General features: G+C 70.6%; 48 protein-coding genes, 5 tRNA genes and 1 pseudogene (2 of these 54 only partly in view). 23 read left to right on the top strand and 31 right to left on the bottom strand.

The features are described from left to right. Positions 1-335, bottom strand: the 5' portion of a protein-coding gene (gene leuD / locus ACGFYV_RS19630; RefSeq protein ID WP_393879655.1) for a 3-isopropylmalate dehydratase small subunit. 259 nt of this gene lie to the left of the window's left edge; the window shows 335 of its 594 coding nt (coding positions 1-335); its start codon is at positions 333-335; the stop codon falls past the left edge of the window. 5 nt (positions 336-340) lie between these two features. Beyond that, positions 341-1765: a 3-isopropylmalate dehydratase large subunit gene (gene leuC / locus ACGFYV_RS19625; protein ID WP_393879654.1), complete on the bottom strand. Its 1425-nt coding sequence runs from the start codon at positions 1763-1765 to the stop codon at positions 341-343. A 204-nt stretch (positions 1766-1969) separates the two neighbouring features. Between leuC and ndgR the strand changes: the two genes are divergently transcribed. Next, the gene (ndgR, locus tag ACGFYV_RS19620; protein ID WP_393879653.1) at positions 1970-2686 is read left to right on the top strand and encodes an IclR family transcriptional regulator NdgR; all 717 of its coding nucleotides are present in this window, start codon (positions 1970-1972) and stop codon (positions 2684-2686) included. A 560-nt stretch (positions 2687-3246) separates the two neighbouring features. Here the strand turns inward: ndgR and ACGFYV_RS19615 are convergent. Further along, positions 3247-3765 carry a DUF4188 domain-containing protein gene (locus tag ACGFYV_RS19615; RefSeq protein WP_393879652.1) on the bottom strand — a complete coding sequence of 173 codons (519 nt, stop codon included), beginning with the start codon at positions 3763-3765 and terminating at the stop codon, positions 3247-3249. An 83-nt stretch (positions 3766-3848) separates the two neighbouring features. Here ACGFYV_RS19615 and ACGFYV_RS19610 point away from each other — a divergent pair, with 83 nt between their 5' ends. Then, positions 3849-4493: a MerR family transcriptional regulator gene (locus ACGFYV_RS19610; protein ID WP_393879651.1), complete on the top strand. Its 645-nt coding sequence runs from the start codon at positions 3849-3851 to the stop codon at positions 4491-4493. 91 nt (positions 4494-4584) lie between these two features. Here ACGFYV_RS19610 and ACGFYV_RS19605 read toward each other — a convergent pair. The 6 genes and pseudogenes from ACGFYV_RS19605 to ACGFYV_RS19580 form a co-directional block, all read right to left on the bottom strand. Further along, positions 4585-4657: transfer RNA gene (locus tag ACGFYV_RS19605), tRNA-Glu, on the bottom strand. 28 nt (positions 4658-4685) lie between these two features. Next, positions 4686-4757, bottom strand: a tRNA-Gln gene (locus ACGFYV_RS19600). A gap of 21 nt (positions 4758-4778) precedes the next feature. Further along, positions 4779-4851 (bottom strand) — tRNA-Glu (locus ACGFYV_RS19595). Between the two features lie 62 nt (positions 4852-4913). After that, positions 4914-4986: transfer RNA gene (locus ACGFYV_RS19590), tRNA-Glu, on the bottom strand. Between the two features lie 21 nt (positions 4987-5007). Beyond that, positions 5008-5079: transfer RNA gene (locus ACGFYV_RS19585), tRNA-Gln, on the bottom strand. A 90-nt stretch (positions 5080-5169) separates the two neighbouring features. After that, a pseudogene (locus ACGFYV_RS19580) lies at positions 5170-5505 on the bottom strand (HAD family hydrolase); the annotation flags it as partial. A 40-nt stretch (positions 5506-5545) separates the two neighbouring features. Between ACGFYV_RS19580 and ACGFYV_RS19575 the strand changes: the two are divergent. Then, positions 5546-5830 (top strand): type II toxin-antitoxin system RelE/ParE family toxin, encoded by a 285-nt coding sequence (locus ACGFYV_RS19575; RefSeq protein ID WP_393879650.1) that lies wholly within the window; start codon positions 5546-5548, stop codon positions 5828-5830. Between the two features lie 63 nt (positions 5831-5893). On the opposite strand, the gene gltX is transcribed toward ACGFYV_RS19575, so the two are convergent. The 3 genes from gltX to ACGFYV_RS19560 all read right to left on the bottom strand — a co-directional run bounded on the left by gltX (position 5894) and on the right by ACGFYV_RS19560 (position 8841). Beyond that, positions 5894-7378, bottom strand: coding sequence for a glutamate--tRNA ligase (gltX, locus tag ACGFYV_RS19570; protein WP_393879649.1), 1485 nt, complete (start codon positions 7376-7378; stop codon positions 5894-5896). After that, positions 7371-8156, bottom strand: coding sequence for a fumarylacetoacetate hydrolase family protein (locus ACGFYV_RS19565; RefSeq protein WP_393879648.1), 786 nt, complete (start codon positions 8154-8156; stop codon positions 7371-7373). Before ACGFYV_RS19565 ends, gltX begins: the two co-directional genes overlap by 8 nt. 490 nt (positions 8157-8646) lie before the next feature. Then, complete coding sequence (locus ACGFYV_RS19560) at positions 8647-8841, bottom strand: hypothetical protein (protein WP_393879647.1); 195 nt, start codon at positions 8839-8841, stop codon at positions 8647-8649. A gap of 572 nt (positions 8842-9413) precedes the next feature. Here ACGFYV_RS19560 and ACGFYV_RS19555 point away from each other — a divergent pair. The 8 genes from ACGFYV_RS19555 to ACGFYV_RS19520 all read left to right on the top strand — a co-directional run bounded on the left by ACGFYV_RS19555 (position 9414) and on the right by ACGFYV_RS19520 (position 20245). Continuing rightward, positions 9414-13295 carry a nitrate- and nitrite sensing domain-containing protein gene (locus tag ACGFYV_RS19555; RefSeq protein WP_393879646.1) on the top strand — a complete coding sequence of 1294 codons (3882 nt, stop codon included), beginning with the start codon at positions 9414-9416 and terminating at the stop codon, positions 13293-13295. Between the two features lie 9 nt (positions 13296-13304). Beyond that, the gene (locus tag ACGFYV_RS19550; RefSeq protein ID WP_003973453.1) at positions 13305-13718 is read left to right on the top strand and encodes a roadblock/LC7 domain-containing protein; all 414 of its coding nucleotides are present in this window, start codon (positions 13305-13307) and stop codon (positions 13716-13718) included. A gap of 112 nt (positions 13719-13830) precedes the next feature. Then, positions 13831-14229, top strand: coding sequence for a DUF742 domain-containing protein (locus ACGFYV_RS19545; RefSeq protein ID WP_019058642.1), 399 nt, complete (start codon positions 13831-13833; stop codon positions 14227-14229). Then, complete coding sequence (locus ACGFYV_RS19540; RefSeq protein WP_393879645.1) at positions 14210-14785, top strand: ATP/GTP-binding protein; 576 nt, start codon at positions 14210-14212, stop codon at positions 14783-14785. Before ACGFYV_RS19545 ends, ACGFYV_RS19540 begins: the two co-directional genes overlap by 20 nt. A 405-nt stretch (positions 14786-15190) precedes the next feature. After that, on the top strand, positions 15191-18595 hold the full coding sequence (locus tag ACGFYV_RS19535) for a nitrate- and nitrite sensing domain-containing protein (protein WP_393879644.1): 3405 nt from the start codon (positions 15191-15193) through the stop codon (positions 18593-18595). Between the two features lie 10 nt (positions 18596-18605). Next, positions 18606-19019 (top strand): roadblock/LC7 domain-containing protein, encoded by a 414-nt coding sequence (locus tag ACGFYV_RS19530; protein ID WP_003993185.1) that lies wholly within the window; start codon positions 18606-18608, stop codon positions 19017-19019. A 94-nt stretch (positions 19020-19113) separates the two neighbouring features. After that, positions 19114-19683, top strand: coding sequence for a DUF742 domain-containing protein (locus ACGFYV_RS19525; RefSeq protein ID WP_393879643.1), 570 nt, complete (start codon positions 19114-19116; stop codon positions 19681-19683). Further along, positions 19664-20245, top strand: coding sequence for an ATP/GTP-binding protein (locus ACGFYV_RS19520; RefSeq protein WP_046729246.1), 582 nt, complete (start codon positions 19664-19666; stop codon positions 20243-20245). Before ACGFYV_RS19525 ends, ACGFYV_RS19520 begins: the two co-directional genes overlap by 20 nt. A gap of 158 nt (positions 20246-20403) precedes the next feature. On the opposite strand, the gene ACGFYV_RS19515 is transcribed toward ACGFYV_RS19520, so the two are convergent. Beyond that, entirely contained in the window at positions 20404-20592 is a 189-nt protein-coding gene (locus ACGFYV_RS19515; protein WP_393879642.1) for an acyl-CoA carboxylase subunit epsilon, read from the bottom strand. 57 nt (positions 20593-20649) lie between these two features. Beyond that, the gene (locus tag ACGFYV_RS19510; protein ID WP_393879641.1) at positions 20650-22245 is read right to left on the bottom strand and encodes an acyl-CoA carboxylase subunit beta; all 1596 of its coding nucleotides are present in this window, start codon (positions 22243-22245) and stop codon (positions 20650-20652) included. A gap of 467 nt (positions 22246-22712) precedes the next feature. Here ACGFYV_RS19510 and ACGFYV_RS19505 point away from each other — a divergent pair, with 467 nt between their 5' ends. After that, entirely contained in the window at positions 22713-23318 is a 606-nt protein-coding gene (locus ACGFYV_RS19505; RefSeq protein WP_393879640.1) for a YceI family protein, read from the top strand. 111 nt (positions 23319-23429) lie between these two features. Here the strand turns inward: ACGFYV_RS19505 and ACGFYV_RS19500 are convergent, their stop codons facing one another. Both ACGFYV_RS19500 and ACGFYV_RS19495 read right to left on the bottom strand, forming a co-directional pair. Beyond that, positions 23430-24797: a hypothetical protein gene (locus tag ACGFYV_RS19500; RefSeq protein WP_393879639.1), complete on the bottom strand. Its 1368-nt coding sequence runs from the start codon at positions 24795-24797 to the stop codon at positions 23430-23432. Positions 24798-24974: 177 nt separating this feature from the next. Further along, positions 24975-28010 (bottom strand): carbohydrate binding domain-containing protein, encoded by a 3036-nt coding sequence (locus ACGFYV_RS19495; protein ID WP_393879638.1) that lies wholly within the window; start codon positions 28008-28010, stop codon positions 24975-24977. Positions 28011-28262: 252 nt separating this feature from the next. Here ACGFYV_RS19495 and ACGFYV_RS19490 point away from each other — a divergent pair, with 252 nt between their 5' ends. Next, a complete protein-coding gene (locus ACGFYV_RS19490) occupies positions 28263-30131 on the top strand; it encodes a ricin-type beta-trefoil lectin domain protein (protein ID WP_393879637.1) in 1869 nt (622 codons plus the stop codon). Between the two features lie 450 nt (positions 30132-30581). Continuing rightward, positions 30582-31250: a GPP34 family phosphoprotein gene (locus tag ACGFYV_RS19485; protein ID WP_393879636.1), complete on the top strand. Its 669-nt coding sequence runs from the start codon at positions 30582-30584 to the stop codon at positions 31248-31250. 70 nt (positions 31251-31320) lie between these two features. On the opposite strand, the gene cimA is transcribed toward ACGFYV_RS19485, so the two are convergent. From cimA to ureA, 5 genes are all read right to left on the bottom strand, one after another. Continuing rightward, positions 31321-32925, bottom strand: a complete 1605-nt coding sequence (gene cimA / locus ACGFYV_RS19480; protein ID WP_393879635.1) for a citramalate synthase — start codon at positions 32923-32925, stop codon at positions 31321-31323. A 328-nt stretch (positions 32926-33253) separates the two neighbouring features. After that, the gene (locus ACGFYV_RS19475) at positions 33254-33865 is read right to left on the bottom strand and encodes a TetR/AcrR family transcriptional regulator (protein ID WP_393879634.1); all 612 of its coding nucleotides are present in this window, start codon (positions 33863-33865) and stop codon (positions 33254-33256) included. 71 nt (positions 33866-33936) lie between these two features. Then, positions 33937-34977 carry an agmatine/peptidylarginine deiminase gene (locus ACGFYV_RS19470; RefSeq protein ID WP_393879633.1) on the bottom strand — a complete coding sequence of 347 codons (1041 nt, stop codon included), beginning with the start codon at positions 34975-34977 and terminating at the stop codon, positions 33937-33939. 24 nt (positions 34978-35001) lie between these two features. Beyond that, positions 35002-36726 carry an urease subunit alpha gene (locus tag ACGFYV_RS19465; protein ID WP_393879632.1) on the bottom strand — a complete coding sequence of 575 codons (1725 nt, stop codon included), beginning with the start codon at positions 36724-36726 and terminating at the stop codon, positions 35002-35004. Further along, a complete protein-coding gene (gene ureA, locus ACGFYV_RS19460; RefSeq protein ID WP_393879631.1) occupies positions 36723-37442 on the bottom strand; it encodes an urease subunit gamma in 720 nt (239 codons plus the stop codon). Before ureA ends, ACGFYV_RS19465 begins: the two co-directional genes overlap by 4 nt. 193 nt (positions 37443-37635) lie before the next feature. Between ureA and ACGFYV_RS19455 the strand changes: the two genes are divergently transcribed. After that, positions 37636-39120, top strand: coding sequence for a cytosine permease (locus ACGFYV_RS19455; RefSeq protein WP_393879630.1), 1485 nt, complete (start codon positions 37636-37638; stop codon positions 39118-39120). A gap of 116 nt (positions 39121-39236) precedes the next feature. Here the strand turns inward: ACGFYV_RS19455 and ACGFYV_RS19450 are convergent, their stop codons facing one another. Genes ACGFYV_RS19450 through ACGFYV_RS19440 form a run of 3 tightly spaced genes read right to left on the bottom strand, consistent with a single transcriptional unit; the run spans position 39237 to position 40800 of the window. Further along, on the bottom strand, positions 39237-40001 hold the full coding sequence (locus tag ACGFYV_RS19450; protein WP_393879629.1) for an SDR family NAD(P)-dependent oxidoreductase: 765 nt from the start codon (positions 39999-40001) through the stop codon (positions 39237-39239). Further along, positions 40002-40562: a cupin domain-containing protein gene (locus ACGFYV_RS19445; RefSeq protein WP_393879628.1), complete on the bottom strand. Its 561-nt coding sequence runs from the start codon at positions 40560-40562 to the stop codon at positions 40002-40004. Next, positions 40552-40800 (bottom strand): hypothetical protein, encoded by a 249-nt coding sequence (locus ACGFYV_RS19440; protein ID WP_393879627.1) that lies wholly within the window; start codon positions 40798-40800, stop codon positions 40552-40554. Before ACGFYV_RS19440 ends, ACGFYV_RS19445 begins: the two co-directional genes overlap by 11 nt. Before the next feature lie 21 nt (positions 40801-40821). Between ACGFYV_RS19440 and ACGFYV_RS19435 the strand changes: the two genes are divergently transcribed. The 5 genes from ACGFYV_RS19435 to ACGFYV_RS19415 all read left to right on the top strand — a co-directional run bounded on the left by ACGFYV_RS19435 (position 40822) and on the right by ACGFYV_RS19415 (position 45601). Beyond that, on the top strand, positions 40822-41586 hold the full coding sequence (locus ACGFYV_RS19435; protein ID WP_393879626.1) for an MFS transporter: 765 nt from the start codon (positions 40822-40824) through the stop codon (positions 41584-41586). 561 nt (positions 41587-42147) lie between these two features. Beyond that, complete coding sequence (locus ACGFYV_RS19430; RefSeq protein WP_393879625.1) at positions 42148-43248, top strand: beta-methylarginine biosynthesis bifunctional aminotransferase; 1101 nt, start codon at positions 42148-42150, stop codon at positions 43246-43248. A gap of 27 nt (positions 43249-43275) precedes the next feature. Next, positions 43276-43755, top strand: coding sequence for a VOC family protein (locus ACGFYV_RS19425; RefSeq protein WP_393879624.1), 480 nt, complete (start codon positions 43276-43278; stop codon positions 43753-43755). Then, complete coding sequence (locus ACGFYV_RS19420) at positions 43752-44630, top strand: 2-hydroxyacid dehydrogenase (protein WP_393879623.1); 879 nt, start codon at positions 43752-43754, stop codon at positions 44628-44630. The genes ACGFYV_RS19425 and ACGFYV_RS19420 overlap by 4 nt, the downstream gene beginning before the upstream one ends. After that, entirely contained in the window at positions 44627-45601 is a 975-nt protein-coding gene (locus ACGFYV_RS19415) for a hypothetical protein (protein WP_393879622.1), read from the top strand. Before ACGFYV_RS19420 ends, ACGFYV_RS19415 begins: the two co-directional genes overlap by 4 nt. Before the next feature lie 176 nt (positions 45602-45777). Here ACGFYV_RS19415 and ACGFYV_RS19410 read toward each other — a convergent pair whose 3' ends face one another. Both ACGFYV_RS19410 and ACGFYV_RS19405 read right to left on the bottom strand, forming a co-directional pair. Continuing rightward, the gene (locus ACGFYV_RS19410; RefSeq protein ID WP_393879621.1) at positions 45778-46869 is read right to left on the bottom strand and encodes a branched-chain amino acid aminotransferase; all 1092 of its coding nucleotides are present in this window, start codon (positions 46867-46869) and stop codon (positions 45778-45780) included. A 311-nt stretch (positions 46870-47180) separates the two neighbouring features. After that, positions 47181-48224: a 3-isopropylmalate dehydrogenase gene (locus ACGFYV_RS19405; RefSeq protein WP_393879620.1), complete on the bottom strand. Its 1044-nt coding sequence runs from the start codon at positions 48222-48224 to the stop codon at positions 47181-47183. A 140-nt stretch (positions 48225-48364) separates the two neighbouring features. Here ACGFYV_RS19405 and ACGFYV_RS19400 point away from each other — a divergent pair, with 140 nt between their 5' ends. Beyond that, complete coding sequence (locus tag ACGFYV_RS19400) at positions 48365-49933, top strand: purple acid phosphatase family protein (RefSeq protein ID WP_393879619.1); 1569 nt, start codon at positions 48365-48367, stop codon at positions 49931-49933. 101 nt (positions 49934-50034) lie between these two features. Here ACGFYV_RS19400 and ACGFYV_RS19395 read toward each other — a convergent pair whose 3' ends face one another. From ACGFYV_RS19395 to ACGFYV_RS19380, 4 genes are all read right to left on the bottom strand, one after another. Beyond that, the gene (locus tag ACGFYV_RS19395; protein ID WP_393879618.1) at positions 50035-50166 is read right to left on the bottom strand and encodes a hypothetical protein; all 132 of its coding nucleotides are present in this window, start codon (positions 50164-50166) and stop codon (positions 50035-50037) included. Between the two features lie 296 nt (positions 50167-50462). Next, positions 50463-51308: an alpha/beta fold hydrolase gene (locus tag ACGFYV_RS19390; protein WP_393879617.1), complete on the bottom strand. Its 846-nt coding sequence runs from the start codon at positions 51306-51308 to the stop codon at positions 50463-50465. Between the two features lie 87 nt (positions 51309-51395). Further along, positions 51396-53027 carry an L-glutamate gamma-semialdehyde dehydrogenase gene (pruA, locus tag ACGFYV_RS19385; protein ID WP_393879616.1) on the bottom strand — a complete coding sequence of 544 codons (1632 nt, stop codon included), beginning with the start codon at positions 53025-53027 and terminating at the stop codon, positions 51396-51398. Positions 53028-53066: 39 nt separating this feature from the next. Next, a complete protein-coding gene (locus ACGFYV_RS19380) occupies positions 53067-53993 on the bottom strand; it encodes a proline dehydrogenase family protein (protein WP_393879615.1) in 927 nt (308 codons plus the stop codon). A gap of 165 nt (positions 53994-54158) precedes the next feature. Between ACGFYV_RS19380 and ACGFYV_RS19375 the strand changes: the two genes are divergently transcribed. Further along, positions 54159-55427, top strand: coding sequence for a PucR family transcriptional regulator (locus tag ACGFYV_RS19375; RefSeq protein ID WP_393879614.1), 1269 nt, complete (start codon positions 54159-54161; stop codon positions 55425-55427). A 4-nt stretch (positions 55428-55431) separates the two neighbouring features. Here ACGFYV_RS19375 and ACGFYV_RS19370 read toward each other — a convergent pair whose 3' ends face one another. Continuing rightward, complete coding sequence (locus ACGFYV_RS19370; RefSeq protein WP_393879613.1) at positions 55432-56010, bottom strand: TetR/AcrR family transcriptional regulator; 579 nt, start codon at positions 56008-56010, stop codon at positions 55432-55434. Between the two features lie 97 nt (positions 56011-56107). On the opposite strand from ACGFYV_RS19370, the gene ACGFYV_RS19365 reads away from it, so the two are divergent. Continuing rightward, on the top strand, positions 56108-56175 hold the start of the coding sequence (locus ACGFYV_RS19365; RefSeq protein ID WP_393879612.1) for an MFS transporter. Its footprint extends 1480 nt past the window's final position; only the first 68 of its 1548 coding nucleotides appear in the window; the start codon lies at positions 56108-56110; the stop codon falls past the right edge of the window.

Genomic DNA, 56175 nt, shown 5'->3' with positions numbered 1-56175 from the left:
GTGAGCAGCCCGTTCTTCAGCGAGTTGCCCCGGAAGATGTCCGCGAAGCGGGAGGAGATCACGGTCTTGAAGCCGTAGTTCTGCAGCGCCCAGACGGCGTGCTCACGGGAGGAGCCGGTGCCGAAGTCGGGGCCGGCGACCAGGACCGTGGCGCCCTGCCGCTCGGGCCGGTTGAGGATGAAGTTCTCGTCCTTGCGCCAGGCCTCGAACAGCCCGTCCTCGAAGCCGTCCCGGGTCACCTTCTTGAGCCAGTGAGCAGGGATGATCTGGTCGGTGTCGACGTTGCTGCGGCGCAGCGGGACAGCCCGGCCGGTGTGGGTGGTGAAGGCTTCCATGGTTCTCAGACTCCAGCGGGCGCGGGGACGTCGGACAGGTCGGCGGGCGAGGCCAGGTGGCCGAGGACCGCGGTGGCAGCCGCGACCTGCGGCGACACCAGGTGCGTACGGCCGCCCTTGCCCTGCCGGCCCTCGAAGTTGCGGTTCGAGGTGGAGGCGGAACGCTCGCCGGGGGCCAACTGGTCGGGGTTCATGCCGAGACACATCGAGCAGCCCGCGTGCCGCCATTCGGCGCCGGCGTCCTTGAAGACCACGTCCAGGCCCTCGGAGACGGCCTGCAGACCGACCCGCACGGAGCCCGGGACGACCAGCATCCGTACGCCGTCGGCGACTTTGCGGCCCCGCACCAGGTCCGCGGCGGCACGCAGGTCCTCGATACGGCCGTTGGTGCACGAGCCTACGAAGACGGTGTCCACCTTGATGGAGCGCAGCGGCTGGCCGGCCTCCAACCCCATGTATTCCAGGGCCTTTTCGGCGGCGAGGCGCTCCGAAGCGTCTTCGTACGAAGCCGGGTCGGGGACGGAGGCCGAAAGCGGCGCGCCCTGGCCGGGGTTGGTGCCCCAGGTGACGAACGGGGACAGCTCGGCGGCGTCGATGACGACCTCGGCGTCGAAGACCGCGTCCTCGTCCGTCCTCAGGGTCTTCCAGTACTCGACCGCGGCGTCCCAGTCGGCGCCCTCAGGGGCGTGCGGGCGGCCCTGGAGGTAGGCGAAGGTGGTCTCGTCGGGGGCGATCATGCCCGCGCGGGCACCTGCCTCGATCGACATGTTGCAGATGGTCATCCGGGCCTCCATCGAGAGCTTCTCGATGGCGGAGCCGCGGTACTCCAGGACGTAGCCCTGGCCGCCGCCGGTACCGATCCGGGCGATGATCGCCAGGATCAGGTCCTTGGCGGTGACGCCCTCGGGCAGCTCGCCCTCGACGGTGATGGCCATGGTCTTCGGGCGGGCCAGCGGCAGCGTCTGGGTGGCCAGCACGTGCTCGACCTGCGAGGTGCCGATGCCGAACGCCAGCGCGCCGAAGGCGCCGTGCGTGGAGGTGTGCGAGTCGCCGCAGACCACCGTGGTGCCCGGCTGGGTCAGGCCCAGCTGCGGTCCCACCACGTGGACGACACCCTGCTCGACGTCGCCCAGCGGGTGCAGCCGGACGCCGAACTCGGCGCAGTTCTTGCGCAGCGTCTCCAGCTGGGCCCGGGAGACCGGGTCCGCGATGGGCTTGTCGATGTCCAGCGTGGGGGTGTTGTGGTCCTCGGTGGCGATGGTGAGGTCGAGACGGCGGACCCCCCGGCCGTTCTGCCTGAGGCCGTCGAAGGCCTGCGGGCTGGTCACCTCGTGCAGCAGGTGCAGATCGATGTAGAGGAGGTCGGGCTCGCCCTCGGCGCGCCGGACGACGTGGTCGTCCCAGACCTTCTCCGCGAGTGTCCTACCCATCGCTTTCCCTCCGGCCGGCAACGGTTCATGCCGGCACAACTAGAGATCTTGAGGAAGCGGCGCCCGCACCCCTGATTCCGGTGATTCCGGGCAGGCACCTACCACCAGGCTCATCGGTCCGCGAGCCGTTGTGTGATTCAAGGGTGGCGCGTTCCACCGAAAATTGAACTTGCGTTTCACAGAGTGAGACGCGAATATCGTTTCATGGACAACAGTAGCGGCGTCGGCGTTCTGGACAAGGCGGCCCTCGTCCTGAGCGCTCTGGAGTCCGGTCCGGCCACCCTCGCGGGTCTGGTCGGGGCCACCGGACTGGCACGACCCACGGCCCACCGCCTGGCCGTGGCCCTGGAACACCACCGCATGGTGGCACGCGACATGCAGGGCCGGTTCATTCTCGGGCCCCGTCTCGCGGAACTGGCCGCCGCGGCGGGCGAGGACCGCCTGCTCGCGACCGCCGGGCCGGTGCTCACGCACCTGAGGGACCTCACCGGCGAGAGCGCGCAGCTCTACCGTCGCCAGGGTGACATGCGGATCTGCGTGGCCGCGGCGGAACGGCTGTCCGGCCTGCGGGACACCGTCCCGGTGGGCTCCACGCTCACGATGAAGGCCGGCTCCTCGGCGCAGATCCTCATGGCCTGGGAGGAGCCCGAGCGGCTGCACCGGGGCCTGCAGGGCGCCCGCTTCACGGCGACGGCCCTGTCGGGCGTGCGGCGCCGCGGCTGGGCCCAGTCCATCGGTGAGCGCGAGCCGGGCGTCGCGTCCGTCTCCGCGCCCGTACGCGGCCCGTCCAACCGCGTGGTGGCCGCCGTCTCGGTCTCCGGTCCCATCGAGCGCCTGACCCGCCACCCGGGCCGCATGCACGCCCAGGCGGTCATCGACGCCGCCGCCCGCCTGTCGGAAGCCCTGCGCCGCACGGGCTGAGCGACACCCCGGGAACACGAGGAGGGCCCGCCCCGACGCCGCGGGCAGACCCTCCTCGCCCCCATTTCCCCCCGGAACCCCCCGGATCCCCGGATCTCCCAATCCCCCTGTTCCCCCTGTTCCCCCGGACCGTGCGCGTTCGCCGTGCCCTCCCCGGCTCCTGCGCGCTCCCTGGATCCTCCGGGTCCTCCGATCCCCCTGTTCCCCCGCGCTCCCCCGCGCTCCCCCGGATTGCGCGTTCCCCGTGTTCCCCCTGGATCCTGCGCGCTCCCCGGATCCCCCCGGATCTTCCCGATCCCCCTGTCCCCCGGACCGTGCGCGTTCCCCACATTCCCCCGGACCGTGCGCGTTCCCCGCGCCCTCCCCGGCCCCTGCGCGCTCCCTGGATCCTCCGGGTCGCCCCGGATCCCCCTGTTCCTGCACGCTCCCCGGATCCCCCGTTCCCCCCGGACCCCCTGCGTCGCCCGCGCTCCCCCGGACCCTCCCGCGTCGCCCCGGACCCCCCGTTCCCCCCAGCCCCCGCGCTCCCCCTATCCCCCAGGCCCCCGCGCTCCCCCCGCTCAGCCCGTCTTCTCGGTCACCGGGGCCTTCTGGGAGCCGTGCGAGCGGTAGGAGAAGCGGTCCTTGGCGTAGCGTCCCCGCTTCACCAGTGGGATCTGCCCGTGCGCCGCCGCGAGGCCGAACGCCGGCATGTCCCCGTAGATCGCCTCGTACGACCCCTCCGGCACGATGTACGCCTCGTGCCAGATCCCCACCTGCCCGCGCAGCTTCCCCGTCCGCTCCTTGCGGTTGAGCTGCGCCCAGGCCTTGTGGTGGAACGCGTCCGGCGCGGTCGCGAAGGCGTACAGCTTCTCCTTGGACTCCCAGTACTGCACGACGTAGTACGTGCGCGGCGAGGCCGTCAGCAGGACGTGGCTGCGCAGGCCCCGCTCCGGGGCCTTGTCCAGCTCCCGCAGCATGCGCAGCATCGCCAGCATCACCGGCAGCCACACACGCACCGCCCGGAAGCGGTTGATGCGCATCCCGATCAGCAGGACGACGACGTCGCCCTTCGCGTCGGCGGTCGTACGGGTCACCATGACGACTTCCCCCTCGTTGGTGAGCCAGGCTATCCAAGAAGCAATGCTTGGATAGTGCCGTTATCCGAGGAGGAGCGCAAGAGATGCGACTGGCGGAACTGAGCGAGCGCAGCGGTGTGTCCACCGCGACGATCAAGTACTACCTGCGCGAAGGCCTGTTGCCGCCGGGCCGCCAGATCAACGCCACGACCGCCGAGTACGACGAGGAGCATCTGCGCCGGCTGCGGCTGGTGCGGGCGATGATCCAGGTGGGCGGGGTGCCGGTGGCCAAGGTGCGCGAGGTGCTCGGGCACGTGGACGACGACTCCCTGGGCCGGACGATCCGGCTGGGCGCGGCACTGTGGGCGCTGCCGCAGGTACCGGAGCCGGACGAGGAGGACGAGTTCGTCCGGGCCGCGCACCAGGAGGTGGACAAGCTGCTGGACCAGCTCGGCTGGGAGAACGCCAAGCAGCTCTCACCCCTCTCCCCCGCGTACCGCTCGCTGGTGGTGGCGGTGGCCGCGTTCCGCCGCCTCGGCTACACCTTCGGGGTCGAACTGCTCACGCCGTACGCCGAGTTGATGTACCGGACAGCCGTCCTCGACCTGGACAACATGGAGGCGTACCCGTCGGACGCGGAGCGGATCGAGTTCGCGATCCTGGGGGTGATCCTCAACGAGCCGGTGAAGCAGGCACTGCGCCGGCTGGCCCAGGAGGAGGAGACGGCGCGGCGGTACGGCTTCGAGTAGCCGGTTCGGGTGACCGGTGCGAGTAGCCGGTTCGGTAGCCGGCGCCGGGCATGACGAAAGCCCTCCGCCGAAGCGAAGGGCCTTCCTTCTGTACCCCCGACCGGATTCGAACCGGCGCTACCGCCTTGAGAGGGCGGCGTGCTAGGCCGCTACACAACGGGGGCGTGGACACTGCGTTTCCGCAGGTCCGAGCTGGTCTACCTGGACTCGAACCAAGACTAACTGAACCAGAATCAGTCGTGCTGCCAATTACACCATAGACCAATGATGGTTTAGACCAGTCAGTACCCCCGACCGGATTCGAACCGGCGCTACCGCCTTGAGAGGGCGGCGTGCTAGGCCGCTACACAACGGGGGCTCTAGCGATCCTGCATCGAAGACGGTGGGAGCTACCCTGACCGTCCTCGCGGGAAGGATCAGTACCCCCGACCGGATTCGAACCGGCGCTACTGCCTTGAGAGGGCAGCGTGCTAGGCCGCTACACAACGGGGGCTTTGCAGATAAGCTCTGCGAGCTGGCCTACCTGGACTCGAACCAAGACTAACTGAACCAGAATCAGTCGTGCTGCCAATTACACCATAGGCCACTGGAACTCAAGCCCCTGCGGGGTCCTCGTTCTAGCGTTGCTCCTCGGGTTCCGGCCTCTCGGCCCGCTTCCCTCGGCGCAGGAAGAACATTACCCGAAGGTGGACGGGGCTCCAAAACGGGTATCCGCGCGGACGATGGCGGGGAGTTCGGCGAGGGTCGAGATCCGGTGCACGACAGCTGCCCGCGCGAGCCGCGCGGGGCCCGTACCGCGGCCGATGCACACCGACCACACCGACAGCAGCCCGGCCTCCGCGGCGCCCCCGCCCGTCGATCTCCGGGTGGTCGCCTGCGTAGGCCACTTGGTGGACGGGCAGGCCAAGGGTGCGCAGCTTGTGCTCCTGGACCGTGGCGCCGGAGTCGGAGAGGACGCGTGCCGGTGGCCGGCGGCCAGGTCGTCCAGGACGGGCAGCACGTCCGGGAAGAGGCCCGGACAGCGGCACAGCGCGGCTGGCACACTGGTGCACATGGGTGAGTACCGCGTCCAGTTCACCGTCGAGGCCCGTGCCACGTACGACGCCCTGCCCAGGGAGCGCCGGGCCCAGCTGGACAAGGCCGTGCGCGTACTGGCCCACGACCCGTTCCGGAAGACGTCGACCGCACCGCTCGGCCCGGACGAGCACCTGCGCAAGGCCTACGTGGCCCCCGGCCTCGTGCTGGAGTACATGGTGGCCGGCGCGATCATGGTCGTCGTCGTGCTGGAGATCTTCGACGAGAGCGCCTACCTGATCGACGAAGCCGACGCGCGGTGACCGACGTGTGAGGGGCGGTACCCGCAGCCGCGGGTACCGCCCCTCATCTCATGCCTGGGCCGGCTACGCGCTCAGCCTGGCCAGCGCCGCGTCGATGCGGGCCAGCGTCTTCTCCTGGCCGAGGACTTCGAGGGACTCGAACAGCGGCAGGCCGACCGTACGGCCGGTGACGGCCACACGGACCGGCGCCTGGGCCTTGCCGAGCTTGAGGCCGTGGGCCTCGCCGGCGGCCAGGACGGCCTCCTTGAGGGACTCGGCCGACGTCCAGTCCGCGGACTCGAGCTTCTCGCGGGCGGTGCGCAGGAGGGCGTCGGAGCCCTCCTTCATCGCCTTCGTCCAGCTGGCCTCGTCGAAGACCGGCTCGGTGAGGAACAGGAAGTCCACGTTGTCGGTGATCTCGGAGAGGACCTTGAGGCGGGTCTGGGCGTGCGGGGCGATCGCCTCCCACTTGGCCTCGTCGAAGTCCTCCGCCGCCCAGGGGGCGAACGGGGCCTTCAGCCAGGTGCGGCAGCGCTCGGTGAACTCCTTCACATCCAGCATGCGGATGTGGTCACCGTTGATCGCCTCGCACTTCTTCAGGTCGAAGCGCGCCGGGTTGGGGTTCACGTCGGAGATCTCGAAGGCCGCGACCATCTCCTCGACGGAGAAGATGTCCTGGTCGGCCGAGAGCGACCAGCCCAGCAGGGACAGGTAGTTGAGCAGGCCCTCGGGCAGGAAGCCGCGCTCGCGGTAGAGGTTGAGGGACGACTCCGGGTCGCGCTTGGACAGCTTCTTGTTGCCCTCGCCCATGACGTACGGCAGGTGGCCGAAGGCCGGGGTCCCCTTGGCGATGCCCAGCTCGGTCAGCGCCTTGTAGAGCGCGATCTGGCGCGGGGTGGAGGAGAGCAGGTCCTCGCCGCGCAGGACGTGGGTGATCTCCATCAGGGCGTCGTCGACCGGGTTGACCAGCGTGTACAGCGGGGCGCCGTTGGCGCGCACGATGCCGTAGTCCGGGACGTTCTCCGGGGTGAAGGTCAGCTCGCCGCGGACCAGGTCCGTGAAGGTGATCGTCTCGTCGGGCATCCGGAAGCGGACGATCGGGGTGCGGCCCTGGGCCTGGTACTCCGCGATCTGCTCGGCGCTCAGGTCGCGGCAGTGGCCGTCGTAACCGGACGGCTTGCCGGCGGCGCGGGCGGCCTCGCGGCGGGTGTCCAGCTCCTCCTGGGAGCAGTAGCAGTGGTAGGCGTGGCCGGCGTCCAGGAGCCTGGCCGCGACGTCCTTGTAGATGTCCATGCGCTGCGACTGGCGGTACGGCGCGTGCGGGCCGCCGACCTCGGGGCCCTCGTCCCAGTCGAAGCCGAGCCAGCGCATCGCGTCCAGCAGCTGGTTGTACGACTCCTCGGAGTCGCGGGCCGCGTCGGTGTCCTCGATGCGGAAGACCAGCGTGCCCTGGTGGTGCCGGGCGAACGCCCAGTTGAACAGGGCGGTGCGGACCAGGCCCACGTGGGGGTTACCGGTGGGCGAGGGGCAGAAACGGACGCGTACGGGGGAGCCGGATGCGCTAGCCACGCTTGACAACCTTGTTGGTGAGAGTGCCGATGCCTTCGATGGTGACGGCGACCTCGTCGCCGACGTGCAGGGGGCCGACCCCCGCGGGGGTGCCGGTGAGGATGACGTCGCCGGGGAGCAGCGTCATCGCCTCGGTGATGTTGACGATCAGGTCCTCGATGGAGTGGATCATCTCGCTGGTGTGGCCGAGCTGGCGTTGTTCACCGTTGACGGTGAGCTGCATCGTCAGGTCGTTCGCGCGGGCGAGGTCCAGGTCCGTCTCGACCCAGGGGCCGAGCGGGCAGGAGCTGTCGAAGCCCTTGGCGCGGGCCCACTGCTTCTCGCGTCTTTGCACGTCGCGGGCGGTGACGTCGTTGGCGCAGGTGTAGCCGAGGACGACGTCCTTGACCCGCTCGCGCGGCACCTCGCGGCACAGGCGGCCGATGACGACGGCCAGCTCGGCCTCGTGCTGCAGGTCCTCGGTGAAGGACGGGTACTGGATGTCGTCGCCGGGGCCGATCACCGAGGTGGAGGGCTTGAAGAAGGCGAACGGGGCGTCGGGCACCTCGTTGCCCAGCTCGCGCGCGTGCTCGGCGTAGTTGCGGCCGAACGCCACGACCTTGTTCGGGAGCACCGGCGGGAGCAGTCTGACCTTGCTCAGCGGCACCTTCGTCCCGGACAGCTCGAAGTCCGCGAACGGGATGCCCTTGATGATGTCGAGGACGAGTTCGTCCTGCTTGTCACCCTCGACCGCGCCGAAGGCGACGTTCCCGTCGATGGAGAACCTGGCGATGCGCACGGGATCCTTGCGCCTCTCCTTGAGAACCGGCGTACTGACGCCCCAGGTTAACCGGTCGGACCGCGCCGCGTTCGGCCGGTGCGGCGCGGCGGGCCGGGCTGCGCGGTCCCGGGAAACCCGCCTGGCGGAATTACTCATTCCGCGTTAAGCATTCCGCGGGATTCGCGCGGACCCTGCCCGAAAACCGCTGCCGACCGGCCACGATACGCACTCCCGAGACTGCCGCCAGGGGTCCTCACCTGCGACGATGCGGAGTTCGAGGCCGTCTGCGCGGAATGCGGAATGTCGGACCAAGATGTCGCGGCACGCCTCGGACATCACCTGTCGCCGCACGCCATGCCGGCCGTCGCGGCCGTCACCGGCTTTCCTCGGCACCCGGTACTCAGTACGCCGTCCGGCCGTGTCCGCCCGGCGGATTTCCGGGCCCCGATTTCCACGGAGCACCCGGCGCCGGGCCACGTCGGGTTCCCACGGCGTACCGGGTGCCCGGTTACTCTGCGGCCTCGGCGCCCACGCCGGCCGGGACGTCCATGAGGATGGTGCGGCGCGGGTTGGCGGTCTGGGCGGGAAGGTCGACGGCGTGCTCCGGCAGCTCGGGCGTCTCCAGCTCGTCGGCGTCCTGGAGGTGCGCCAGCGTCGTGCGACGCGGGTTGGCTATGTTGCGGAACATCATCGTCGTCTTCACCGTGGTCGTCCTGTGAGGTCGGGTCGGGCCGGGTCGGCAGATCTGCTCGTCCTGTAAAGCGCCAGGCTAAACATCCAATTCCCCGCCCCAGCCGCGAACCGGCCTTGATCTCCATGTGAGTTTGCTCACGAGTTCACGGACATGCCGGTCAATTCAGACAGTCAATTCGCCCCAGCGAAACGGACATTGACTCACTGAAGCCATCATTCCGCTCCTGATCATGGCGACTGGGACACGCGGCACGGATCCGCGACTCGCAGGGAAACGTCCGCTTTGTGGGGGAAGGGCTTCCACGCTTCGTGACAGCGGACTCACACCCGGTCACAGAGGTCACAGCTAGGGCTATGGCCCTTGTTGGAGATCCGGCACTGTGCTGGAATTCCACGGACCGCCGCAGGATCGAACCGGCGCACGGGGGGCGCAACACCGCGCCGAGCGACGGCGAGATAGGGGGAACCAGCGCCGGTCACTCAAGACCAACAGGGGGGCGCGTTCAGGGCGCTCTCCACAACGCCGACACCGTGTCTCTCCGCTTGCGCGGAGGGGTGCCTGGTTCAGAGGTTGCGACGCTAGTGCAGGGACGATTCAAGAGGGATGGCAGCGCTTCGGCGGAGCCGGAGCCGCACGGCGGGACCGACCGTGGTGCCTCGCCCCAGCACGCCCACAACCCGGCCGCGGCCCCGCCCGGCGACGGCGGTGAGCGCTCCGGGCGCCCCGGCACGTCCGGCCCGGCGGGCACGACCGGGTCCGCGAACCCGGCACCGGCGGCGAAGGCGGCCAGGGGCCCGGTCGGCCCCGGCTCGCGCGTGGCCCTGCGCAACTGGCGCATCTCCACGCGTCTGGTCTCGCTTCTCGCGCTTCCCGTGGTCGCGGCCACCTCGCTGGGCGCCCTGCGCATCAGCGACTCCATGAACGACATCCAGCAGCTCGACAACATGAAGCTGCTGACGGAGATGACCAAGCAGGCCACCGAGCTGGCCGCGGCGCTCCAGGAGGAGCGCGACCAGACCGCCGGCCCCCTGGCGCACGGTCTGAAGGGCACCAACTACTCCGTCAAGGGCCTGCAGCAGAAGACGGACCGCGCCGCCCAGAACTTCGAGGACGCCTCCGAGGCGATCGACGAGGCGAGCAAGAACGGTCAGCTCCGGGGCGTGCGCGACAACGTCGTCGGCCTGATCGCCCAGCTGCAGACCGTGGCGAAGATCCGGCAGGGCGCCTACAAGTCGCACGACAACTCGGCGCAGACCATCGAGTCGTACCACCGTCTGATCACCCAGCTGATCGACCTCTCCCAGTCCATGGCGGAGGCGTCCAGCAACCCCGAGATGATCCAGCGCACCCGCGCCCTGGCGGCCTTCTCCACCGCCAAGGAGTACGCGTCGGTCCAGCGCGCCGTCATCGCCGCGGCCCTGCCCGCCAACAGCACCGAAGCGGGCCACCTGTCCGAGAACGACCGCCTCTACGGCCAGTCGGCGTACGACAGCGAGAACTCGCAGATCGCCATCTTCCGCAAGGTCTACTCGACCCAGGACGCCGAGACGCTCCTGAAGCCGATCGACGGGAACAACCCCACGATCCAGGCCGCGGACAAGTACGCCGAGCGCGCCCTCGCCGGCAAGGACGGCCTCGCGGGTCTGCAGAAGCGGTCCTACCTGGACTGGGTGGACGACAGCTCCTCCAAGATCCAGCAGATGAAGAACATCGAGCACACGCTGCTCGAGGACATGGAGCAGAAGGCCCGCGAGCTGAAGTCGTCCTCCGAGCAGGAGGCGATCATCTCCGGTGCGCTGATCCTGCTCGTGCTCGGCGTCTCGCTGGTCGGCGCCTTCGTCGTGGCCCGCTCCATGATCCGCTCGCTGCGCCGGCTGCAGGACACCGCGACCAAGGTCGCCCAGGACCGGCTGCCCGAGCTGGTCAAGCAGCTCTCCGAGTCCGACCCGCAGGACGTCGACACGTCCGTGGAGTCGGTCGGTGTGCACTCCCGGGACGAGATCGGCCAGGTGGCCGCGGCCTTCGACGACGTGCACCGCGAGGCGGTCCGCCTCGCCGCCGAGCAGGCCCTGCTGCGGGGCAACGTCAACGCGATGTTCACCAACCTCTCGCGCCGCTCCCAGGGTCTGATCCAGCGTCAGCTCTCGCTCATCTCCGAGCTGGAGTCCCGCGAGGCCGACCCGGACCAGCTGTCCTCGCTGTTCAAGCTCGACCACCTCGCGACGCGTATGCGCCGTAACGGTGAGAACCTCCTCGTCCTCGCGGGCGAGGAGCCCGGCCGTCGCTGGACCCGCCCGGTCCCGCTGGTCGACGTGCTCCGTGCCGCCGCCTCCGAGGTGGAGCAGTACGAGCGCATCGAGCTGGCCTCGGTCCCGACCACCGAGGTCGCCGGCCGCGTCGTCAACGACCTCGTGCACCTGCTCGCCGAGCTGCTCGAGAACGCGACCTCCTTCTCCTCGCCGCAGACCAAGGTCAAGGTCACCGGTCACGCGCTGCCCGACGGCCGCGTCCTGATCGAGATCCACGACACCGGTATCGGCCTGTCCCCCGAGGACCTCGCGGCGATCAACGAGCGGCTCGCCTCGCCGCCCACGGTGGACGTCTCCGTCTCCCGCCGCATGGGCCTCTTCGTGGTCGGCCGGCTGTCGCAGCGGCACGGCATCCGCATCCAGCTGCGCCCGTCCGACTCCGGTGGTACGACCGCGCTGGTCATGCTGCCCGTCGACGTCGCCCAGGGCGGCCGGAAGCCCGCTCCGGGCAAGCCCGGCGCTCCGGCGCAGAACGGTGGTCCCGCCGCCGCGCAGGCCGGTGCCGCCGCCGCGCGCCGGGGCAACGGCGGCGGTCAGGGCGGCGCCCTCGGCGGCGCGCCCTCCGGTGGACTCCTCGGCGGATCCGGTCCGCGCGGCCAGGTCGGTGCCGGCCAGGGTCCGCGGGCCGCGCTGCCCGGCTCCGGACCGGGCGGACGCCCGGGTGCGCCCGGCGGCCCGCGTGGTCCGCAGGGTCCGGGTGCGCCCCAGCAGGGCCGCACCCCGGCGGGTGCCGGTGCCTTCGACGCCGGTCAGGTGCCGGGGGCCCCGCAGGGCCTGCAGGCCGCGCACCTCGACGGGCCGCAGCAGGACGTCTTCGGCGGTCGCGGCCAGGCTCCGCAGCGCGGTGGCGCGGGCGCCTCGGACCAGGGCCGGCAGCCCCAGCTCCCGCCGCGCGGCGGCCCGCGGGCCGAGCTGCCCGGTGGCCCGCAGTCGCGCACCGCGGACTGGAGCGACAACGGCCAGGTCCCGCTGTCGCCCGCCTCCCTGGACACCCCGCGCGGCCACGACGAGCAGGCCCCGTCGCACACCGCCCGGATGCCGCGCGTCGACGACCGGCAGGGGCCGGGCTCGACCGCGGAGATACCCCGGATCGACGCGCAGGACCCGTCCGCCACGGGCGAGTTCCCCCGCCAGGACGTGAACGGCTTCAACGCCCCGCAGAACACGGGCCAGTTCGCCGACCCCGGCTTCGACGCCCCGCAGCAGACCGGCCAGTTCCAGCGTCCTGAAGTCCCGCAGAACACCGGCCAGTTCCAGCGCCCCGAAGTCCCGCAGAACACCGGCCAGTTCCAGCGCCCCGAAGTCCCGCAGAACACCGGCCAGTTCCAGCGCTCCGACGCCCCGCAGGGCTACGGCCAGCAGGACAACAGCGGTGGGTACGTGCGCTCCGACGTCTTCGGTACGCCGGCTCCCGCGCGCCAGGACCCGCAGGGCACGGGCCAGTTCGCCGCTCCGCAGGCGTACGACGGCGGCTCCACCGGCCAGCACGCGCTGCCCGGCCACCGGGCCCAGGGCCCCGCGCCGGCCGCCCAGGCCGGCCCGTACGAGCGGCCGCAGCAGGGCGGACCCGCCGACTTCGGCGCCCCGCGCCCGCCGGCCCCGCAGCGCCCGGCCCCCCGCCGCGAACCCGAGAACGCGGGCCCCGCACAGGGGCCCGACGACGGGCGCCGGCCGGGTGGCAACTGGGAGTTGCCGCCGGCCACCGGCGCGGGCGACGGCCGTACCCCGCTGTACGACACTCTCGAGACCAACTGGTTCCACGGCGGCCCGCAGGGCGGCCAGCCGGGACCGGCCCAGGCGACCCCGCAGCAGCAGACACCGGCGCCCGCGTCGGGTCCGCAGCGTCCGGCGCCCGGCACCGGCAACTGGCGCACTTCTCCGAACGACGAACTCGTCCGGCAGGCGGAGCGCGTCCGGCAGCCGGCGGCGGGCGGCATCACCACCTCCGGCCTGCCGCGCCGGGTCCCCCGGGCGAACCTGGTCCCGGGCACCGCTCAGCAGCAGCAGAACCAGAACGGTCCGGCGGTCTCGCGTGCGCCCGACGACGTGCGCGGCCGGCTGACCAACCTCCGTCGGGGTATCGCTCAGGGCCGTCAGGCCGGCAGCGGCCAGACCGGCAGCTTCCCGAGCCCCACTCACCAGCAGGAGCGTTAGTTGAGTCCGATGAGCCAGGCGGCACAGAACCTGAACTGGTTGATCACCAATTTCGTGGACAACACCCCCGGGGTGTCGCACACGGTGGTGGTCTCGGCCGACGGCCTTCTGCTGGCGATGTCCGAAGGGTTCCCGCGGGACCGCGCGGACCAGCTGGCGGCGGTCGCCTCCGGGCTCACCTCGCTGACGGCCGGGGCCTCCCGGATCTTCGAGGGCGGCAACGTGGCGCAGACCGTCGTCGAGATGGAGCGCGGCTTCCTCTTCCTCATGTCCGTCTCGGACGGGTCGTCCCTCGCGGTGCTGGCCCACCCCGAGTGCGACATCGGCCTCGTCGGCTATGAGATGGCTCTGCTCGTCGACCGCGCGGGGGCGGTACTCACCCCGGACCTGCGCGCCGAACTCCAAGGCAGTCTGCTCCACTGACCTGTCCGGCACCACCCACCTCACGAAACAACCGTCAGGCCGCCACAATCCCCCCACCGGCCCCGTCCGATGGCTCGACTGACCAGCTTGCTGTCCCGCCCGGAGGAGATTCATGACCCCGCCCACCGCCTCTCATGACCCGTACGCGGAGCCGTACGGGGATGAGGGCGACCAGCCGCTGGTACGTCCGTACGCGATGACCGGCGGCCGGACCCGGCCGCGCTACCAGCTCGCCATCGAGGCACTGATCAGCACCACGGCCGACCCGGCAGCGCTGATGGGACTGCTCCCTGAGCACCAGCGCATCTGCCACCTGTGCCGCGAGGTCAAGTCGGTCGCCGAGGTGTCGGCACTGCTTGCCATGCCGCTCGGTGTGGCCCGGATCCTGGTGGCCGACCTCGCCGAGGCCGGCCTGGTCGCCATCCACCAGCCTGGAGGCGACGAGAACAACGGTGGCGCTCCGGATGTGACGCTGCTCGAAAGGGTGCTCAGTGGACTTCGCAAGCTCTGACGCGGGCCGGGCCACCACCTCGGCGAAGATCGTGGTGGCGGGCGGCTTCGGCGTGGGCAAGACCACGTTCGTCGGCGCCGTCTCGGAGATCAACCCGCTGCGCACAGAGGCCGTGATGACGTCCGCGTCGGCCGGCATCGACGACCTCACCCACACCGGGGACAAGACCACCACCACGGTGGCCATGGACTTCGGCCGCATCACCCTCGACCAGGACCTGATCCTGTACCTGTTCGGCACCCCCGGCCAGGACCGCTTCTGGTTCATGTGGGACGACCTGGTGCGCGGCGCGATCGGCGCGGTGGTGCTCGTGGACACCCGGCGCCTCGCGGACTGCTTCCCCGCGGTCGACTACTTCGAGAACTCGGGCCTGCCCTTCGTCATCGCCCTCAACGGCTTCGACGGGCATCAGCCCTACGCCCCGGAGGAGGTGCGCGAGGCGCTGCAGATCGGGCCCGACGCACCCATCATCACGACGGACGCCCGCCACCGCTCGGACGCCAAGAGCGCGCTGATCACGCTGGTGGAGCACGCGCTGATGGCCCGCCTGCGGTAGCACTCAAGTGCTACGCGCCGTACGGCAGTTGCCGTAAACGCATACGGAGCCGACTGTGGCCTTTGACACGGTCGGCTCCGGTGTTCATAACGGTTCGGCAGAGGAATCCCGCGGCTTCACCACACGACGCGGTCATGTGATGTCGCTGCGCTCACAATCACTCGGCCTTTTGCCGGACCTCACTCTTTATGACCGTTTTATCTGGGACTTTCGGCAGCGTCGTCCAGGGGTTTCCAGTGTTTGGATATGCGCTGGACCCCGTGCTGGAATGCCTGAACCGCCCATGGGCCGATGACCTACTGAGTGGTCACTGAGCAGATGACGTACTGAGTGGTCGATGGCGAACCGGGCTCTGAGAGACTGCGGCACGACGTAGGTGCCGACCGCCGAGAGGTTGTTGGTCGAGTGAGGCGAAGCAAGAACGGTCCCGAGCCGTCGGCGCGGGGCAACTTCACCCCGCCGCCGCGCGCCGCGGCGCCCTCCCCCGTGGTGTCCGGAGCGGATCCCGGGGCCACTCCCGCGTCCGGCGGCGGCCGTTTCTCGCCGCGCAACTGGCGGGTGCCGACCCGTCTGAACGCGATCCTGCTCATACCTGTGATCGTCGGCCTCGTCATGGGCGGCTTCCAGGTGAAGAACTCGATCGACACCTGGCAGAACGCGCAGGACGCCGAGAACACCGCCCGCCTCGTGCGGGCCTCGCTGTCCTACGCGGACGCCCTCTACAGCGAGCGCGACAGCACCACCGCGCCCCTGCTGAAGGGCAAGGCCGCCACCGCCGAGGACAAGCAGGCCGTCACCGCGGCCCGCAGCGCGACCAACGCGGCTGCCGACGCCTTCGACCAGGCCGCGCTGAACATGCCGCACAAGGCCGGCCTGGAGCGCCGCCTGAAACTGTTCCGCGGCGCGGAGCCCTTCCTGCAGACGCTGCGCCAGGAAGCCTTCACCTCCAAGTTCACCGGCGTCCAGACCGAGGAGGGCTACGTCAAGGTCGCCCACCCGCTCATGGAGTTCGCCAACGAGCTGGGCCTGGGCACCGGAAACATCACCTCCTACGGCCGTACCGTCTACGCCATCTCGCTCACCAAGGCCGCGCTGTCCCTGGAGCGCTCGATCGGCATGCGCATGCTGGTCAAGCCGGGTCCGGACGCGCCCAACCTGGCGAGCCAGCGCACCGCCCTCGCGTCCTACGCGTACCTGGAGGGCATCGCCTCCGAGGAGTACCTCGGCGGTGGCACCCAGGCCGACGCGGACCGGCTGGACGCGGAGAAGAACGACATCGAGGCCAAGGCCGCGGCGATGGTCCGCGAGGCGAAGGCCAAGAACCCGGCGTTCGTGGCCCCGCCGTCCAACCCCACGGACATGGTCACGGCCCTCGCCCAGCTGAAGTCGACGGACCCCGCCGACCGCCTGGCGCTCGCCCAGCAGGGCATCACCCCCGAGAACTGGTGGGCGGTCAACACCCTCAAGTTCAACGCCTACCGCTCGATCGAGTCGGACATGGCCGACAAGGCGGTGAACGAGGCCTCCAGCATCGCCGACGACGCCAAGGTCTCGGCGATCACCACCGGCGCGGCCGTCGTCATCGCCCTGCTCCTCGCGTTCGTCCTGGCCGGCGCGGTGGCCCGCCAGATGAGCCGCTCGATGCGCCAGCTGCGCAACGCCGCCTTCGGCATCGCCGAGCAGCGCCTGCCGATGCTGGTCGACCAGCTCTCGCGCACCGATCCCGGCCGGGTCGACACCCGGGTCGCCCCGATCCCGATCCACACCAAGGACGAGATCGGCGAGGTCGCCCGCGCCTTCGACCAGGTCCACCGCGAGGCGGTCCGGCTCGCCTCCGAGCAGGCCCTGCTCCGCGGCAACATCAACGCGATCTTCACCAACCTGTCGCGCCGCAACCAGTCGCTGATCGAGGGCCAGTTGACCCTGATCACCGACCTGGAGAACAACGAGGCCGACCCGGACCAGCTGGAGAACCTCTTCAAGCTGGACCACCTGGCCACCCGTATGCGCCGCAACGGCGAGAACCTGCTGGTCCTCGCCGGCGAGGAGCCCGGCCGCCGCTGGGACCAGCCGGTCCCGCTGATCGACGTGCTGCGCGCCGCCTCCTCCGAGGTGGAGCAGTACGAGCGCATCGAGCTGTCGGGCGTCCCGGAGGCCGAGATCCACGGCCGCGCGGTCACCGACCTGGTGCACCTGCTCGCCGAGCTGCTGGAGAACGCCACCACGTTCTCCTCCCCGCAGACCAAGGTCCGCGTCACCGCGACCCGGCTGCCCGACGGCCGCGTCATGGTCGAGATCCACGACAAGGGCATCGGCCTCACCGCCGAGGACTTCGCGGACATCAACCACAAGCTGGCCAACCCGCCGACCGTGGACGCCGCGATCTCGCAGCGCATGGGCCTGTTCGTGGTCGGCCGGCTGTCCGACCGGCACGGCATCCGCGTCCAGCTGCGCCCCTCGGGCGAGCAGGCCGGCACGACCTCCCTGGTCATGCTGCCGGACGCGATCACGCACGGCGGTGGCGGCGAAGTACCGCTGGAGCGCGAGGAGTTCACGGTCTCGCAGATCATCCCGGAGCAGCCGTTCCCGGGTGAGAGCTTCGGTCAGCCGGAGCCGATGCGCACCGCCGCCGAACTCGGCTTCGACGACAGCCAGTACACCGAGGTCCCGGACGACCTGCGTGACCTGGACCCGGTGGGCCGCTCCCTGATGCGCGAGGAGCGCCGCGCCGCACTGGAGGCCCAGACCCACGGCCAGCAGCCCGGCGGACCCGAGGAGACCGGCGAACAGCCCGGCTACGCGGACCCGTTCGACACCGGCCGGCAGGCCTTTGGCGGCGGACAGCAGGCCTTTGACGGCGGACAGCAGGCTTTCGACGGCGGGCAGCAGGCCTTCGGCACTGGACAGCAGGCTATCGACGGCGGCACCGCGGGCTACACCGAGCAGCCCGGCTTGGACGGCCGTCAGGGCTACCAGGAGCAGCCGCAGCAGCCGCAGCAGGCGTACGAGGAGTCGTACGAGGAGTCGTACGCCAAGCCGTACGACGACCAGTACTTCGCGCCGAACGGCGGTGTGAGGCAGCAGGAGGGCTTCTCCGGCAACGGCGGATACCCCGAGCCGGCGTATGCGGAGTCCGCGCAGGAGGACCCCGCGCCCACGCACGCCTCCGCGTCCGACGCCTTCGGCACCTACGAGAGCCCGTCCTACCAGGACGACTGGCCGCAGCAGAACGGCTACCCGAACGACTACTCGAACCAGTACGCTCCGGAAGCGGAATCGTCGCAGGCCGGTGACGCGAGTGAGCGGAACCGCGTAGGCTTCGACCGTCCGGGACCGGCTTCTCCCGTCGGCCACCAGCTGACGGACGCCGGGCTTCCCCGCCGCGGCTCCGTCGCCGGCGGACCGAACGGCGCGAGCGGCTCGAACGGCTCGAACGGCACGGCTCGTCCGTCGCAGGAGGCGCCGGCTCCCGCTGCGGGAACCACTGCGGGCAACGGTGACAGCAGCTGGCGTTCGGCCAACGACGAGCGCTGGCAGCAGGCTTCACAGCTCCGCAGGCCCAAGGCAGGCGGGGTCACCGCCTCCGGTCTGCCGCGGCGGGTACCCAAGGCCAACCTGGTCGAGGGAACGGCCGAGAGCACCCCTCAGGGAGGCCCCCAGGTCTCCCGCGCCCCGGAGGACATCCGGGGCAGGCTGAGCAACCTGCGTCGAGGTGTCCAGCGCGGACGCAACGCAGGCAGTGAAACGAACGGCCAGGCCACTGGAAACCAGCACAGTGGTCCTGACAGCACCTACAACCAGGAGCGTTAGTGTGAGCCCGATGAGCCAGGCGGCACAGAACCTGAACTGGTTGATCACCAACTTCGTGGACAACACCCCGGGGGTGTCCCACACCGTGGTGGTCTCCGCCGACGGACTCCTTCTGGCGATGTCCGAAGGCTTCCCCCGCGACCGCGCCGATCAGCTCGCGGCCGTCGCGTCCGGTCTGACGTCGCTGACAGCAGGCGCCTCCCGGATCTTCGAAGGGGGCGCCGTGAACCAGACGGTTGTGGAGATGGAGCGGGGATTCCTCTTCATCATGTCCGTATCCGACGGTTCGTCGCTCGCGGTACTGGCCCACCCGGAAGCGGACATCGGACTCATTGGGTACGAGATGGCCCTCCTCGTGGACCGTGCGGGTACGGTCCTGACCCCGGATCTCCGTGCGGAGCTCCAGGGGAGCCTTCTCAACTAGCAAGCGGACGGTGCGTATTCGCGTTCCGGGGCCGTAAGGTTTCGGGACGCGGCTCCACAGGGATGGGTGCACGGCACAGTCGGAGGAGGAGAAAGTGGCAACACCCCCAGGCGGTTCGTCTTCGGGCAACTGGTCGTACGGCCCCGCGCAGGGCCAGGACGGCGGCTCGGCGAACCCGTACAACTTCCCCTCCGTCCCGACCCACCGGCACCCGTACGCGCCGCAGGGCCCCGGCCCGTCGCCGTACGACCAGCCGCCGGCCCCGCGGATCCAGCCGGTGCAGCCGCAGCGCCGTCCCGAGCCGGCGCCGGTCGCCGCGGCCAACAACCCCCTGGTGCGTCCGTACGCCATGACCGGCGGACGGACCCGCCCGCGTTACCAGCTCGCCATCGAGGCGCTGGTACACACCACCGCGCAGCCGCACCAGATGCAGGGCCAGTTGCCCGAGCATCAGCGGATCTGCCACCTCTGCCGGGAGATCAAGTCGGTAGCCGAGATCTCGGCGTTGCTGACCATTCCCCTCGGCGTGGCCAGGATCCTCGTCGCCGACTTGGCGGAGGCGGGCCTGGTCGCCATCCATCAGCCCGGCGGCGAAGAGAACGCCGGTGGCCAGCCAGACGTGACACTGCTCGAAAGGGTGCTCAGTGGACTTCGCAAGCTCTAGCGGCGGTCCTTCCCGCTCCACCACCTCAGCGAAGATCGTGGTGGCGGGCGGCTTCGGCGTGGGCAAGACCACGTTCGTCGGCGCCGTCTCGGAGATCAACCCGCTGCGCACAGAGGCCGTGATGACGTCCGCGTCGGCCGGCATCGACGACCTCACCCACACCGGGGACAAGACCACCACCACGGTGGCCATGGACTTCGGCCGCATCACCCTCGACCAGGACCTGATCCTGTACCTGTTCGGCACCCCCGGCCAGGACCGCTTCTGGTTCATGTGGGACGACCTGGTACGCGGCGCGATCGGCGCCATCGTCCTGGTCGACACCCGGCGCCTCGCCGACTGCTTCCCCGCGGTCGACTACTTCGAGAACTCGGGCCTGCCCTTCGTCATCGCCCTCAACGGCTTCGACGGCAACCAGCCGTACAACCCCGAAGAGGTCCGCGAGGCGCTCCAGATCGGCCCGGACACCCCGATCATCACGACGGACGCGAGGCATCGGGCCGATGCGAAGTCGGCGTTGATCACCCTCGTGGAGCACGCGCTGATGGCGCGGCTCCGCTAGCTCCGGCCAAAGGGCTGCCCCGACGGTCACATGCCGTCCGCGGGCAGCCCTTTGGCTTGCCGCGCAGTTCCCCGCGCCCCTTGGGCATGCTGAAGGGCCCCTCTCCGGGAAGAGAGGGGCCCTTCTCGAACCGGCCGAGCGGCGCTCAGCGGCGCGGGCTAATGCCAGCTGTGCGGGGCGCGGAAGCCGCCCTCGCGCTCCAGGCGGCGCCAGCCCGCCCTGGGGCGGGCGTGATGGGTCGGGGTCGCGGGCTGGGCGGCCGCGCGGGCCAGGAGGACCGCCGTGATGGCGGCGACTTCCTCGGGCTCGGCGTGGCCCTTTTCGACGCGGATGTCGGGAGTGCTCATGGGTGTCAGTCTCCGTGAGGAAAGGGTCCGCGGGGTTGCCGCGGCGGGTCCGGCCGGTTACTGCGGGGGGTTGCCGTGCTTGCGCGAGGGCAGGTCGGCGTGCTTCGACTGCAGCATGGCCAGGGACTTGATCAGGACCTCGCGGGTGTCCGCGGGGTCGATCACGTCGTCCACCAGGCCGCGCTCCGCCGCGTAGTACGGGTGCATGAGCTCGGCCTTGTACTCCTTGACCATCTTCTGCCGCATCGCCTCGGGGTCCTCGGCCTCGGCGATCTGACGGCGGAAGATGACGTTGGCGGCACCTTCCGCGCCCATGACGGCGATCTCGTTCGTCGGCCAGGCGTAGGTGAGGTCGGCGCCGATCGACTGGGAGTCCATGACGATGTAGGCACCTCCGTACGCCTTGCGCAGGATCAGCGAAATCCGCGGCACGGTCGCGTTGCAGTAGGCGTAGAGGAGTTTCGCGCCGTGACGGATGATCCCGCCGTGCTCCTGGTCGACACCGGGGAGGAACCCCGGTACGTCCAGGAAAGTCACGATCGGGATATTGAAAGCGTCACACATCTGAACGAAGCGCGCAGCTTTTTCACTCGCTTCGATGTCCAGGACGCCGGCGAGGACCTGCGGCTGGTTGGCGATGATGCCGACGACCTGGCCGTCCAGGCGGCCCATCGCGCAGATGATGTTGCGGGCCCAGCGCTCGTGGACCTCGACGTACTCGCCGTCGTCGACGATCTCCTCGATGACCTTGGCCATGTCGTACGGCCGGTTGCCGTCGGCCGGGACCAGGTCGAGCAGGACGTCGCTGCGGCGGTCCACCGGGTCGGAGGACTCCACACGCGGCGGGTTCTCGCGGTTGTTCTGCGGCAGCAGCGACAGGAGGTAGCGCACCTCGGCGATGCAGGTCTCCTCGTCGTCGTACGCGAAGTGGCAGACGCCGGAGGTCTCGGCGTGCACGTCGGCGCCGCCGAGGCCGTTCTGGGTGATCTCCTCACCGGTGACCGCCTTGACGACGTCCGGGCCGGTGATGAACATCTGCGAGGTCTCGCGGACCATGAAGACGAAGTCCGTGAGGGCCGGCGAGTAGGCCGCGCCGCCCGCGCACGGACCGAGCATCACGGAGATCTGCGGGATGACACCCGAGGCCTTCGTGTTGCGCTGGAAGATGCCGCCGTAGCCGGCGAGGGCGGAGACGCCCTCCTGGATACGGGCGCCCGCGCCGTCGTTCAGGGAGACCAGCGGCGCACCGGCCGCGATGGCCATGTCCATGATCTTGTGGATCTTGGTGGCGTGGGCCTCACCGAGGGCGCCGCCGAAGATCCGGAAGTCATGGGCGTAGACGAAGACCGTGCGGCCCTCCACCGTGCCCCAGCCGGTGATGACACCGTCGGTGTACGGCTTCTTGGCCTCCAGGCCGAACCCGGTCGCCCGGTGCCGGCGCAGCTGCTCGACCTCCTGGAAGGAATCCGGGTCCAGGAGCAGCTCGATGCGCTCGCGGGCCGTCAGCTTGCCCTTGGCGTGCTGCGCGTCGGTCGCCTTCTCGCTGGGGCCGGCCACCGCCTGCGCACGGATCCCGTGCAGTTCGGCGACCCGTCCGCGGGCGTCCGTCGGCTCGCCGGTCGGCTCACCCGTCTTCTCTTCCACAACGGTCATGTAGCGACCTTACGAAGCGCACCAAGGAATGCGAGCCGTCGACTCCGTACAGTCTCCGGAGTGTTTTCCTGGTGCCACTGAACAGAACCACGACCGCATGCAGGCGTTCCGACTGCTCAGAGGGCTTCGCCGTTGTGGAGGTGCCACAAAGTCGTCATGTGAGAGTCACCCGACATTTGCGTAGGGCGCATGCCATCCGTTGAGTGACACGGGGTCTCGGACGGCGGCCAGGCACCACCGTACCGCCATGCGCGAGGCCGCACGTGCGCGTCCGCATGTACGCGTCGAACAGAGGGCACACAGCGTGACTATCGGTTAGCGTGTAGACACGCCCCGCATGATGTTGAAAACTAAACGGAATACCGCTACGGTCGTACTCGTTCACTTCGTTGAACGTTCAACAGACCCCGCCGTCCGGCTTCCCCAGGGGAGCCACTGTTCGTCCCCACCCCGCCAAGGAGCACGTCATGGGCATCTTCAGCCGCAAGGAAACCCCGCAGGCCGCCGCCACCTCCGCCACACCCGGCGCCGACCTGTCCGCGCTGACCGGTGACTACACGATCGACCCGGCCCACACCACGATCGGCTTCGTGGCCCGCCACGCGATGGTGACGAACGTCAAGGGCAGCTTCAAGGACCTCACCGGCTCGCTGCACCTGGACGGCTCGGACCCCTCCAAGTCGACGGCCACGCTCGACGTGACCATGGACAGCATCGAGACCGGCAACGCCGACCGTGACGGCCACCTGAAGTCCGCCGACTTCTTCAAGATCGACGAGTTCCCGACCATGACCTTCCGCTCCACCAAGGCGGAGTCCCTCGGCGGCGACGACTACCGGATCACCGGCGACCTCTCCATCCTCGGCGTCACCCGGCCGATCTCCATCGACCTGGAGTTCAACGGCTCCGCGAAGGACCCGTTCGGCAACGAGCGCGTCGGCTTCGAGGGCAAGACCGAGATCCTGCGCTCCGAGTGGGGCCTGACCTGGAACGCGGCCCTGGAGACCGGTGGCGTCCTCGTCTCCGACAAGATCAAGCTGAACTTCGACATCTCGGCCATCAAGAACGCGTGAGCCCACGGCGCCCGAACCGCCACTGACCTCCCGCACCCCGCGCGCCCCCGCCCTCCACTCCCCCGAAACGGGAGGGCGGGCGCTCGCGCGTGCGCGGGGTCATGCGCGGGGTCAGAAGCCTCCGCCGAAGTCGCCGCCGCCGTCGCCGCCCCCGAAGTCTCCCCCGCCGCCGAAGTCGCCGCCGCCCCCGAAGCCGCCGCTGAAGTCGCCCGGGTCGAAGTCGGTGCCCGTGACGTCGCCGCCCTCCGGGAAGCCGCCGAAGTCGCCGTAGCCGGAGCCGTAGTCGGCTGCGTAGGACGGGGTGGCCATGGCACTGCCGAGCAGGGTGCCGACGAGCAGGCCGGGCAGGATGCCGCCGCCGAAGTAGCCGCCCGCCCAGGGGCCGTAGGCGGGACCCGCGTCCCAGTAGGGGCGCCGGCCGTAGTCGGTGTCGACCTCACGGACCGCCGGGTCACGGCCGTCGGCCAGACGGGCCGCGTCGGCCGCGCAGACCGGGACCTGACGGGGGCTGCCGCCGGGCGGGGTCCAGGTGGCGTCCGCCACCGAGGGACCGTGGCGCGGGTCGAAGAAGCAGGGGGAACGGCGCTCCGGCAGCGGGCGGCCCTCGCGGCGGGCGGCCAGCAGGGCGAGGGAGAACCGGCCGTCCTCCAGGGCCTCGGTGACCGTGCGGACGTCCTCGGGTCTGCGGGCCTCCGCCATGCGCTGCTTGGCGTTCTCGTACGCGTCCAGCGCGCGCTCGTAGTCCGCGCGCATCGCGTCGTCGGCTCCCGGCTCGGCCGGATGGAACTCCAGCCGGTCGAGTTCCTCGCCGAAGGCGGTGATGTCCTCGTCCACGACCACCCGCAGCCGCTCCAGCGCGGCCCGCTGCTCCTCGGCGCGGCGCCGGCGGCTCCGGCGGACCAGCGCGTAGGCGCCCGCGCCGCCCGCCACGACGATCACGCCCGCGGTGATCAGGGCCGTACCGGACACTCCCCCGCCACCGCCGGAGGAGCCCCAGCTCTCGGGGGCGTGGCCGCGCAGGGTGGGCAGGGCGCGGTCGGTGAAGTCAGTGAGCTGCGCCTTGGCGTCCTCGCCCTGGACGCTCGCCACCAGGTTCTGCCGGGCCGTGGCCGACATGACCGAGGAGTCGGCGCGCGCGTCGAACCGGTCGCCGAGGCGGATGCCGTACAGGCCGGTGACGCCGGTGGCCGCGCGGAGCTGGGAGAAGAGGTTCGCGGTCGGGTAGTCGGCCGGCAGGACCGCGATGAACAACGGTTTGTCCGCGTCCTTGATCTTCCGGGCGAGCGCGTCGGCGTCGGCGGACGACAGTTGCCCGGCGGCGGCGGGGTCGACGTAGACGGGGCTCTCGCGCAGGGCCTGGGCGACGGCGGAGACGCCGGTGACCGCGTGCGCACCGGATGCGAACACGGTCGCCATGACCAGCGCGAGCGCGGCCAGCAGGAGTGCGGGGAGGCTTCGGGTCCGAGGCACGGCCTTCATGTCTCGACGCTACCCGAAGCCTCCCGGAACCGTTGGGGCCGGCTGTGGTGATGGCCGCTTTGTCTGTCTCGGGCGGCCCTTGCTGGCCCCTTGCCGGCCCCTTGCTGGCCCCTGCTGGCCCCTGGGGCCGCCCTTGCCGCCTCAGGCTGCCTTGCGGTTACGGCTTCCTTGTCGTGCTCAGGCCGCCTTGTACGCCTCCGCCAGCTTCTGCACCGCCTTCGCGTAGTTGCCCGTCAGCAGCAGATGGTCGGCATCCGCGAAGGGCTTCGCCATCGCCGCCGTGATCCGCTGCCCGGCCTTCTGCTGGACGATCAGCCGCGCCGCGGTGACCAGTTCGCGGCCCACACGGCCGGAGCCCGACCGCTCGGCCGACGCCGCCGCCACGCCGAGCGCGCGCAGCGTGGCCGCGTCGCCGCCCCGCGGTGCCTTGGTGAGCGTCGTCAGACCCCAGCCGTAGGGGAACTGCGGGTCGTACGACGTGTCGCCCACGTTGATCGGCAGCTGTTCCTGCGACCGGGGCCAGGTGACCGGGAGCTGCCCGGTGAAGGGCCGCGCGCCGTACAGGACGTCGGCGACGCCCTCGCCCTCGGTGCCGGGGAGCCAGGAGGCGACCAGCGCGTCGATCCCGTCGAGCCGGTCGCCGATGAGCTGGGGCCGGCCGGAGACGATCAGCACCGCGCACTTCATGGCCGCGCACACCTTGTCCACGGCGGCCTTGTCGGCGGCGGACAGCTGGAGGTCGTGGCCGTTGCCGACGTCACCGACGCCCTCGGCGTACGGGGTCTCGCCGACGACGACCACCCCCACGTCGTAGCCGTCGGTCGGCGCGGAGGCGTCCTTGGAGTAGGTGACGTTCCCGCCGGCCTCGCGCATGCCCTGGAGGACGGTGGTGCCCTTGGTGATGTTCCCGGAGGAGCCCTGCCAGGTGATGGTCCAGCCGCCGGTCTGGTTGCCGATGTCGTCGGCGTTGGACCCGGCGACGTACACCTTCTGGCTCTTCTTCAGCGGCAGCAGTCCGCCGCTGTTCTTCAGCAGCACCTGCGACTCGGCGGCGGCCTGGCGGGCCACCTGCCGGTGGGCCGGCGAGCCGATCGCGGCGGCGCCACTGGTGTCGGCGTAGGGGTGCTCGAACAGGCCCAGCTTGAACTTCTGGGTCAGGATCCGGGAGACGGCGTCGTCGATCCGCCGCTCGCTGATCCGGCCGGCCGTCACCTCGTCGATGAGCGTGGCCGTGAAGTCCTTGTAGCTGTAAGGAACCATCATCATGTCGACGCCCGCGTTCACGGACGTGCGGACGTGGGCCGGGTAGTCGCCGGGGAGCTGGTCGATGGCGTTCCAGTCGCTGATGACGAAGCCGTCGAAGCCCATGCGGTCCTTGAGGACACCGTTGATCATGTCCGCGCGGGCGTGCATCTTCACGGGGCCCAGCCCGTCGCCGACGATGTCGAGCGAGGAGTACGACGGCATGACGGTGCCGATGCCCCGGTCGACGGCTGTGCGGAACGGCGCCAGGTGGATGGCGTCCAACTGCTGCCGGGTGACCGTGGTGACGCCCTGGTCGACGGTGTACTTCCCGGTCGTCGAGGAGCCGTACGCGGTGCCGCCGTCGCCGACGAAGTGCTTGGCGGTGGCGAGGACCTTGTCGCCCCGGCTCAGGTCCTTGCCGTTCGCGCGGCCCTGGAGGCCCTGGATGACGGTCTCCATGGACTGGACGAGGGCCGGGTCCTCGCCGAAGGACTCGTAGGAGCGGCCCCAGCGTTCGTCACGGCTCACGCACAGGCAGGGCGCGAAGTCCCAGGGGATGCCGGTGGCCCGGACCTCGGCGGCGGTCACCGCGCCCGCCTTCTCGGCGAGGCCGGGATCCCGGGTGGCGCCGATGCCGATGTTGTGCGGCATGACGGTGGCGCCGGCCAGGTTGTTGTGGCCGTGGACCGCGTCGACGCCGTAGATCAGCGGGATCTGGAAACGGGTGGCCTGGGCCCGGAGCTGGAAGCCGTCGATCATCTTCGCCCAGGCCGCGGGGGTGTTGGGCGTGGGCGTGGAGCCGCCGCCGGACAGGAGCGAGCCGAGGTCGTAGGCGGCGACATCGCCTCCGTCGCCGACGCCGCCCCGCTCGGCCTGGGTCATCTGCCCGGCCTTCTCCTTGAGGGACATCCGCGACAGCAGATCGGCGACGCGCTTCTTCACCGGCAGTCTGTCGTTCAGATACGGCAGCCCGTGCGCGTCGATGACGACCTGCGGGGTCTCGGCGGGGGCCTTGGCGCCGGTCACCGTGAGCGTGAGCGGAATCGTCTCCGCGGCCTCGGCGGACTTGTCCTTCAGCGTGGGGACCCGGACGGCCTGTGAGGTGCCGGAGGCTGTGCCGGCCGGGAAGGTGAGGGTGCCGGAGACCGGGGTGTAGTCCTTGCCGGGCTCGGCGGTGCCGCCCGCGGTGGCGTAGGTGACGGTCACCGGCTCGTCGACGGGCTGGGAGCCGGTGGTGGCGAGGGTGACCTGGACCGTGGCCGTGTCGCCCTCCTTCACCGGGTGGACGGCCGCGTCGGTGGTGACCTGGGCCCGCAGGGACTGGTCGGCCGCGCCGTACAACTCGACGTCGTCCATGGCGAAGTGGCCCTTGACGCCGACCGGGAGCGTGACGGCGTACCCCCACATCTGGGTGAGGCCGAGGACGTGGTCGATGCCGCCGACGGGCTGGTAGTCCGTGCGATAAGTGAAGTCGGTGAACGGGATCTGGATCTGTTTCCAGCCGGTGAAGTCGTCCGTGAAGGAGGTCGTCCACAGCTCGGAGGCCTCGCCGTTCGCGCCGCCGTCCTTGATCTCGAAGGCGATCTTCTTGCCGTTGTCCTGGCCGTCCCACCAGAACTGGATGCCCCGGTGCGCGGACCAGTCGTGGGCGGGCTCGCCGGCCGCGAAGTCGTGGGTGAAGCCGCCGTAGCCGCTGATGTCGTAGCTGCCGGTGAGGACCTTGGCGCCCTCGGGGGCGTCGGCGCGGGCGGTCAGTTCGAGGGAGGGCGGATCGTCGGAGTCGCCGCCCCAGGTGAAGATGCCGTCGGCGGGCTGGGCGGCGAAGGGGACCTCGCCCTCGAAGCGGTCGACGGGGAGGGGGGCGGGGGCCGGGGCATCGGCGCCGGAGGCCGCGGTCGCGGCGGTCGCGGTCAGCGGGAGCAGCGCGGTCAGCAGGGCGGTGGAGGCGAGCAGGGCGGTTCTTCGCATGTACCTTCCCTCGGCTCTTCGTTCACTCATGACTTAGATCAGGTCGTGAGTTAACTGAGGCCTCCGGGGGCCCGTCAAGACTTCACACCAGAAGTGGTACAGAGCCAACAGGCAGCTGAAATTGGGCAGTTGTGCGTTCATGATGTGTTCGGGAAATGAATGCGCGCCCCCTTGACGCCCCGCCCGAGCCGTCATTTACTCACGCCTCGCACGCCCCCCTCCATCCCCCCACCCCACGAAGGGCGGCGCACCATGAGAAAACGCCTGCGCGCGGCCCGGCTGCTTCTGGCCGGACTGCTGACCACCGCCGGGCTCACGGCCCTCGGCATGCCGTCCGCGCACGCGGCCGGGGAACAGGTGACGGCCTGGCTCACCACCACGGACGACGCGGGCGGCCGGCACGTCGTGCGCGGGCTTCAGGCGCAGACGCCGTTCGCCTTCCAGGCCGGGTCCGGTGGCGGCGGCGAGAACATCACCGTGGACGAGAACACCCGGTACCAGACCTTCACCGGCGGCGGCGCGTCCTTCACGGACACCGCGGCCTGGCTGATGAACAGCAGCGGGGCGCTGTCGCAGACGACCCGGGACGCGACCATGCGCAAGCTGTTCTCGCCGACGGACGGCATCGGGCTGTCGTTCCTGCGCAACCCGATGGGCGCCTCGGATCTCGCGCGTTTCGGCTACACGTACGACGACGTGCCGGCGGGCCAGAGCGACCCGGGCCTGGCCCAGTTCTCGATCGCGCACGACCTCGCGGACGTCGTCCCGCTGACCAGACAGGCGCTCCAGCTGAACCCGTCGCTGACCGTGATGGCCTCGCCGTGGACGGCGCCGGCCTGGATGAAGGACAGCGGCTCGCTGAACGGTGGCTGGCTCAAGGCGGAGGACTACGGGGCGTACGCCTCGTACTTCGTCAAGTACCTCCAGGCGTACCGGGACCAGGGCGTCGACGTCTCCTACGTCACCGCGCAGAACGAACCGACCTGCTGTTCCGGGTATCCCTCGATGAGCTGGAACGCGAGCGGGCTGGCCTACTTCACGAAGAACGATCTGCTGCCGCAGCTCCAGGCGGCGGGCCTCACGACGAAGGTGCTGGCGCACGACTGGAACTGGGACGTCTACGACTCCTACGCGGCCCAGACCGTGGACGACGCGGCCGTCCGCAACCACCCCAACTTCGGCGGGATCGCCTGGCACGGCTACGGCGGCGACATCACCAAGCAGACCACCGTGCACAACCAGTACCCCTCGCTGGACGCGTTCGGCACCGAGCACTCCGGCGGGACGTGGATCGCCGACCAGCAGCACGAGGACATGTCCAACATCATCGACTACACGCGCAACTGGGCGAAGTCGGTGACGAAGTGGTCCCTCGCGGTGGACCAGAACATGGGCCCGCACAACGGGGGTTGCGGCACCTGCACCGGTCTGGTCACCGTGCACGACGGCGACGGGGCGAGCGGCACCGTCGACTACACGGTCGAGTACTACGACATGGGCCATCTGACGAAGTTCGTCCGCCCCGGCGCCGAGCGGATCGCCTCGACGGCGTCCACGGCCGTGCCGAACGTGGCGTGGCGGAACCCGGACGGCAGCAAGGCGCTGATCGCGTACAACGGCTCGTCCTCGGCGCAGACGGTCACCATCAACTGGGGCTCCCAGCACGCGACCTACTCTCTGCCCGGCAGGACCTCGGCGACCTTCACCTGGTCGGGGACCCAGTCCGGCACGGGCGCCTCGTCCGGCTCCTTCGTGGGCCTGGCCGGCAAGTGCCTGGACGTGGCGGGCGGTTCGAACGCGAACGGTACGGCCGTGCAGCTGTGGGACTGCAACGGCACCGCGGCACAGCGGTGGACCGTGCAGGCCGACGGGTCGGTCCAGGCGCTCGGCAAGTGCCTGGACGTGACGTCGGGCTCCACGGCGAACGGGGCGAAGGTCCAGCTGTACGACTGCAACGGCACCGGCGCGCAGAAGTGGTCGTACAACGCCGGCACCGGTGATGTCGTCAACACGGCCGCGGACAAGTGCCTGGACGTGACGGACAACTCGTCGGCGAACGGGGCCAGGGCGCAGATCTGGTCCTGCACGGGCGGGTCCAACCAGAAGTGGCACCTTCAGTAACCCCGGGTTTCTCTCCCCTCCCGCCCACCCACCCACCCGACTCGCTCGGCTGAGGGGTGGGCGCAACCACGCTCCGCTTACCCGGCACCACAGAGGCACGGAGACACGGAGGCGCTGGGGGTGGGGGGAAAGGGGGTGGGGTGGCTGGTCGATGCGGGAGGAGGCCGGGGGTGGCCCTCTCGCCGGGATGGCGGTGATGAGGGTTCCGCGGGGTGGGCGACGCCCGGCGAACCGCAGCACCCGGCGCCACAGGTGAACCGGCCCACCGGAACACGGCAACCATCCAGCGGACAGCTTCGGGCGGGCGGGTGGGAAAGCAGGAGCTGGGCCGCAGCACCCGGCGCCACAGGCGAACCGGCCCACCAGGACAGCAACCGGGTGAGCGGAAGGTTCAGGGTGGTCGCATGGTTGTGATGTGGGCCGTATTGACGCAGCGCACCGGGAGAACCGATGACCACACCCCAGGATCTGCTGTTCGTCACGCTGGACGTCCCGTCCAGCCGCCCCGTCGAGCAGGGGGACCTGTCGCTCGCCCTGGCGGGCGCCGAGCTGGTCGATCTGCTCGCCGCCGAGGCCGTCACCCTGGACGACGACCGGATCGTGCCCGGACTGGTGCCGGCCACGGGTGACCGCCTGCTGGACGAGGCGGGCGCGGCACTGGTCCGGCAGGCACCGTACGAGACCGTCGAGGACTGGCTGTGGCGCCGGGGGCGTGGGCTGGCGTCCGCCTACGCCACCGAGCTGGAGCCACGAGGACAGCGCGGCGGCGCCCTTCAGCGCTGGCTGCGTCCGCGCGCTGAGCGGAGCGCCCCCGCCGGCTCCGACTCACCGGCCCGTCATCACGCGACCGAGCGCTGGGACTCCCGCGAGCCCGTCCTCGTCGGCCTCGCCGCCGCCCTCGGCATCCCCGAGGCTCAGGAAGCCCCAGAGAGCCCAGCAGCCCCAGACACCCCGGAAACCCCGGAGGCCCCAGAAACCCCCGACACCTCGGTTCTCGGCGGCGACGCCCTCGTCACCGTCCTGGCCACCGTCAACGGCGCCCTGACCGAGCTGGAGGCCGTCCGGCAGCGGCGCCGTATCGAGGACGCCGCCTTCGACAACGTATGGCGCGCCCCCTGAGCAGAGCCTGCAGAATCCGCAACCTGCAGAACCTCCGGGTCAGGCCTCTCGGGGGCGCCCCCACCGCCCCCTACTCCGCCGGTTCCACCCCGGCCCGCAGCAGCCCGTACGTGTACGCGTCCTCCAGCGCCTGCCAGGACGCGGCGATGACGTTCTCGGCGACGCCCACCGTGGACCACTCGCCCGCACCGTCGCTCGTGGAGATCAGGACGCGGGTGGTGGACTGGGTGCCGTGGACGCCCTCCAGGATGCGGACCTTGTAGTCGACGAGGTCGAGCTTGGCGAGCTGGGGGTAGATCTTCTCCAGGGCGACGCGCAGCGCGCGGTCGAGGGCGTTGACCGGGCCGTTGCCCTCCGCCGTGGCGACGATCCGCTCGCCGAGGGCCCAGAGCTTGACGGTGGCCTCGTTGGCGTGGCTGCCGTCGGGGCGGTCCTCGACGATGGCCCGCCAGGACTCGACCTCGAAGTACTTCATCGGCCTGCCCTGCACCTCGGCGCGGAGCAGCAGTTCGAAGGAGGCGTCGGCGGCCTCGTACGTGTAGCCCTTGAGCTCGTGCTCCTTGACCCGCTCGACCACCCGGCCGACCAGCTCGCGGTCGCCGCCGAGGTCGACGCCGAGTTCCTTGCCCTTCAGCTCGACCGAGGCGCGGCCGGCCATGTCGGAGACCAGCATGCGCATGGTGTTGCCGACCAGCTCGGGGTCGATGTGCTGGTACAGGTCCGGGTCGACCTTGATCGCGGAGGCGTGGAGGCCGGCCTTGTGGGCGAAGGCCGAGACCCCGACGTACGGCTGGTGCGTGGAGGGGGTGAGGTTCACGACCTCGGCGATGGCGTGGGAGATCCGCGTCATCTCGCGCAGCCGGCCCTCGGGCAGGACCTTCTTGCCGTACTTCAGCTCCAGGGCGGCGACGACCGGGAAGAGGTTGGCGTTGCCGACCCGCTCGCCGTACCCGTTCGCCGTGCACTGGACGTGGGTCGCGCCGGCGTCCACCGCGGCCAGCGTGTTCGCGACCGCGCAGCCGGTGTCGTCCTGGGCGTGGATGCCGAGCCGGGCGCCGGTGTCGGCGAGGACCGTGGCGACGACGGCCTGGATCTGCGCCGGGAGCATGCCTCCGTTGGTGTCGCAGAGGATGACGACGTCGGCGCCGGCCTCCGCGGCCGTACGGACGACCGCCTTGGCGTATTCGGGGTTGGCGCGGTAGCCGTCGAAGAAGTGCTCGCAGTCGACGAAGACCTGGCGGCCCTGTTCGCGCAGGTGTGCGACCGTGTCCCGGATCATCTCCAGGTTCTCGTCCAGCGTGGTGCGCAGGGCCAGCTCCACGTGCCGGTCGTGCGATTTGGCCACGAGGGTGACGACCGGGGCGCCCGAGTCCAGGAGTGCCTTGACCTGCGGGTCGTCGGCCGCCTTGGCGCCGGCGCGGCGGGTGGCGCCGAACGCGACGAGCCGGGCGTGCTTGAAGTCGATCTCCTGCTGGGCGCGGGCGAAGAACTCGGTGTCCCGTGGGTTGGCGCCGGGCCAGCCGCCCTCGATGAAGCCCACGCCGAAGTCGTCCAGGTGCCGTGCGATGGCCAGCTTGTCCGCGACGGTGAGGTTGATGCCCTCGCGCTGCGCGCCGTCGCGCAGGGTGGTGTCGAAGACGTGGAACGAATCGTCGAGCTCGCTGGTTTCGGTCATGGTCTCAAGGCTCCTGATTTTGGATGTCGGTCGTTACCGAATGACCGGCTCCACCGTTCTCAATATCCCTTGCGCTCGTCCCCGGCTGAAGGTGGGCCGGAAAACAAAAAACCCCTCGCGGGTGCGAGAGGTCTGCGCGCGGGTCTGAGGACGACGGTGCCACCCGCACCTGGTCGTACGAGGTGGTCACTGCGGACCGGCGCGCCTGCTGCCAATAATCGTGGCGAACGAGAGCACGGGGGAAGTTTGGCACATAACCGTGCCCTGCTTCCCTCCCATCTCAGGATTCGGTCCCCCTAAGAGTGCCGGCACCCCTCTGACCTGCGCTTCAGGTGTCCGTGGCGAGCAGCGAGTCGGCGATGAACTCCTGGACGTGGGACATGATCTGCTCGCGGTCGGTGCCTCTCAGGCCGACCGCGACGTGGATGGCGAAGCCGTCGAGGAGGGCGCGCAGCCGGGAGGCGAACCGGTCGGGGTCCACCCGGCGGAACTCTCCGTGGGAGATGCCCTCGGCGAGCAGGGCGACCAGGTCGCGGTGCCAGGCGCCCTCGATGGCGGCCTGCCGCTCGCGGGCGTCGTCGTCGGCGCTCTGCGAGCGGTTCCAGACCTCCAGCCACAGGGTCCAGTGCGGGTCCCGGTGGCCGTCGGGGACGTACAGGTCGACGTACGCGTCCAGGCGTTCGCGCGCGCTGCCCCGGCGCATGAGCAGCCGGCCGCGTTCGGCGCCGAGGCGGCCCTCGCTCCACTCCAGGGCCTGCAGCAGCAGTTCGTCCTTGGAGTGGAAGTAGTACAGCAGATGGCCGCTGCTCATCCCGACCTCGCGGCCGAGCCCCGCCATGGTGAGCTTCTCCAGACCGCGCTTGGCGATCATGTCCATGGCGGCGGCCAGGACCTCCTCGCGGGGCGGCGCGTTCCTGCGCGCACGGGCCGCACCGGCCATCTGCTGCTCCTGTGTGTCGGACGCGGGTGTCTCGTCGGTCGGACGCGGGTCGGACGCGAGTCGGACGCGGGTCAGACCTTCGGCTGCTGCTGGGTGATGCAGTGGATGCCACCACCACCGGAGAAGATCGTACGGGCGTCCACCAGGGTCACCGTCCGCTCCGGGAAGAGCCGGCGGAAGATCCCGGCGGCGACCTCGTCGCGCGGGTCGTCGAAGCCGCACAGGACCACGCCGCCGTTGCACAGGTAGTGGTTGATGTAGGAGTAGTCGGCCCAGTGGCCGTCGGCCTCCAGGACGGTCGGGGCGGGGACCTCGACGACCTCCAGGGCGCGGCCTCGGGCGTCGGTCGCCGACTTCAGCAGGCCGATGACCTCCTTGGTGACCTCGTGGTCGGGGTGGGCCGGGTCCGGCTGGTGGTGGGCGACGACGACGCCGGGGCGGGCGAAGGCGGCGACGATGTCGACGTGGCCCATGGTGCCGAAGCCGTAGGGCGGGTAGTCGCCGGTGAGACCGCGCGGCAGCCAGATCGCCTTGCTCGTGCCGAGGTGGGCGTGGATCTCCGCCTCGACCTCTTCCCTGGACCAGTGCGGGTTGCGCTCGGGGCCGAGCTGGACCGTCTCGGTCAGCAGGACGGTGCCCTCGCCGTCGACGTGGATCGCGCCGCCCTCGTTGACCAGCCTGGAGGCGTACGTCTTCGCGCCCGCGAGGTCCGAGACGTACGCGCCGATCTTGGAGTCGTGCTCCCAGCGGGCCCAGTCCTGGGCGCCCCAGCCGTTGAACGTCCAGTCCACGGCGGCCAGTTCGCCCTTGCCGTTGGTGAGGAAGGTGGGGCCTATGTCGCGCATCCAGGCGTCGTCCAGCTCGCGCTCGACGGTGCTGACGGCGGGGCCGACGAGCGTCTGGGCCTCGGCCGACTGGCCGGGACCGCACACGACCGTCACGGGTTCGAAGCGGCTGATCGTCCGGGCGACCGTGGCCCAGGCGGCGCGCGAGGCGGCGAGGTCCTCCGGGTCGTCGAAGGTGGGGTTGGGGCCCGGCCACGCCATCCAGGTGCGCTCGTGCGGGGTCCACTCGGCGGGCATACGGAAGCCGTCGGCGGCGGGAGTGCTCATCTGTGGAGGTCCTTGTGTCCGGGGTCAGAGGAAGTAGAGGCGATTCAGGGAGACGGAGTCGGCGGGCTCGGAGGACAGCGGGTCGCCGTCGAGGGTGACCAGGCCGGTGCGCTGGTCGACGTCGACCGCGCCGATACGGGCGTTCAGCCGCAGGTCGGCGGGGCCGATGCCGCGGGTGCCGCGCACGGCGACCCGCCTGCGCCCGGTCGGCATGGTGTCGCCGCCCTGGTCGACGGCGGCCTGGGAGACGAACGCGACGGAGATCTCGGCGGGCGTGGCGCCGTGCGCGCCGAACTGCGGGCCGAGCACGAGGGGTTCGCAGGTGTCGGTGGCCGCGTTGGGGTCGCCGGTGACGCCGTAGGCGGGGAAGCCGGACTTGAGGACCAGCTGCGGCTTGGCGCCGAAGTACTCCGGGCGCCACAGCACGATGTCGGCGAGCTTGCCGGTCTCGATGGAGCCGACCTCGTGGGAGAGGCCGTGGGCGATGGCGGGGTTGATGGTCAGCTTGGCCATGTAGCGCAGGACGCGGGCGTTGTCGTCGCCGGCGCCGTCGCCGTCCATCGGGCCCAGCTCGGCCTTCATCTTGCCGGCCATGGCGAAGGTGCGGCGGACCGTCTCGCCGGCGCGGCCCATGCCCTGGGCGTCGGAGGAGGTGATGCCGATCGCGCCCAGGTCGTGCAGCACGTCCTCGGCGCCCATCGTGCCGGCCCGGATGCGGTCGCGGGCCATGGCGGCGTCGCCGGGCAGGTCGGTCTTGAGGTCGTGGACGGAGACGATCATGCCGTAGTGCTCGGCGACCGCGTCCCGGCCGAAGGGCAGGGTCGGGTTGGTGGAGGAGCCGATGACGTTCGGCACGCCGGCCATCTTCAGCACGTTGGGCACGTGTCCGCCGCCGCAGCCCTCGATGTGGAAGGCGTGGATCGTGCGGCCCTCCAGCACCTTCAGGGTGTCCTCCACCGACAGGCACTCGTTCAGGCCGTCGGAGTGCAGGGCGACCTGGACGTCGTGGTCCTCGGCGACGCGCAGCGCGGTGTCCAGGGCGCGGGTGTGGGCGCCCATGTCCTCGTGCACCTTGAAGCCGCAGGCACCGCCCTCGGCGAGCGCCTCGACGAGGGGTGCGCCGTGCGAGGACGAACCCCGGCCCAGGAAGCCGATGTTGACCGGCCAGGCGTCGAAGGCCCCGAAGGCGTGCTTGAGCGCCCACGGCGAGTTCACCCCGACGCCCCACACCGGGCCGAACTCCTGCCCGATGATCGTGGTCACGCCGGAGGCGAGGGAGGCCTCCATGATGCGCGGCGACAGCAGGTGCACATGGGTGTCGATGGCTCCGGCGGTGGCGATGAGCCCCTCGCCGGAGACGATGGAGGTGCCCGTGCCGACGACGACGTCGACGCCGTCGAGGGTGTCGGGGTTGCCGGCCCGCCCGATGCCGCAGATTCGGCCTTCACGGATGCCGATGGACACCTTGCGGATGCCCTGCACCGGGTCGATCACAAGAACGTTGCTGACCACGACGTCGCAGGTGTCGCGGACGGCGGCGGCCTTCAGGTGCAGCCCGTCGCGGGCGGTCTTGCCGAAGCCGGCGAGGAACTCGTCGCCGTACTTCTGGGCGTCCGACTCGACCCGGATCGTCAGACCGGAGTCGCCGAGGCGGATGCGGTCGCCGGCGCGGGGGCCGTGGGTGGCCGCGTAGGCGTGCGGGTCGATGGTGATCGACTCGCTGATCTCTCGTCCCTTCGAGCGGCTCATCGCTCGCCTCCTTCCGGTGTGACCTTGTGTGCGTCCTCGTGCGGGACTCCCAGATATCCGCAGGCCGCGGCCCTGCGCAGGGCTTCTTCCCGGGCCCCGGGCGCATCCAGCGGCCCGTCGACCAGGCCCGCGAAGCCGATCGCGATCCGCTCGCCGCCGATCGGTACGAGCCCGACCTCGGCGCTGTCCCCCGGCCCGAACCGCACCGAGGACCCGGCGGGTACGGCGAGCCGCATGCCGTAGGCCCGCTCGCGGGCGAAGTCGAGGCGCGGGTTCGCCTCGAAGAAGTGGAAGTGGGAGGTGACGGAGACCGGCACGGACGCGGTGTTGGTGACCGTGAGGCGGAGCGCCGGCTCGGGCTCGGTGTGCTCAGGGCCCGGCAGCAGCGCGCCGGGGCCGTCCGTGCCCGAGCCGGCGCCGATCGGGTCGGAGACCACCGCGAGCCGGGAGCCGTCGTCGAAGACGGCCTCGACCATCACCTCGGTGACGACGTCGGCGACGCCCGGCAGCACGTCCTCGGGGCCGAGGACCGACCGGGCCGCCTCGATGGCCTCCGCGAGGCGCCTGCCGTCGCGGGCGGCCTCGCACACGGTGTCCGCGATCAGCGCGGTCGCCTCCGGCACGTTCAGCCGAAGACCGCGCGAGCGGCGGGCCCGGGCCAGCTCGGCGGCTCCGAAGAGCAGCAGCCGGTCACGTTCCGTGGGAGTCAGTCTCACGACGCGGCACCTCCTTGCCTTCCAAAAGTTAGAACATCACTCTAAACGCAACCTTGGTGAAACAGAAGCGTTGACTCGTGGCCACAATACGCGTCACATTGAACGTCGCTCTAACATCACTTCAGCTCAGCTTCCCCAGCTCAGCTCCCCCACTCAGCTTCCTCCATCAGGCGGCCGTCGAAGGAGACCTGCCATGCCGATAGAACAGCACGGCGTCGACACCATCCCGGAGGAGGAACGGACCAGTGGCCCCCGCGACCTGGTCTCGATCCTGCTCGGCTCCAACCTCTGCCTCGGAGTGATCATCTTCGGCTGGCTGCCCCCGTCCTTCGGGCTCGGCTGGTGGGCGTCGGTGAGCGCGATCGCGGCGGGCACGGTCGTCGGCACGCTGTTCACGGCGCCGCTCGCGCTGGTCTCCCTGCGCACCGCGACCAACCTCTCCACGTCCTCCGGCGCCCAGTTCGGTGTGCGGGGCCGGCTGGTCGGCTCGGTCGTCGGCCTGCTGCTGGCCCTCGGCTACACCGCGCTGACGGTGTGGATCGGCGGCGACGTGATGGTCGGCGTGCTGGGCCGGCTGGCCGGAGTGCCCGCGGACGGGGTGTCGTACGCCCTCGTCTACGCACTGCTCGCCGCGGCGACGGTCGCGGGCGCGGTGTACGGCTACAAGGTGCTGCTGGCCATGTCCCGCGTGCTCGCGATCGGCATGACCGCCCTGCTGGCCCTCGGGATCGCCGCCTACGCCCCGCACTTCACGACCGCGGCGCTGCCCGGCGCGGGCGGCTACCTGCTGGGCTCCTTCTGGCCGACCTGGTTCCTGGCCGTCGTCGCGGCGGGCCTGTCAGGGCCCATCGCCTTCATCACCCTGCTCGGCGACTACACCCGCTACATCTCCCCGGCCCGGCACTCCGGCCGCCGGGTCCTGCGCGCCACCTGGCTCGGTCTGGTCCTCGGCCTGCTGGTGCCCCAGCTGTTCGGCACCTTCACGGCGTACGCGGCCCGCGCGACCACCGACTACGCGGGCCCGCTGGTCTCCGCGTCCCCCGCCTGGTACCTGGTCCCGCTGCTGCTGTCCGCCTCCGCGGGCTCGGTCGGCAACGCCGGCCTGATGCTGTACTCGATGGGCCTCGACCTGGACGCGATCCTGCCGAAGGCGTCCCGCGCCCGCGCCACCCTCACGGTCGCCGTCGTCGCCACGGCCTGCGTGTTCGTGGGCCACTACGCCTGGAACGCGCAGTCCGCGATGACCTCCTTCGTGCTGCTGCTCACCGCCATCGGCACCCCGTGGGCGGTCATCACCCTGATCGGCTTCGTCCGCTCCCGCGGTGTCTACGACGCCGACGCCCTCCAGGTCTTCAACCGCCGTTCGCGCGGCGGCGTCTACTGGTACCGGTCCGGCTGGAACGTCCCGGCCACCGTCTCCTGGGCCGCGGGCGCGGCCGTCGGTCTGCTGGCCGTGTCCCTGCCCTCCTACGAGGGCCCGCTGCTCACGCTGACCGGCGGGGTGGACTGCAGCTTCCTGCTGTCGGGCGCGGTCGGCGCGGTGGTCTACCTGCTGCTGACGTCCGGCCGGGGACACGAAAGGGCCGCCGCGGACTTCTCGTCCGCCACAAACGCGAAGTCCGCCACGGGCGAGGAGTCCGTGGCGGCCCTGGCCGTCGGCCGGGACGTACCTCGCTGACGGCGAGGTGCCCGTCCTGGACGGCGGAGCTACCGTGTCCGCGCTTGCTCGGGCCTTCCGTGCGGATCAGCCCCTGTCGTGCGCGGGCAGCCCCGCCGCCATCGGGAGACGGGTCGTCACCAGCCGGGGCAGACGCTGGCGCCGCCGTCGACCGGCAGGTCCACCCCGCTGATCCAGGAGGCGGCGTCGGAGGCCAGGAAGACGCAGGCGCGGCCGACGTCCTCCGGCTGCCCGAGCCTGCCCGACGGTGTCCTGGCCAGCCACCCCGCGACCCCCTCCGGCCACTGCTCGGCGATGCCCGGACGCTCGATCACGCCAGGAGACACGGCGTTGACCCGGATCCCGCGCGCGCCGTACTCCAGCGCCGCGGCGCGCGCATGCATGATCAGGGCCGCTTTGGACGAGCTGTAGTGCGCGTGCCCGGACGCGGGACGGCCGCCTTCGATCGAGGCGATGTGCGTGATGGAGCCACCGCCCTGAGCGCTCATGATCTCCGCGGCGGCCTGGGTGGCCACGAACGGGCTGGACACGTTGGTCTCCAGCACCGTCCGCCATTCGTCCAGGCCGAGATCACCGAGCTGCCGGACCGGCTGAATTCCCGCGTTGTTGACCAGGGCGTCGAGGCGGCCCCGCCAGGAGGCGGCCTCGGCCACCAGACCACGGCATTCGCCTTCGACCGTCAGGTCGGCCCGCAGGACCGTCGCGTCGCCTCCGTGGCGGGTCACGTCGTCCGCGACCTCGCGGGCGCGCCGCTCGTTGTCCCGGTAGTGCACCACCACGGACGCCCCCGCCCGCCCGAAACAGCGGGCGATGCCGCTTCCGATCAGGCCGCCACCTCCCGTGATCAGGGCGACCCGCCCTGTCAGAGGCCCCTCTGGCACCTACTCCACCTCCTGCTCCATCGAGGTCGCCGCACCGGGGCGGCACAGTGACCGGATCAGCTCCGCCCGCTCCGGATAACGGGCGAGCAGCGTCCCCATGTCACCTCCCTCGTAGTCCGTCGGCCGAAAGCCCGGCGCCATGGTCGTACCCAGCAGCGACCACGCGCCGCCCGCCCGGACCCGGGCGCCCATCCAGGTGCCGGCCGGCACGGTGAACTGCACCCGGGGACTCGTCCCCCGGCCGCCCAGGACGACGAGGCGGTGGCCGCGGTCGGGATGCAGAAGGAGCAACTCGACCGGATCGCCCCGGTAGAAGTGCCACACCTCGTCTATCGGCAGCCTGTGCAGCGCCGAGAAGCCGTCCCCGTCCGTCAGGAGCAGCAGGATCGACGAGCCCGCCGGACGCCCTGTCCCGTCCTGGTCTCCCGCCCAGGTGCGCCGGTACCATCCGCCTTCCACGGGCAGGGGGGCCAACTCGTACGCGCGGGCCACCTGTTCCGCGGTCAGCCCCTCGAACGCCGTCGCGTCCTCGCGTCCCGGCGCCGCCTCGTCAGTCACCATCGGTGCCGGTGAGGGTCAGTACCTGCTTCATGATCGACTGGCCGGCGACAACCGACTCCATCCCGTTCCCCCCTCCGACCGGTGCGTCCAGAGGGGTGATCACGGCATCCGGGTTGGCCTCCAGGAAGAAGGCCAGGGACACCAGTTCCTCATCGGGCGCGACAGCGCTCGGGGCGAGCACCCGGTGCCGGAGCGCTCGCCAGCGCCCGTCGGTCCACCGGTGCATGAGGTCCCCCATGGACACGATCAGAGTGCCCTCGTGTTCTCCGGGAGCAGTGTCGGGCTGGCCCTCGGAGTCCCGGCCGCGTCCCTGCTCGGCGACACGCTGGGCTGGCGAGCGGCATTCGCCGCGCTGTCCGCGGCGAGCACGGTGGTGGCGGTCCTCCTGTGGCGCCTGCTGCCCGAGGTCCGCGGCGCCGGGGAAAGGCCCGTACTCCGGGACGCGGCCCGGCTGCCCGGAGTCATCAGGAGTACGACCGCCTGGGCGCTGTTCCTGCTGGGGCACTTCGTTGTCTTCGCATACTTCGCTCCCTACCTGAAACAGCTGGGGAGCGGCATGACCTCCGGCCTGGCGCTCGGCGTTCTCGGCTTCGCCGGCGTCGCGGGCGTGGCCGTCACGGGTCGCGTACCCGATCGGGCGCTGCCTCGTGGACTCCTGTGGGCTTCCGCGCTGATCGCGTCATCGTTCGCCGCGCTGATGGTCCTGCCGGCGCGGTCGCCGTACCTCATGGTGATCCTGGCGCTCTGGGGAGCCAGTTCCTCGGGCAACATCCTCTTGCATCAACGAAACGTTCTCATCGTGGGGCAGAAGGCGGAAGCGGCAGTCGCCGGCCTGTCCGTGCTCGTCGTCCAGGCGGGCATCGCGCTCGGGGCGGTGCTGGGTGGAGCGACCATCCAGCTCGCGGGAATCTCCCGGCTCCCCCTGACCGGTCTCGCATCCGTCGCCCTTTCCGCGGCACTTGTCGTCCGCCGACGGTCAAAGCGCCGGTGTGATCGCCCAGTTGCTGCCGGGACAGGCCGGTAAGGACCCACCGCGCCCCAGGACACGGATCCCTGCGGCCATCAGCAGCCGTCGCTGCCGCTCATGAAGATCGTGAACAACACCGTTAATTTCACAGCCAGTTGGGTAGGGTCCCGTCCGCGATGCACGTACCTCATCAACGAGCCTCGGGACAGGAAGCAACACCTTGACGATGCGCAAGCCCTAAGGGCTCGACCTCCCCACGGCCCCGCTCGCCCATACGCGATCGGCAGGCGGCCGTCGCACAAAAAGCAGCACGCTGGGGCAGATTGCTCGACCGGGAATTCCTCGGCAGCGCCCCATGCCTACGCTGATGCCGGTTCCAGCCGGAGGCACAGGATTTCAACGCCGAAATCCCCCTCAGGGCCTCCCCTCTTTCGGCAGGGCGCCGTTCGCCCGAAACCTCCACGCCCGTCGGCGTATTCACCCTTCACGTCACCGGCTTCATCGTGGAAGGTCACCTTTCCCCTACGGAAGGTAAGCAAGATGGCAGAGGCGGTTCCTTTCCTCCCTACGCTCCCAGGCCGCACGAGGCCGCTCATACGACCGCGGACTGGGGTCTGAATGTCGCTCACAGCGTCAGGGCGGCGTCTCGCTCTCGCGGGCCGATCGCCTGAAATCGATTGGCGCATACTGACCGGAAACGTGCCGGCGTGGCCGACCCCTCCCCCGTGGCGCCCGCTCGACTGGTCCAAGGAAGCGGATCACTACCCGGAAAGAGGGGGCAGCGCGAGGCTGCTGGAAGCCTTGTGCGTCCGCGAGCGGGCCCAGGGAACCGATATCGGCCCGGAATCGATGATCGTCACCAATGGTGGCTACGACGCGCTCAGTCTGGCCGCGCGCCACCTGTACGACCGCGGCGTCCGGCGGGCCGTGTGCGCCGGACCCATCCTGGGCACCATAGCGCGGTCACTGCGACAGGCCGGCCTGGAGGTCGTCGCCCTGGACTGGGACCCCTTCCTGGCGGACCACGGGTGGATGGACATGGCACTGGGTCCCGAAGACCTGGTGTACGTCAACACCCCCCACAATCCGACCGGCGCCTGCCTGCCGGACTCCGCCAGCCGTGCCCTCCTGGCCGATCGGCAGCGCCGTGGCTTCCGCCTGGTCTTCGATCTCATCTACGACGCGTTCACCTTCGACCCGGCCGCCGGCGGCTCGCCGCTCGCTTTCGTGGACGACTGGCACGAGGTGTACGCCTTCAACAGCTTCTCCAAGAACTACGGCGCCCCGGGGTTGCGGATCGGCTGGCTGATGGCCGAACCCTCGGCGACAGCGGAACTGGCCGTCCGGCTCGAAGCGGAGAGGATCGCGGTTTCGGCAGGGGCGCAGGAACGGGCCGCCGACTTGTGCGCGTACGGCAACGGTCCCCTGGTCGAGGCCGTGCGTACCGGCCGGGAAGTGCTCCTGGCCTGGGACTCCAAACACGACCTGGGACTGTCCCGCACCCAGGGCGGCACCCAGGCCTGGGCCGATCTCGGCATCGGTGACGCCGAGAGCTTCGCCGACCGGCTGATGGCCGAGGACAGGATCGTCCTGACCACCGGAGCGAACTACTTCCCGGTCCGGCCGCGCCACGTCCGGTTGCCTCTCGGTCTGCCACCGGACGACCTCGAAGAAGCCCTGCACCTGATCACTGCCGCCCGCCGACGCAGCTCCGGCTGACCCGCCTTCACGAAAAGTGGTGGAGAAGTGACGACACAACCCGCTCCCGTAGCCGCGATACATCACGTCGCTCTGGTGACCCACGACGCGCAGAACCTGTCGGCCTGGTACCGCGACCTTCTCGGGTTCGAACACCGGTGGACACTGACGGCGTTCTCCGAGTTGACACGGCGCCGTCTCCCGGGCATCCAGAAGATCGAGGAGTTACGCCTGGGGGATTTCCGCATCCACCTTCTGGAAGTGCCTTCGGCCGGGCCTTCGACTCCGGTCGTGCATACGGCCAATTACCAGCACCTCTGCCTGGTGCTGCGGTCTCCGGAAGAATTACGAGAACTCAGGGACCGCTGGGAGGAGAAGTCCCGCGGCGGTCGCTACAGCTTCCGCACCGACCCGGATCTCACCGACATCGTCGTGGACTCGGACGGCGTGCACAGTTTCTACGCCTTCGACCCCGATGGCCTGGAGTGGGAATTCACCTGCATCCCTGCCGGAAGCGAAGGACGATGAACGCGACATTCCAGCGGATCGCGGTACTCGACGGGGCAGGCTTGTCGCCGGTGGCACTCGCCGCACTGCGTGAACTCAGCCGGGACGGCCTGATCGTCCAGGGGCGCTGGCCGGATTCCCCTCCCGACGAGTGGGCCGACGTGGACGCCCTCGTCGCCGGCTGGCGGGACCACCTCCCGGCGAGCGCCCTGGCGGCCTTCCCCAAGCTGCGCCACATCGCCCTGCGAGGCACCTCGACGGACCGGATCGACCTGGCCTACGCAAAGCGGCACGGCATAGACGTCCAGCCGATCTTCAACTACGGCGACACCGGGACGGCGGAGTTCGTCATCGAGCAACTCCTGCGCGGCGTACGGGATTTCCGGTTCGAGGGCGGCGACACGGCCAGGGAACTCGCGGGCAGGACACTCGGACTGCTGGGCTACGGCGCGGTGGCGCGACGCGTGGCCGTCATCGCGTCCGCCCTGGGCATGCGGGTGGTCCACCACACCCCCTCGGGCAGCGGCAAAGACCCCCGCGAGCCTTCGACCTGGGTGCCCGCGGCCGACCTGCTCTCCCGTGCCGACATGATCTCACTGCACACCCCCGCGTACCTCCGGGTGCTGTCCGCCGACGACCTCGGCCTGATCCGCGACGACGCGCTCGTCGTGATCACCACGCTGGGGTTGCCGGCACACGTCGACGACTTCGATTCCTGGCAGCGGGCGCGGGCCGGCCGGGTGGTGCTGGACCAATGCGCGGTGCAGGGCGTGTCGTCGCCGCTGGCGGAGATCCCCGGAGTGGACGTGGCCGGCGTCTTCGCCGCGCGCACGGAGGAGTCCATCGAACGGGCGGAACGAGCGGTCCTCGACGGCCTGAGGCGGGCAGCCCGATGACCTTGCCTCTCGTACCGGAGCCGCGTGGACCCGTCACGTCGCCGCACGGCGTCCAGGCCGGATGCCCGCCCCTTGCCGTGCCCGAACCCGGCCCCTTCCGCCACGTCGAGACGCTGTATCTGCCCGAGCCCGGCCAGCCGTCCGCCGACTGCGACCTCGTCGGCGCCTGCACCGGCCGTCAGTCGTCCGCGCCGCACTTCGACTTCCTCCTCGGCGACCGGTGGATGGAGCCGGCCCAGTTCACGCCCGACCGGCTGTACTGGGGCCGCTGGATACTCGCGCACCAGCTGTCGTTCATCACCTGGCGTCTTCTCGGACAGGCTCTCGGCCGGCTCTCGGCGGCGCTGTCCCCGGCCGGATCGGACACCGAGGTACTTGTCGCCCGCGTGGTGGAGCTGACCGAACTGCACTCGTTGCTGTTCATGTACGCGGGAAGCTGCCCACCCGAGGTGTACGTCGCGACCATCCGGCCCGCGATGGCTCGCCAGCACCCGGCTTTCACCGGCCAGTGGGCCCGTGACTACTGGCCCATCCCGGTGCTGCTGCGGTCCCTCCAGGAGTCGGCGCCGGCGGAGGTGACCGGGCCCGTCGACAGCGCGGTTCGCTTCAACCATCAGGTGCACCGCGCTGTCGGCGCGCGGCTGGTGCCTGACGAGAAGTCCCTGTGGAAGGCGTCCGAGCACGAGGACGCGACCTCAGCGCAGAGCGCCGACCTGGCCGACGGCTTCGACTGCTACTTCACCACCGTGCGCAGACCGGTCTGCTCCGCATCCGTGCTGGCTCAGTACCTGCGCCGGCTGGGACAAGCGGCTGCCGACCTGCGCACCCATGGCCTGTACGGCGCCGCGGCTCCCCCCATATCCGCGTTCGTGCCGTCCCCGGAGCGGGAGAGGGCGAAGGCCATGGAGTACGAAGCCGAGGAGCTGCTGCGCCGGGCCGGACGCGCCGTCTGGGCGCACGCGCCGGCCTGACCCCGCTCTTCGGCCCCGTGGGCCCTCTTCACCCCGTCGGCCTTCTTCGCCCCGTGAGCCCTCTTCGGCCCGGGGGTCCGGCACCCCCGCGGGCTCGCGCCGGCGGAGAGTTGCTCAGCCGGCGCGGGCCCGCGGTCCGTGGCGGCGTCGGCCTCCGGCGGGACCACGGCCTGAGGTCACCGACCCAGCTTGTGCATCCAGCCGTGCTCGTCCTCGATCGTGCCGCGCTGGATGTCCAGCAGGGCCTGGCGCAGGCGCAGCGTGACCTCGCCGGGCTCGCCGCCGCCCTGGTTCCACTCGGCGCTGTCGCGCTTGACGGTGCCGACCGGCGTGATCACGGCCGCGGTGCCGCAGGCGAACACCTCGGTGAGGGTGCCGTGCTCGGAGTCGCGCTGCCACTGCTCGACGCTGACGCGCCCCTCCTCGGAGGTGTAGCCGAGGTCGCGGGCGACGGCCAGCAGGGAGTCACGGGTGACGCCCTCCAGGATGGAGCCGGTCAGGGTCGGGGTGATGATCTTGTCGCCGTACACGAAGTACAGGTTCATGCCGCCCAGTTCCTCGACCCACCGGTGCTCGACCGCGTCGAGGTAGCAGACCTGGTCGCAGCCCTTGGCGGCGGCCTCGGCCTGGGCGAGCAGGGACGCGGCGTAGTTGCCGCCGGTCTTGGCGTCGCCCATGCCGCCGGGGACGGCGCGGACGCGGTCCTCGGAGACCCAGATCGACACGGGCTTGACGCCGCCCTGGAAGTAGGCGCCGGCCGGGGAGGCGATGACGATGAACAGGTACTCGTTGGCCGGCTTGACGCCCAGGCCGACCTCGGTGCCGATCATGAACGGGCGCAGGTAGAGGGACTCCTCGCCGCCGTGCGCCGGCACCCAGTCGACGTCCTGGCGGACCAGGGCGTCGCAGGCCTCGATGAACGTCTCGACCGGCAGCTCCGGCATGGCCAGGCGCTTGGCCGAGCGCTGGAACCGCTTGGCGTTCTGGTCGGGGCGGAACATGGCGACCGAGCCGTCGGGCTGGCGGTAGGCCTTCAGGCCCTCGAAGATCTCCTGGGCGTAGTGCAGGACGTTGGTGGCCGGGTCGAGCGGGATCGGCGCGTACGGAACGAGCTGTCCGTCGTGCCAGCCCCGGCCCTCGGTCCACTTGATCGTCACCATGTGGTCGGTGAAGTGCCGGCCGAATCCGGGGTTGGCCAGGATCGCCTCCCGCTCCGCTGCGGCGAGCGGGCGGGCGGAGGGCTTGAGCTCGATCGTGGGCGTCGTCATGGGTAAGCGTCCTTCTCCTGATTCGGGCCGGCGCGGCTCCGGCCTTTCGGCCGGGGTCCGGGGGTCATTCCCCGGGAAACGCAGCACCGGTTGTCGTGACGGGCCGCGCTCACGCCCCTACGTCCAGTCGTCAGTGCTAGGACGTCCGAGCATTCCCTCATGGCCGCGGCTCCGCGTTCGATTATCACGCGTGGCTGCGGACCGAAGGAAACGGGGTGAAAGCGGCCCAGAGGTTGATGGTGGCACCCGACGACCGCATAGGAAAAGCCGCCGGGCGCGGATGCGACCCGGCGGCTTGGTGCGTCGACGGGTCAGCCCGCTACGCGTACCGCGAGCGCGTCGCCGATCTGCGAGGTGCTGCGGGCCGGCAGAGCGCCGCGCTCGGTGAGGTCGGCGGTGACCGCCGCGTCGACGCGGTCGGCCTCGGCGTCGTAGCCGAGGTGACGCAGCAGCAGGGCGACGGACAGGACCGTGGCGGTGGGGTCGGCCTTGCCCTGGCCAGCGATGTCCGGGGCCGAGCCGTGCACCGGCTCGAACATGGACGGGAACTCACGGGCCGGGTTGATGTTGCCGGAGGCGGCCACGCCGATGCCGCCGGAGACGGCCGCGGCGAGGTCGGTGATGATGTCGCCGAAGAGGTTGTCGGTGACGATGACGTCGAAGCGCTCGGGCTGGGTGACGAGGTAGATCGTCGCCGCGTCGACGTGGATGTAGTCGGTCTCGACCTCGGGGTACTCCGCGCCGACCTTGTTGAAGATGTTCGTCCACAGGTGCCCGGCGAAGGTCAGCACGTTGTTCTTGTGGACCAGCGTGAGCTTCTTGCGCGGACGGGCCTGGGCGCGCTCGAAGGCGTCGCGGACCACGCGCTCGACACCGAAGGCCGTGTTGACGGAGACCTCGGTGGCGACCTCGTGCTCGGTGCCCTTGCGGATGGTGCCGCCGTTGCCCGTGTAGGGGCCCTCGGTGCCCTCGCGGACGACGACGAAGTCGATCTGCGGCTGGCCGGCGAGCGGGGTGGCGACGCCCGGCAGCAGCTTGGAGGGACGCAGGTTGACGTGGTGGTCGAAGGCGAAGCGGAGCTTCAGCAGGAACCCGCGCTCCAGGACGCCGGACGGTACGCTCGGGTCGCCGATCGCGCCGAGCAGGATGGCGTCGTGCCGCTTCAGCGCGTCGAGGTCGGCGTCGGTGAGGGTCTCACCGGTGGCGTGGTAGCGCCTGGCCCCGAAGTCGTACTCCTTGGTCTCCAGCTTCACATCCTGCGGAAGCGCGGCGGAGAGCACCTTGAGGCCTTCGGCCACGACTTCCTGGCCGATTCCGTCACCCGGGATCACTGCGAGATCGATGCTGCGAGACATGTCGGCACCCTACTCCTCGTCCCATGGAATGACACGAAGCGTCCGCCATTCGGACTCCCGTAGGCGTCGATGTCACCCTGTCGACTGGCGTTCACCCGTATGTGGGGCAGGTGTCGGTATCCGGTGGAAACTTGCCCGGCATGGAGACCCCCGACGTCGGTATCCCGCGCAGGCTCGCCGAGCGGATGAGCATGGCCGAGCAGTACGAGTACCTGCGCGACCGCATGGTCCGCCGCCGCACCCTGGTGACGGCCGGCGCGGTGGCGGGCGGGGCCCTGGCGGGCGGTCTGCTCACCGGCTGTTCCTCCTCGTCCGGTGCGGCGGGACAACCGGCGCCTGCCACCTCGCGGGTGTCCGGTTCGGTGGTGCGGCCCTTCGGCCGCCATCTCGCCTTCGGGGCCGATCCGCGCACCTCGATGGGGATCTCCTGGCAGGTGCCGTTCGCGGTCCGGCGGCCGTACGTGCGGGTCGGTACGCGCCCGGACGACCTCGGCCGCCGCGTCGAGGCCGAGGTGCGCCCTCTGCACACGCCGGGGGTGGAGGGCGCGCGCCCGGCGGTCGAGCAGTACTACGTGCACGCGGCGCTGGACGGCCTCGCGCCGGGCACGACGTACTACTACGGCGTCGGTCACGAGGGCTGGGACCCGGCGGCCCCCGCCCACCGCGCGACCATCACCGAGTTCCGCACCGCGCCCGCGGCACCGGAACAGTTCGTGTTCACGGCCTTCGGCGACCAGGGCGTGGGCACGGCCGCGAACGCCAACGACCACCTCCTGCTGCGCCGCGGGCCCGCCTTCCATCTGCACGCCGGCGACATCTGCTACGCGGACGTCAACGGGACGGGCCACACCTCGGACGGCTACGACCCCACGTTCTGGGACCTGTTCCTCCAGCAGACCGAACCGGTCGCGCGCTCGGTGCCGTGGATGGTGACGACCGGCAACCACGACATGGAGGCCTGGTACTCACCGGACGGCTACGGCGGTCAGCTCGCCCGCTTCTCCCTGCCGCAGACGGGCTTCGACCCCCACGGGACGCCGGGCGCCTACGCGTTCACCTACGGCAACGCCGCCTTCGTGGCGCTGGACGCCAACGACGTGTCGTACGAGATCCCCGTCAACCTCGGTCACAGCGGCGGCCGGCAGACGAAGTGGCTGGACGCCACGCTCGGCGAGCTGCGCGGGACGCAGGGGGTCGACTTCATCGTGGTCTTCTTCCACCACTGCGCGTACTCGACCTCGCAGCACGCCTCGGACGGCGGGGTGCGGGCCGAGTGGCTGCCGCTGTTCGAGCGGCACCGGGTGGACCTGGTGATCAACGGGCACAACCACGTGTACGAGCGCACGGACGCCGTCAGGGGCGGGTCGGTGGGCCGGGCGGTGCCCGTGGGCGGTTCGACCGACCCCGCGCGGGACGGCATCGTGTACGTCACCGCGGGCGGCGGGGGCCGGGATCTGTACGGCTTCCCCTCGGGGGCCGCGGACAGCTACGAGGGGCACGTCACCCGGCACGAGGCCGTGGAGACCTTCCACTGGGCCAAGGGCAAGGAGCGCGCACCGGAGACGGCCCACTGGTCGCGGGTGCGCTACACCGGCTTCTCACTCCTGTCGGTGGAGGTGCGGCCGGGCCCGTCCCCGCGACTGGAGGTGTCGGCCCTGGCGCAGGACGGCCGGCGGATCGACCGTTTCGAGGTGCGGCCCGGCGGCTGAGGTCCTGAGGGACTGACGGACTGACGGACTGACAGACTCACGGACTGAGGGCGAGCCGCACCCCGGGGGATGCGGCTGCCCGCGGTCGTGCGGTGTCCGGCTCAGTGGCCGGTGGCACCGCCGTTGTCGCGGAGGTCGAGGGCGCGCTGCAGGGCGTCCGCGGCCCGCTTGCGCTCGGTCTCGCTCGTGCGGGACGCGTGACGGACTCGGCGGCGGCTGGTCGTCTCGGCCATGAGAGATCCACTCCTTCGAACATGCTGGAGCACGGCAACAGGGGGGTTACGAGACGCCGTGGCGGTGACCGGCCCGCAGGGGTTGCCTGCACAGGGCCCGGCTCACGACCGCCATTCGCTTGATCGAGCGAGTCGTTCGGCTCCTACAAAACTAAGGGAGCCGGACGCGTCTGTCTGCATAAATACTCGGGCTTCCTAGTATCTGAGACGGCCGACCAGGTCACACCACTGTGACCTGCGCTTTTCCCGATCGAACCCTCGTGCGGCGGTGCGTCCGCCGCGTCATGCGCGCAAGGTCAGAGCGCGCTCGCGATCGCGCTCCGGAAACCGTCGGGGTCCTCCGCCCATGGCAGATGCCCGGCGTCCGGCAGGATCACCCGCCGGGAGCGCGGCAGGGCCTTGGCGAGGGAGTCGACGGCGGAGCGCGGGCGGATGTCCCGGGCGCCGTCGACGATCAGGACGGGCACGTCGAGGCCCTGGCAGGCGGTGTACAGCTCAGGGGTGCCCCAGGTCTGTTTGCGCTCGTCGTTCAGGGCGCCGCCGCAGGACTCGTTGACGCCGAGCCAGGGCTCCGCCATGCGTCCGGCGCTCTCCAGGGCACGGTCGCGGTCCTCGAACTCGGTGGACCAGCGCAGCACGGCGAGTTCCCGCTCCTGGTCCCGCGTGCGCCCGGCCAGGGCCCCCAGCTTCTTCCAGCGGGCGAGGCGTTCGGGGTGGTCGGCGAGCCGGGACAGGTAGGCCGCCCGGTACGCGGGGTGCCAGTCGGCGTCCGGGCCGATCCCGATCCCGGACACGTACAGCAGGGCACCGACCCGCTCCGGGTGCGCGAGGGTGTAGCTCAGCGCGAGCTGGGCGCCCCAGGAGTGGCCGAGCAGCGCCATCCGGCCGAGCCCGTAGTGCTGTCGTACGGCGTCCAGATCCGCCACGAACCGCTCGGTGCTCCACGGCCCCGCGCACCGCTCGGAGCGCCCGCAGCCGCGCTGGTCCCAGCGGATCACCGGGGTGACGTCCGCGAGCAGTGCGGCCACCTCGCCGAACATGTCCCACAGGCCCGGTCCGCCATGACACAGCACCAGCGGATCGCCCGCACCGCCCGAGCGCTCGGTCCACAGCCGTACGCCGTCGTCGGTCATCACCGTCATGGCACCAGTGTGACGAACCGGACATGGCTACGGGCCGGAAAGCCTGCTCGGAGGTCAGGCTTTCCGGCCCGGGATCGCGGGGGCCGGTCAGCCCATGTGCGGGTAGGAGTAGTCGGTCGGCGCGACCAGCGTCTCCTTGATGGCGCGGGCCAGGGTCCAGCGCAGGAGGTTCTGCGGGGCGCCGGCCTTGTCGTTGGTGCCGGAGGCGCGGCCACCGCCGAAGGGCTGCTGGCCGACGACGGCGCCGGTCGACTTGTCGTTGATGTAGAAGTTGCCCGCCGCGTAGCGGAGCTTCTCCATCGTGTGGGCCGCGGCGGCACGGTCGCCCGAGATGACCGAGCCGGTCAGGGCGTAGTCGGAGACCGACTCCATCTGCTCCAGCATCTCGTCGTACTTGTCGTCCTCGTAGACGTGGATGCCAAGAACCGGGCCGAAGTACTCGGTGCGGAAGATCTCGTTCTCCGGGTCGGAGGACTCGATCACGGTCGGGCGGACGAAGTAGCCGACCGAGTCGTCGTAGCTGCCGCCCGCGACGATCGTGCAGGTCGGGTCCTGCTGGGCGCGGTCGATCGCGGCCTTGTTCTTGGCGAAGGCACGGTCGTCGATCACGGCGCCGATGAAGTGCGACAGGTCGGTGACGTCACCCATCGTCAGACCGTCGATCTCGGCCGCGAACTCCTCCTTGAAGCCCGAGTTCCAGATGGAGGCCGGGATGTAGGCGCGGGAGGTGGCCGAGCACTTCTGGCCCTGGTACTCGAAGGCGCCGCGGGTGAGGGCGGTCTTCAGGACGGCGCGGTCGGCGCTCGGGTGGGCGACCAGGAAGTCCTTGCCGCCGGTCTCGCCGACCAGACGCGGGTAGGTGCGGTACTTGTCGATGTTGTTGCCGACGGTCTTCCACAGGTGCTGGAAGGTCTTCGTCGAGCCGGTGAAGTGGATGCCGGCGAGGTCGCGGTGCTCCAGGGCGACCTTGGAGACCTCGATGCCGTCGCCGGTGACGAGGTTGATGACGCCCTTGGGCAGACCGGCCTCCTCCAGGAGCCGCATGAGCAGCACGGCGGCGTGGGTCTGGGTCGGGGACGGCTTCCACACCACGACGTTGCCCATCAGCGCCGGCGCGGTGGGCAGGTTGCCCGCGATGGCGCTGAAGTTGAACGGCGTGATCGCGTAGACGAAGCCTTCGAGCGGGCGGTGGTCGAGGCGGTTCCAGACGCCCGGGGAGTTCGCCGGGGGCTGCTCGGCGAGGATCTGGCGGGCGTAGTGGACGTTGAAGCGCCAGAAGTCGACCAGCTCGCAAGGGGTGTCGATCTCGGCCTGCTGGGCGGTCTTGGACTGGCCCAGCATGGTGGAGGCGGCGATGGTCTCGCGCCATGGGCCGGCGAGCAGCTCGGCGGCGCGCAGGATGATCGCGGCGCGGTCGTCGAAGGCCATCGCGCGCCAGGCCGGCGCGGCGGCCAGGGCCGCGTCGACGGCGTCCTGGGCGTCCGCCTGCGTGGCGTGCCGGCCGGTGCCGATGACGGCCTTGTGGTTGTGCGGCTGGACGACCTGGAAGGCCTCGCCGCCGCCCATCCGCTTCTCGCCGCCGATGGTCATCGCCAGGTCGATCGGGTTCTCGGCCAGCTCCTTGAGCTTGGCCTCCAGCCGGGCGCGCTCGGGCGAACCGGGGGCGTAGCCGTGCACCGGCTCGTTGACGGGGGTGGGGACCTGGGTCACAGCGTCCATGAGATCCGTAACTCCTTTTGCGTGAGCGGGTGTTCGGTTTCAGCCCTTGCTGATCATGCTGCGCACGAAGAACCGCAGGTTCGCGGGCTTCTCCGCCAGGCGGCGCATGAAGTAGCCGTACCAGTCGGTTCCGTACGCGGTGTAGACGCGCATGCGGTGGCCCTCGGCGGCCAGGCGCAGGTGTTCGTCGCTGCGGATGCCGTAGAGCATCTGGAACTCGTACTCGTCGAGCTTGCGTCCTGCGAGGTGGGCGAGTTCCTGGGCGATGGCGATCAGGCGCGGGTCGTGGGACCCGATCATCGGGTAGCCCTCGCCCTCCATCAGCGTCTTCAGGATGCGCACATAGGCCTTGTCGATCTCGTGCTTCTGCTGGTAGGCGACCTCGGCGGGCTCCTTGTAGGCGCCCTTGACGAGACGCACACGGCTACCGGCGTCGGCGAGGCGGCGGGCGTCGGCCTCGGTACGGAAGAGGTAGGCCTGGATGACGCAGCCGGTCTGCGGGAAGTCCTTCCGCAGCTCCTCGTGGATGGCGAACATCGAGTCGAGGGTGGTGTGGTCCTCGGCGTCCAGCGTGACGGTCGTCCCGATGGCGGCGGCGGCCTCGACGACGGGGCGGACGTTGGCGAGGGCCAGCTCGTGGCCGCCCTCCAGCGCTTGGCCGAACATCGAGAGCTTGACGGACATCTCGACCTTCTCGCCGAGTCCGAGGTCCTTGAGGTGCTCGATCAGGTCCAGGTAGGCGTCCCGGGCGGCGGTGGCCTGCTCCGGGGTGGTGATGTCCTCGCCGACGACGTCCATCGTCAGCTCCAGGCCCCTGGCCGTCAGGTCCCGGATGATCGGGACGATGTCGGTCACGGCCTCGCCGGGGATGAAGCGGTCGACGACCTGCTTCGTCACCGGGGCCGCCGAGATCAGACGACGCATCCGGTCGCTGCGCGACGCGGCGAGAATCACGGGACCCAGCACGGGGCACCTCCACAACAAAAGCACCGAAGACGGCCGCAGACCGACGATTCGGGTACGGCACGGAGAACCACCGTGAAACCTAAGGATCTCTCCGATCGTCTGCCATCGACAGCTGTCACGCATCCGTTCCCCGGTTCTCAGACAGATGTATGAAGGCGCCCGGAAATGCGGGAGAATGCAGCGGTGACGTCGGATGGTGGAGCGTTTCACCGCGCGGGTGACTACCAGGAGCTGGTGGACGAGATCTCGGAGCTTCTGGGCGTTCCGGCGACCCTGGAGAACCGGGACTTCGAGCTGATCGCCTTCGGCGCGTACGACAGTGAGGGCGAGCTGGACGCGTCGGCGCTGGACCCGGTGCGCACCCGCTCGATCCTGACCCGGCGCTCCACGGCGGCGGTGCGGGCGTGGTTCGAGGGGTTCGGCATCACGCGCGCGACCGGGCCGGTGCGGATCCCGCCGACTCCGGAGGCCGGCGTCTACCGGGGCCGGATCTGTCTGCCGGTGCGCCATCGGGGCGTCGTCCTCGGTTATGTCTGGCTGCTGGACGACGACCCGGGTCCGACGGAGGCGCAACTGGCCGCCGCCATGCGGGTGACGGGCCGGATCGGCGCGCTGCTCGCCGACGAGGCGCGGGCCGGCGCCGGTCTGGGCCGGGAACTGCGGGCGGTGCTCACCGCGGAGCGGGGCTGGCAGCAGGACATGGCGGTGGCCGAACTGCGCACGGCGCTCGGTGCCCGCGCGGACGGCCCGCACACCGTGGTGTGCCTGGCCCCGTGGCCCTCGGCCGACCCGGACGACGCCCCCTCGGCCCGTACGGTCCCGCACGCCACGGCGCTGTGCACGGTGCCGTGGGGCGCCACCGCGCAGAGCCTCGCGGTGCTGGTCCGGCTCCGCTCGACGGACGTGGACGCGCCGGCCCTGACGGCCGCCGCGCGCCTGCTGAAGGAGGCGGAGGGCGCCCGGGGGACGCGCGGCGCGCGGGTCACGCCGACCGCCGGTGCCACGCCGGCCGCCGGTGCCATGCCCGCCGCCGGAGTCGGTGAACCCCGTGTCGGCCTGGTCGAGCTGGGGACGATCTGGCAGGAGGCGTCCGCCGCCGCGCGCGCCGCGCTGGCCGAGCCGCGGCTCGGGCCGGTCGCCGAGTGGCGGCGCGTCGGGCCGTACCGGCTGCTGACCGCGCTGCCCCCGGAGTCCGCCCTCGACCCGGCGGTCGGCCCGCTCCTCTCCCCCGCCCAGCAGGAGCTGGCCCGCACCGCGGAGGTCTATCTCGACTGCGCGGGCCAGGCCGGCCGCACGGCCGCCGAACTGGGCATCCACCGCCAGACGCTGTACTACCGGCTGTCCCGGGTGGAGCGGCTGACGGGCCTGGACCTGGACGACGGCGAGGACCGGCTGCTGCTGCACATGGCGCTGAAGCGGGCGCGGCTGACCTGAGGGGTCAGCTCCGCCCGGCCGCCTCGACGACCTGGCGCAGCCCCTCGGTGAGCGCGTCGCCGTCGGCGGCGGTCTTCGGGTCGAAGGACCACTGGGCGATGAGCCCGGTCATCAGTGTCAGGTAGAAGCGGCCGAGGGTGTCCGCCGTCTCGTCGGAGACCTCGTCCTCCGGCAGACCCATCAGCAGCGACACGAGGCCGCGCCCGCCCTCGCGCTGCGCACGGGCCAAGTGCTCGCGGACCCCGGACAGTTCGATGGTCATGACCTCCATGCTGAGCCGCCAGACGGAGCCGGGTTCGCGCATGGTGTCGACGATGTTCGACCACACCCACCGGAAGCGTTCCAGAGACCCGGGCGCACCCTCCTGCGCGGCGATCTCCTCCTCGCCGAAGGCGTCGGACATGTTCTCCACCAGGGCGACGTAGGCCTGCGCGAGCAGGGCGTCCTTCGAGCCGTAGTGGTAGCCGATCGAGGCCAGGTTGGTCCCGGACTCCTTCACGATGTCGCGCGCGGTGGTGCGCGCGAACCCCTTCTGGAGCAGGCAGCGCTTGGCGCCCTCCAGCAGATCCTCACGGTGTCCCATGCGGGCCACTGTACCCGCGATCCATACAACCGTCCTAGACGAACGATTTATACGTCCGTACTAGACACACGTTTAAGACGTCCGTACAGTCGCTGCCATGACGCACTCGACGCACACCAACTCCCTTGCCGGGCGCGCCGGTCGGCGCGAATGGACCGCCCTCTG

Source organism: Streptomyces sp. NPDC048297, from assembly GCF_043201585.1.
GTDB lineage: Bacteria > Actinomycetota > Actinomycetes > Streptomycetales > Streptomycetaceae > Streptomyces.
The sequence above is the reverse complement of the archived record's forward strand: the minus strand, read 5'-3'. Positions and strand labels throughout refer to the sequence as shown.

Excerpts from the sequence above, each read along its gene's own strand:
- leuC (WP_393879654.1), bottom strand. The coding sequence starts at position 1,765 with ATGGGTAGGACACTCGCGGAGAAGGTCTGGGACGACCACGTCGTCCGG.
- ndgR (WP_393879653.1), top strand. The coding sequence starts at position 1,970 with ATGGACAACAGTAGCGGCGTCGGCGTTCTGGACAAGGCGGCCCTCGTC.
- ACGFYV_RS19615 (WP_393879652.1), bottom strand. The coding sequence starts at position 3,765 with ATGGTGACCCGTACGACCGCCGACGCGAAGGGCGACGTCGTCGTCCTG.
- ACGFYV_RS19610 (WP_393879651.1), top strand. The coding sequence starts at position 3,849 with ATGCGACTGGCGGAACTGAGCGAGCGCAGCGGTGTGTCCACCGCGACG.
- ACGFYV_RS19575 (WP_393879650.1), top strand. The coding sequence starts at position 5,546 with ATGGGTGAGTACCGCGTCCAGTTCACCGTCGAGGCCCGTGCCACGTAC.
- ACGFYV_RS19550 (WP_003973453.1), top strand. The coding sequence starts at position 13,305 with ATGAGCCAGGCGGCACAGAACCTGAACTGGTTGATCACCAATTTCGTG.
- ACGFYV_RS19545 (WP_019058642.1), top strand. The coding sequence starts at position 13,831 with ATGACCCCGCCCACCGCCTCTCATGACCCGTACGCGGAGCCGTACGGG.
- ACGFYV_RS19530 (WP_003993185.1), top strand. The coding sequence starts at position 18,606 with ATGAGCCAGGCGGCACAGAACCTGAACTGGTTGATCACCAACTTCGTG.
- ACGFYV_RS19515 (WP_393879642.1), bottom strand. The coding sequence starts at position 20,592 with ATGAGCACTCCCGACATCCGCGTCGAAAAGGGCCACGCCGAGCCCGAG.
- ACGFYV_RS19510 (WP_393879641.1), bottom strand. The coding sequence starts at position 22,245 with ATGACCGTTGTGGAAGAGAAGACGGGTGAGCCGACCGGCGAGCCGACG.
- ACGFYV_RS19505 (WP_393879640.1), top strand. The coding sequence starts at position 22,713 with ATGGGCATCTTCAGCCGCAAGGAAACCCCGCAGGCCGCCGCCACCTCC.
- ACGFYV_RS19500 (WP_393879639.1), bottom strand. The coding sequence starts at position 24,797 with ATGAAGGCCGTGCCTCGGACCCGAAGCCTCCCCGCACTCCTGCTGGCC.
- ACGFYV_RS19495 (WP_393879638.1), bottom strand. The coding sequence starts at position 28,010 with ATGCGAAGAACCGCCCTGCTCGCCTCCACCGCCCTGCTGACCGCGCTG.
- ACGFYV_RS19490 (WP_393879637.1), top strand. The coding sequence starts at position 28,263 with ATGAGAAAACGCCTGCGCGCGGCCCGGCTGCTTCTGGCCGGACTGCTG.
- ACGFYV_RS19485 (WP_393879636.1), top strand. The coding sequence starts at position 30,582 with ATGACCACACCCCAGGATCTGCTGTTCGTCACGCTGGACGTCCCGTCC.
- cimA (WP_393879635.1), bottom strand. The coding sequence starts at position 32,925 with ATGACCGAAACCAGCGAGCTCGACGATTCGTTCCACGTCTTCGACACC.
- ACGFYV_RS19475 (WP_393879634.1), bottom strand. The coding sequence starts at position 33,865 with ATGGCCGGTGCGGCCCGTGCGCGCAGGAACGCGCCGCCCCGCGAGGAG.
- ACGFYV_RS19470 (WP_393879633.1), bottom strand. The coding sequence starts at position 34,977 with ATGAGCACTCCCGCCGCCGACGGCTTCCGTATGCCCGCCGAGTGGACC.
- ACGFYV_RS19465 (WP_393879632.1), bottom strand. The coding sequence starts at position 36,726 with ATGAGCCGCTCGAAGGGACGAGAGATCAGCGAGTCGATCACCATCGAC.
- ACGFYV_RS19455 (WP_393879630.1), top strand. The coding sequence starts at position 37,636 with ATGCCGATAGAACAGCACGGCGTCGACACCATCCCGGAGGAGGAACGG.
- ACGFYV_RS19445 (WP_393879628.1), bottom strand. The coding sequence starts at position 40,562 with ATGGTGACTGACGAGGCGGCGCCGGGACGCGAGGACGCGACGGCGTTC.
- ACGFYV_RS19440 (WP_393879627.1), bottom strand. The coding sequence starts at position 40,800 with ATGGGGGACCTCATGCACCGGTGGACCGACGGGCGCTGGCGAGCGCTC.
- ACGFYV_RS19430 (WP_393879625.1), top strand. The coding sequence starts at position 42,148 with ATGTCGCTCACAGCGTCAGGGCGGCGTCTCGCTCTCGCGGGCCGATCG.
- ACGFYV_RS19420 (WP_393879623.1), top strand. The coding sequence starts at position 43,752 with ATGAACGCGACATTCCAGCGGATCGCGGTACTCGACGGGGCAGGCTTG.
- ACGFYV_RS19415 (WP_393879622.1), top strand. The coding sequence starts at position 44,627 with ATGACCTTGCCTCTCGTACCGGAGCCGCGTGGACCCGTCACGTCGCCG.
- ACGFYV_RS19410 (WP_393879621.1), bottom strand. The coding sequence starts at position 46,869 with ATGACGACGCCCACGATCGAGCTCAAGCCCTCCGCCCGCCCGCTCGCC.
- ACGFYV_RS19405 (WP_393879620.1), bottom strand. The coding sequence starts at position 48,224 with ATGTCTCGCAGCATCGATCTCGCAGTGATCCCGGGTGACGGAATCGGC.
- ACGFYV_RS19400 (WP_393879619.1), top strand. The coding sequence starts at position 48,365 with ATGGAGACCCCCGACGTCGGTATCCCGCGCAGGCTCGCCGAGCGGATG.
- ACGFYV_RS19395 (WP_393879618.1), bottom strand. The coding sequence starts at position 50,166 with ATGGCCGAGACGACCAGCCGCCGCCGAGTCCGTCACGCGTCCCGCACG.
- ACGFYV_RS19390 (WP_393879617.1), bottom strand. The coding sequence starts at position 51,308 with ATGACGGTGATGACCGACGACGGCGTACGGCTGTGGACCGAGCGCTCG.
- pruA (WP_393879616.1), bottom strand. The coding sequence starts at position 53,027 with ATGGACGCTGTGACCCAGGTCCCCACCCCCGTCAACGAGCCGGTGCAC.
- ACGFYV_RS19375 (WP_393879614.1), top strand. The coding sequence starts at position 54,159 with ATGCGGGAGAATGCAGCGGTGACGTCGGATGGTGGAGCGTTTCACCGC.
- ACGFYV_RS19370 (WP_393879613.1), bottom strand. The coding sequence starts at position 56,010 with ATGGGACACCGTGAGGATCTGCTGGAGGGCGCCAAGCGCTGCCTGCTC.